Genomic DNA, 50,648 nt, shown 5'->3' with positions numbered 1-50,648 from the left:
AGCATGTGAAGACATAAGACACACTGAGGGAATGAAAGAATTATATTCCCATAGAAAAGAAACCATAGAAAGAATATTTGGAACAGCTAAAGAGAATCATGGTTTCAGATATACACAGATGTATGGCAAGGCGCGCATGAGAATGAAGGTTGCGCTTACTTTTGCATGTATGAATTTAAAGAAGCTTGCAAAAATACAGCAAGAATGGGAATTGAAAATGGCCTAGAAATAGGTCTTTTGAACTAAAAACCAAAAATTAATCTTAGAAAAAAGAAAAGGATGCTGCAAAACGGTGTTTTGCAGCATCCTCTTTGTCTACAGTCTGAGAGATGGGAAAATATTCCCATCTCTAACACTAGTCATCCTAATCCATTACTTAGAAACTACATTAAACGGCTTAAGACTATAGACATCTATATTATCAATTTTTCCATCTATAGAAAGTGTATTCTCAACGTCCTTCGCCTTAAAGTACTTTGTAGTAAAGGTATACAGACCGTCATTGATGAAGATTTCAATGCTGCATGTATCAACAAAAATCTTCATGCTTTCTATTTTCTCCCCATTAGCTAGCTTTAGCTTTCTAGTTGTTCTGTTACTTCCAAGCTCCTTGTCTGTAAAAGAAAATACTAAATCATTGGCTAGCTTATTGTATTTGACATCAAAGCCCTTGTTGAACTGGATAGTAAAATCATCCTGTCCAAACTGAGACATATCTAATTCGTATGTCTCTACATCAGCAATGTCCTTAATGTCGATCTTTTTATCTCTCAAATCCTTGATTTCAGCCACTGGCTTCTGAAGAATCTTTCCTGACTTATTGTCGAAGACTAATTCACGAGGTAATGACAACATGTGCTGCCATCCATCTTCTACTGAAATGTCGTGACCATATTCTGCATCAGGCATACCCATCCATGCAATCAGGATTGTTCTTCCCTTTTCATCTACATATGTCTGTGGGGCATAGAAATCAAACCCGAAATCCCATTCTGTAAATTCGCCTAAAGCCTTGCCATCAGCCAATAAATCCGAAGTGGTATTAAAGTAACCAGATTGATACATATTCTGGTTGCTATACTCCTTCGCTTCCAATCCCTGAGGGGATACTGACAAGAACTGTTTGCCATCTACATAACATAAATCAGGGCATTCCCACATGTAACCGAAGTCTGCTTTTTCAATGAAGTGACTAAATTCCCAATTAATCTTATCCTGGGATTTGAAAAGGATAACGCAGCCTTCGTCATTCTTTTTTCTTGCCCCAAGTACCATGTAGTAAGTACCATCCTGGCACCATACCTTTGGATCTCTAACATGAAGAGTAAGATTATCTGGGTAATCCTGACTTCTAAGCAATATTTTCTTTTCGCTGGCCTTTATTCCATCCTGGCTAGTTACTAATATTGTATTGCTCTCTCTTCCCTCAAGGATGTAGTCGTAATCTCCAGGATGCTTTACGTTGCCTGTGTAGTAGATATACATTTGGCCATCTTCTACATAAGCACATCCTGAATAAACACCACTAACATCCTCTGGCATATCGGGCTTCATAAATACTCCTGAGAATTCATAGTTGATGAAATCCTTTGTGGAGTAATGACCCCAGTCCTTTTCACCGCCCTTAGGTGAGTCTGGTGAATACTGGAAAAATATGTGATGTATGCCATCAAGCTGGCAAAGACCATTAGGGTCATTAAGCCAGCCTGATTGTGGGAAAAGATGAAATCTAGGAGTTAAATATTTTTTATTGTTTAAACTCATCTAATTAACACCTTATTTATTTTGTTACTGTTAAAACCTTTTCACTGAAATCTGTGTTACCCATCTTTACATTGCTAACCTCAGCAAACTTTGGAGTGTTAGAAATGATAACTGGTGTAACAAGTGGATATCCAGCCTTTGTGATAGCGTCCATATCAAATGTTACAAGAGTCTGTCCGCAAGAAACCTTGTCACCCTGCGCAACGTGTGCTGTGAAGTGCTCTCCGTTTAACTTAACTGTATCAAGTCCGATGTGGATAAGAACCTCAACACCGTCTTCACTTACAAGACCGATAGCATGCTTTGTATCATAAAGCATTGCAACTGTTCCGTTGAAAGGAGCAACTACCTTACCCTCTGTAGGGTTGATAGCGATACCCTTACCAAGTGCTTCGCTAGCGAATACCTTGTCAGGAGCCTCTGTAAGAGGAATGATTTCACCCTTAAGTGGTGAGTAAACTGAATCTGGCTCTACGTTGATTTCACACTTTGTCTCAGTCTCAACTGTAGCTGTCTTCTCTTCGTCCTTGTAAAGAGCCCATGAAACTGCAAATGCTACAACTGAAGCAACTGCAAATGAAAGTAAATATCCTGGTAAGCAATCAGTTACAATAAGAAGTCCGAATAAACCTGTAATACCGTTTGCTGTAGCGTAAACGCCCATGATAGAAGCAACGCAAGCACCTGCGGCACCACCAACCATACCTGCGATAAATGGCTTACCGTAACGGATGTTAACACCGAAGATAGCTGGCTCTGTAATACCCATGAAAGCTGAAAGTGAAGCAGGAAGAGCCATTGACTTTGTCTTTGTATTCTTTGTCTTTAATGATACTGCAAGAGCAGCTGCACCCTGAGCAACGTTAGCTGCTGTAGCGATTGGCATCCAGATATTCATACCGTTATCTGAAAGCATCATCATTTCTATAGCGTTGTACATGTGGTGAGCACCAGCAAGTACTGTAGGGGCATATAAACCACCCATAAGTAAAGCACCAACACCGAATGGGATAGCGATAAGTGCCTTAGCACCTGAAAGTACCCATGTCTCAATCTGTGCAAAGATAGGTCCAATAACTGTCATAGCTAAGAAACCAGCTGCAAGAACTGAACAAAGTGGTGTTACGAATAAATCAAACATTTCAGGAACAATCTTGTGTAACTTCTTTTCGATAGTACACATTAACCATACTGAAAGAACGATTGGAATAACGTGTCCCTGGTAACCTACGTTATCAATGTTCCAAGCGCCAAACCAAGACCAAAGAGTGCTTGTTTCAGCACCGCTTGCTACTGTCCAAGCATTAACTAAGCTTGGGTGAATCATAATCATACCAATTACTGCGCCAAGATAGATATTTCCACCAAAAATCTTAGCTGCTGAGATAGCAATAAGAATAGGTAAGAATGTAAGTGCAGTATTTGAGAACATATTTACAAGATTATAGAAATATGAATCTGCCATTGATGGCCAAATCTGTACAAGACCACCAAGTAAACCATTTAAAAGACCTGTTGCTACAATAGCTGGAATAATTGGGATAAAGATATCACCAAGAGTCTTGATAGCGCGCTTCCACCATGGAGCCTTGCTTGCAGCCACCTGCTTAAGCTCTTCCTTAGTAGATGCCTCGATACCTGCGATATCAATAAACTCATCATAAACCTTATTAACTGTACCTGTTCCGATGATAAGCTGAAGCTGACCAGATGCATCAAATACACCCTTAACTCCTTCAATCTCCTCTAATGCTGGTACATTTACCTTGCTGTTGTCAGCGATTACTAATCTAAGTCTAGTTGCACAATGTGCAGCTGAGATTAAATTATCCTTTCCACCAATCTGTTCATAGATTTGGCTTGCACACGATCTGTAATCCATGTTGTTTCCTTTCTATTTCCCTTTAATAACTAAATAAAGAAATCGATTGAGTTTGTATGAAATCGATTTCATATCATGGTGACATTATATAACGGATGACGCAAAATTCCTATTAGTAATGTGTGATAACGATTTCATATATTATTTATATGTTTTTCACAAAAAATACTGCAAAAATTGATTTAGTTCCCTCTTACAAATATAATAATGGTGAAAACGATTTCATTTTATTTAGGAGAACACCAATGAACATAAATCAAATTGCTAAGCTTGCAGGCGTATCTCCTGCAGCGGTTTCCAGATATCTAAATAATGGATACCTTAGTGAACAAAAGCGACAGGCCATTGCCAAAGTAATAGATGAGACTGGATACATTCCATCTACCCAGGCCCAAACCCTTCGAACTAAAAAGACTAAAATTATCGGAGTCATTATTCCTAAAATAGATTCCGATTCCATTTCACAGGTCGTAGCTGGTATTGGTGAAGTCCTAAACGAAAAAGGCTATCAAATGCTTTTAGCCAACACCGATAACCAAGATGAAAAAGAAATAGAATTTATTAATACATTCAAGCAGAACATCGTTGATGGCATCATCTTGCTTGGAACAGTCCTTACCCCTAAACACAAGAAGGCTCTTAAGGACCTTACCATTCCCTATGTAGTCCTTGGACAGCAGACTGATATTTCCACATGCATCTTCCATGATGACTACACAGCAGCGTACGAATTAGCTGATTACATTGTAAGTAAAGGCCACAAAAACATAGCCTACATCGGTGTCACTGAAAAGGATATGGCTGTTGGCGTAAATAGAAAGAATGGATTCCTCGATGCGCTTAACAAGCACGGGATCAAGCCTTCAATCGATCTAATCAAAACCGGTAACTTTTATATGAATAACGGCTATAAAAATACTAAAGCTCTTCTTGGCAAGAATAAAAATATAGATGCAATATTATGCGCCACAGATACCATAGCTCTAGGTGCCATCAAATATCTAAACGAAAACAAAATAAAGATTCCTGATGATATTGCTGTTGCTGGATTCGGAGAAAGCAAGCCATCTTCTATTCTTTCTCCTAGTCTTACTACAGTGCATTTCTACTATAGAGAATGCGGAATTGAAGGCGCCACCTTCCTATTAGATAAAATCCTAAACCCAGACATCCCTGACAAGGCCATGAAATTAGGCTTTGAAATCATCAAAAATCAATCTGTATAACTTCTTATAAAAAAAGGAACGTTCCAATAAACGTTCCTTTTTTAGACTATATCATAACAGCTTACTTACATATAATAGCTGCTATCTCTTTTCTTGCGTGTAATCAACAATACAATTACACATCCCATTATGCTTATACCGATAATAGTGAATATCAATGTACCCATTCCACCAGTGCTAGGAAGTACAAGTCCCTTGTAGTTAAGCACTGTAAGAAGAACTGTGCTGCTCTCGTTAAGCTTCTTAGTGTCTGGAGTATCACCAATCTCATAGAAGTTCTTTAAGCTACCCTGATAGTACTGGGCTGCCTCAGAATCATCCATTCTAAAGATTGAGAACATTATATCTTCTGCTAAATCGTTGTATCCGCTAGGAGCCTTTGTCTCAGCGATGATGTAATTACCTTCTGCTAATCCGCTAAGCAATACACCATTTGCATTGGCTACTGATACAAACTCACCTGTTGATATTACTGTATTATCAGCTGTGTTATTAATAGCCTGTGTGTATATATTGAATATCTTAACAACTGTATCACCAGCTGCGTATTCAACACCTTCTGATGTGGTGCCAGCCTCATTATATTCTTCTGTGAGAACATAGTAGTTACTTGTAAGGCCGTCATTTTCAAATGTAGTTAACACCTCTTCTACATTTGCAACATCTGCAGGAGCTTCTGTATCCTCACTGCCTACTCTCATCTTCCATACATAAGTATCAGAATCTGCAGCCTTAAGGAATACATCACCTTCCTTATAAATCTTAAACTGAGCACCTGCTAAGAAAGAATCGTCCTTTCCATCCTTCTTAATCACACGAAGTGCGTATGTGTAACCTCTTACAACATCCTCTGTGCTATCAATCTCTCCAGTACTCTTTTCAAATACAATTTTAGCTGTATTGGTGTTGTTATCTGTTCCTACCTCTACAACCTCTGTAACTGTAGCCTTGTAATTAAGTGATACTGTTACTTCGCTAGGTGATACCCCCGCTGTAGCCATAAGTGTTTTAAGATATGACTTCAGCGCGCTAACATTAAAGTTTACAACTATTTCTGTAATACCTGTATCGTCTACACTATGACTAATGCTATAAAGTGTTCCTGTCTGAGGAACTGCATATTTACCAATCAGATTAGAAGCTGCATCGTACTTGTAATCAGCTTCATTATCCTTTGTAATTGGAATTGCATTCGCAACTGCTGAATCAGAAAATACGTAATATGAATATTCCCTTCCAAGCTCAAATGGTACATCAGCATATTGAACATTTGCAGAATCGATGCTGTATGTCAAATATGGCTCTTCATTTGTCAGTGCAAAGGATTGGCTCATAGTATCAATCATCTGCAATGTGTATTCACGGCCACCTGTACCAACTGTTGAACGGTCTCCATACATAGATGGAAGAGTTGCATCTACCTTGAAGGTTACAACTTCACCATAATTTACTGCATCAGAAACATCATGACCATTGATGCTCTTATCTATAGTTGCAACAACTTCCTTTAGGTAAGCTGTGAACTCGCTGATTACATACCAATCTGTATGTGGACCATTCTGATAAGGAATGATATCGATAACTACTGGTGTATATGCAGTACCGCCACTGTTTGTTGCGGCAATAATATATCTACCAAAGTTCATATCATTAAAGTATGCATAGTAGCTACCATCTTTCTCGTTAAGAGCGCTAACAACATCGCCTTCATTCATAAGCTCTGCCACTGTTGTATCCCTTACAAGTGTAGCTTCCATAACCTCTTCAGTAAGCATGTCCTTGTAGAACTCATTCTTCAGAGCCGATGTCATACTGTCTATATTCTTAGGAGCCTTATATGTGTCATCACTACTGTAGCTTGATGCTGCAAGCCATGCTGAAACTGCATCTGTATCCCAGGTAAGGTCATCATAATCCTTGTTATTATTGTTGTAGTACATATCAGCAATCTTATAAATCTTAATCTGATCTGCTGAATTATTAAGTACAACTCTTAGATTAGAAACTGCAGAATCACCCTTTACCTTTGTGATTGTAGACTGCTCCTCTTCGTTGTATACGTTATTTAATTTTTCCTGAGCAAAGTTTGCATCTTCAAGATAAATCTTATATGGCTTTACGATTGAATAGCTTGTGCTATCCTTTGAAAATGTCACCTTTGCAAAATAATAACCAACATCTCTTGGTGCATTTTTTCCTAGTGGAGTCGCACCAGATTCACTTGTGCTTCCGTATGTATTTGTCTTGTAATAATTAATTTCACCAACAGTGTAGCCTGTAGCTGCTGTAAAAAAGCTTGCGTTTGAATTATCTAATATAGCAGGAACTTGCTGTCTGTTATATACAGTATCCTCTGCCTTCAGTTCATACTGCATCTTATGGTCTTTATCGTATTCACAACCATCAATTGTACAGTTTGCTTCAAATTTATTATCAGCAGCTTTATAAGTAAATGAATAATCTGACTTGCAATTTACTACTGCTGAAGATGGGCCCTGTCCTCCATCCTTATCAACAGCTCTTACTCTGGCGTAATACTGAACTCCAGTTGAAAGTCCCTTTACCTGACAAGAGTTTGTTGAAACAGTCTTGTTATTATAATCACCTACGATTTGTGTAAAGTTCGCATCCCTTGCAATATCAATTCTGTATGAAGATGCACCTGTAACTGCATCCCATGTAGCATTAAGTGCAGCACATCCTTCAAGCTTAAGGTTTGTAGGTGCAGATACCGCAGCTGTAACACCTGTTACCGCATATACGTTAATGATACCTGAAGAGGCAGTGTTCTTAATAGTGATACTATTTACAAGTCTGGTTGTATCCAAATTCATAACACAACGTGTAAAATATGGACCTGCAGAAGTACTTCCGTTAATCCCCTCTCCTGATGATACACGTTTAAATGTTGCATTAGCATAATTTGTACTTGAATACCAATCTACAACGGTAAATTTAGATGTACTTGCACTACCAGATGAATAATTAATTGTTGTATTCATAGTAGCTGAGCTACCTGGAATACCACCTGCTGTTACAAGAAAATAAACCTTCTGATAAACTCCAACTGTGTTAAATGTAAAGGTTCCCGATGAACCAGGTGAAAGTCTCATATCATTATTAGATTTGTAATCACCAAGTGTCCAGCTCAAACCTGAAACAGTACCTGATTTATCTGTGACAATCTTGTTAGCTGGAAGACCACCTGTTGAGCTATACCCAGCAGAATAGAAACAGTTACCACCAATGGAAAGATTGTTCATCTGATCTGCTGCCGCCTGGTTATTAAGTGTCTCACCACTATCCATAATTACATCGGAATTAAAACCGCTTGCAATAGTCATTGGAATATATGAAACACTAGCAGCTTCTACTTTTCCAATTCCGCCAAATATATTTTCAGATATAGACACAGGAACCATAGCAGTCAACATAATGGCTGCTATGGTTCCTGCAAAAAATCTTTTCACTAATCTTTTTCCCATGGCTTTATCTCCAATTTCAAAAAAGCTTATAATACTCATCTTTGAAATCATTATAAAGCCACTCTTGTTACAAACTAGTTACACTATTTATCCATCTTTCTAACCAGATTGACGTCTACAAATCCTGTTATTCCGGCGATACTTTCCTTTGATGAATACTGCCATAAATCAGTCTTGCCTACATAGTTACACTCGGTATTGTATTGCGCAACCCATATATTATATTTTTCAAGACTTTGGGCATAAACCTTGTCGTAATACCAGGTTTTACTGGCATACACACCGCCTGTATAACCACTGTTGTTAATGGTTTCGCAAAAGGCTTCCAAACATCTGGTTCTTGTTGCCCTATCCAGATTATTAGCTCTACCATTTACGGCATTTTCCGAATCAATATAGATAGGTAATGTAATCTGATAACCCTGGCACATCTGAATAGCCATGGATGCTTCTTCAATGGCCTCCTGTTCCGTAATAGCCTGTGTAAAGAAATACACACCTACGTTGATTCCATTAGCAATTGCGCCCTCAATATTCTGTCTAAAATATGGATCTTCCACAAGCTGACCAGATAAAGACCCTCTAAATCCACATCTAATAATGGCAAAATCCACACCAGATGCGGAAACAAGGCTCCAGTCAATATCCTTCTGCCACTTGGAAACGTCGATTCCCATCTCACCTATATCGGCAACCGCTATAACACCATCTGGTCCAAACTCATATGGCAAACCTCCGATAATTTGATGACCAGTTACAGGTAGGGAATCCAGTCCAAAGTAATATTTCTTTCCATCTATAGTTTGCCAACCTGTTGTCTTAACCTCGCCATAGAAATATTCATTTCCAGCATAATCAGAAACATGAGCCTCCTTTTTTCCTTTTTTATCAAGAAACAGCTCGTTGCCAGATTTATCCTTCAGCTGGTCGTCGCCGTAAGAAATCTCCTCCACATAAACATTAAATGTTAATTCCTTAGTGGCTGTATTTCCTGGTGCTGTCTGATAAGTTACGATTATAGAAACTGGCACCTTGCCAGAAAATTTTTCTCCTACATATTCTAAATCCACCTTTGTTCCAGTGGGGCTAGAAAGCTGTAGTACACTTGGGTTGTTGCTATTCCAGCCGATTGATTTTACAATGCCTGCCTTATCATCAACTACCGCCTCTACGCTGATTTTGGAAGATTTTTCGATACCCGTATTGTAAAGGAAAACCTCCTTAGGAACAGACACCTTGGAATCCTCTATTTCTATGCTCTTTTGTTCGTTCAAAGCATAGCTGTCAGGAAATCCACTGATATCCACCTGCTCCTTCAATACCTTTTCTCGTTCATTGTAGATACTAGGAAGAAGTGGTGTTGTATTGATGTAAGTGTTCTCAACTTGGGTTTCATTGATGGCAGAGTCTTCCTTATCAACATCCACATCATCAACGGTAACCACCTGAACATCTACCTGATGAAAATCCTCTTCGTCCATTTCAGGCACAACGGCAGCTTCATCGGCCACCACCTCTTCAGTGACTACTTTTTCTGCCGTCTCCTCAGGCTCCTGCTTACGAACCCTTGCATATATAATTACCCCAATAAACATCAAAACCATTGCTGCAGACAAAGCTATAGCAATGGTTATTGTTTTTCTGTCCTCCATACCTCTCCTTTAGAATAACTTTATTCCTATGGCTGGTAAAATTGTTACAAGCATAACAAGTATTGATACTACAAAGGAAACAATTGCAAATATCAGCACGTTGTTCATTCGTTTCTTAAGAGAATTTGATTTGTTGTCGATACCGAACAAAGCCTGATTTTGCTTGGCGTTCTCTTCGATAATAACTGCCTGGACATTTCTATATGTTTTTATTGCTTCGATGTTGGTCTTTTCCATGATGTTTTCATACATGGCTCTAAAATCGACATTAAGTCGCTCGTCGATGACCTCTTTCATGGCCTTAACTTCTGCTTCCATGGCATCAATTTTCTTGAACTGACGCATAATCTGGTTAAGCTGCTCATCATCAAGCTTTGCAGAATCCACCTTTATATTGCTAGGTGCAGGCTCAGGATATTTCACCGGTGGAAGAATAATTGGCCTTGGCTCCGGAAATTCAATGTCGTCAAAATGAGTTTGCATGCCAAGAGATTCTTCGATTTCTTCCAGCTCTTTAAGCAGTGAATCTATATCCTTCTTTATCTCTGACTCCAGTACCTCAGGCTCAGACTGTGCCTCTATCTCGGCTTCAACCTCAGCCTCACTTCTTTCCTGCAAAACCTGGTCCACACTTATAGTATCATTTACATCCAAATCTTCCATGTTTTCATCGTCATTGCTGAACAGAATCATCCTTAACCTCCCCCTTCATAATCATGTAGGTTACTGTAGTTCCAACCCCCTCGGTACTAGCAATAGATATCTTTGATCTATTCATTTCAAATAAGCGTTTTCTGATGTCCAAAATACCAGCATTGGCAATATCCACTTCAAGTTCCTTTGAGTTAAAGCCCAAACCATCGTCCTTTACTGTAATTTTATAACAATCTGGCATTTCACGCACGTATATTTTTATTGTTCCACCGCCAACCTTCTTAGTAACGCCATGGCGAACAGCATTTTCAACAACTGGCTGCAATGACAATGGTGGAATCAGAAATTCATCATTATCGATACTGTATTCAACCTTTAAATCACCAAATCTTAGCATCTCTAGCCACAGATAGGTTCTTGTATGCTCTAACTCCTCAGAAAAAGGAATCAGCTCCTGGTCAGTTATCGTATCAAGATTTCGTCTTAGATACTTTGTAAATTTATCGATAGCATTTTCTGCAACCTCTGGATTTTTCTTGATCAGATATTTGATATTTGTTAGTGAATTAAAAATAAAATGTGGCTGCAGCTCTGAAATAATCAAATCAGTCTGCATAATAGTATCATCCATCTTTTGCTCAACAATATGCTGCTCTCTTGTAACATGGATGGCTATAAACATAATCAAAAAGCTGATTGTAAGCGCCGCATAAAACATAGAAAAGCACTGACATTTTAATGCTGCAAATAGTATAACAAATGGAAGCGCTATAAATAGATAAAGTGCTATACAAACTGTGCTTTCCAGAGTACCCGTCATCTGATTGTATATAATTCTGAACAGTATATAGATAACAAACAGGCAGCCAATCAAAACTACAAAGAAAAACAGCTGTCCTTGTGTGTACTCACCTTCTCTTGAGATTTTAAATGCGTAGCCATGAATAAGAGATGATATCCAAAAAAGAATCATGATTACGCAAATAGCAAAAGGAATGCTACGAAACAGCGGTCTTCTTCCTCTTTTTCTTGTAATCAACTTATCCACATAAAGATTAAATCCTGACAAACTTACGAACGTAAAAGAACCCTGAAGAATGACAGAAATACGAAGTAATGTAAGATGGGATGAATCCCCGGAAAATACTATGGTGCCCATATCTGCAAGCAAAACCAGGGCGTTCATTAGTAAAAGAATCGGGAAGTATTCGTTCATAGCATTTCTTTTACCTAATAAAACGCCCACCAGAATAACAAACGTAATTAAAACGGATAGCATGTCCAATCCTACGCCCATTAATTCCATAAGTCTTACCTCTTCAGATCAAAGCGTATTGTTATTCGTTTCTCTCCTGAATAACTACATGTAAATAAAGTCATATCCCACTGGCCAGCCAGCATTTCATCTATCTGGTCTGGGTTAAGATTCTCCATAAGCTTGCTTTCATAAACATATTCTGTTCCATCTAACATGGTCAGCTTAGCAGTAATAACTTCGTCCTTTCCAAGAAGATTGAAGTCACCAAACTGACTGTCATAGTTGTGGCCAACTATAACAAGATTTCCATTTTCTCTTGTCCCATGATAAACACAAGGTGTAGTTTTCATATCCGCATCGGTGTATGTAGAAAGCACTGGTAGCTTAATACCAAAGCGATCCACCTCAATAACACCTATATATTCTCTGCCATCTGCAGGGACTATAGATTTTTCAACCACAGGCTCTTCCACTACCTTAAATGTAGATGTGTCTCCAACAGAGGTAACCTCCGTTACATTACCCTCTGCAACATTTTCGTTATCGCCCATGTTTGAATCATCCGTCACTTCACCCATGCTTGCTATAATTTCATTGTTGGCTCTGACTCTTTGAATATCCTGATATACATGAACTGCGCCAAAACAAATACCGCCAACCAAACATGTAAGGGACATTATAGTGATATATCTGACTATTTCCTTCCTATCATCTTGGGCTGTCCACAGAGCTCTAAAAATAAATCCTATTAATCCAATGAATAAAAGAATATATTCCAATCTAAATACTCCTGCCTCTGGAAGTAATGCTCCACCTCTACTCCACTTAATCGTATTTGTTCCAAAATCATATACCATGAAATATGCTGCAGATGTATCCATAAAGAATGATGTAAGGTCCATTACATTAATTCCTGCAGCTGACAGATTGTTGTAATAATCTGTGCCAAGTGCACCAACTACAGCATCAGTGTTTATCTCTTCAGCTGCCATGGTTACACCAATAAGGAAGCTTTCCGTTCTAAGAAGAGCGCCCTCAACAATAATTCTAGCTTCGTCCTCCATATAAAGGTTTCTGTTGATGCGAGCTGTATCTATTCCACCTTCAGCATTTACAGTTTCGCTATAGCTTATATTGTTGTGGATAACAATGTATCCATTTACCTTAAGCACTGCCCCATTTCTAAGGAATACACCTGCTCCTGGGTCATCTGCTGTAGCACCAAGCAATGCCACATTACCAGTCAGACTTGTTCCCACATCCACTGAACCAACCAAAGAAAGCATTGCCCCTGATTCCACTCTAATCATAGAGCTAACTGAAACCTGGTCCTCTGCAATGAAACCATTTATAGAGCAGTCATTAAGAATCAACTCACCGGCACCTACTGCAAACATAGTGCCATCAAATATAGTATCTGCTCCACCTCTGGTGAAGTTAATATTATTTATCTGTACAACAGGACTATAGCCGTTTGAATTTTCTGTCATGCTATAGGTCTGTGATATTGCAACGTTTGTAATTGCTGGGTCATTGATGGAAATAATAGTCTTTGCTCCATCATTATTTCTACTCATATTTGTTGCCGCCTCAAAGGCTTCTGCAAATGTAGAATAGTAGAATTCGCTTTCGCCCAGTAACTGCAGGGTTACCTTGAAAAGTGCATTGGATAATCCGTATCCGCGCACCTCATATCCACCAATTAATACTGACATTTCAGCCAATATCATCTTTTCTGGACATACCAATGCTCCTGCATTTTCTGAATTAAACAAATCATCATAGACAAAGAAACCACCATTAACTGTAAGCTTCGAATCTGTGTCAGCTATCGTTCCAGCTGAATTTACCAGATATGCATTGTTTACATTTATATCTGTAAATCCATGACACACTGTTCCGCTTGAAATATTGTAATATCCTGATTCAAATGTAATCTTATCTGAACCTGCAAAAAGAATACTACCTGTTCCTGATATTCCTCCAGGTCTGGTGTTGTCAGCTCCATAATCAACGGATGGGGCCATACTATCCCTTAGTGTTACTGTGCTGGAAGCAAAATCTATAGATGCCCCGGACTCAAGTGTAACCTTATGGCCCTTCATATCAATTTCAAATGTACAGTTGTTCACTACTGCCATAGAAGATGATATGGTTAGCTCATCCTTTATTTCGATTACTGGGATATAGTTCGAATCACCATCACTATGAACCTGGTCGGCAATGTCTTTTGCACCATTTAGCGCTTCCTCCAATGTAAGGAATTCGCCCTTCTTTGCCTCTCCTGCAATACTATAATTAATGACAGCTGCATAGTCTTCCTCTGCACCTATACATTTTTCGTACTCTTTTGCACATACAAGGCAGTTTAAATCAACATGGCCCTCTCTACATTTTTTCTCACAGGTACATACCTCTTCGTATGCACACTCCTCATAATTTTCCTTACAAACTGGACAGGTTTCATCCACAGAATCCTCGGTACAAAGCTTAGAACATGTACATTCTAATTCTTCCTCTGTACCTGTTTCCTCTTCTACTCCTACCGAACACTCTTCATAGTTCTCTGAACATACGGGACATTCTGAATTGAATTCTTCCTCTGTACATTTGGTTTCACAGATACATTTTGTCTCTTCTGGATCGTCCCCAGTTGTAATGTCGCCTTCTCCAGGATTTTCTGGATTTTCAGGATTCCCTGGGTCCTCTTCTTCACCTGTAGCTTCCCCATTTTCAGTTTTAGTTACAGCGTCACCTGAATTTTCATTATCGCCTAAGACTATTAAGGGGTCATTTGAATTAGAATTACCTTCTGTTCCACCACTTCCTTCAGTTCCTTCAACGCTAGCATTCGCGCCCGCGCCTGAACCTGTATCAGCGCCTGCTGAATCCGCACTGTCGCCTCCTTCAGTTACAGTAACATCGGCTCCCTCGCCTTCAGGTGTTCCACCGGTTTCCTCGCTAAAAGTTATACTCTCTTCATATTCCTGCACTTCTGGCTCGGCCCCTGCTTCCGCATTAGGGTCTGCCATTACACTTACAGTAATCTTATTCGAAAAAATGAACAGAATAAGCATAGAGCCTGTAATGCATATCAATATGTAGTTCATATACTTTTTCCAGACTCTTTTAAGCATAACTACTTTCCTTTCTTGGACCTTTCAACAATATCCTCACCGATATTGATTTCCTTCTTGAAATAAGGATTTAAATCCTCTGGAGGAGGTTCTGGTGTACCTCTTTCCATTACATCAGGTATATCGGAGAAAAATAGATTAAATTTATTTTTCACGCGGTCGAAGACTGACCAATCCTGGTCTACCTTTTCAAGTACCTTGTCGTCCCAAATTCTGCGCTCCTCATCTTCTTCGCCATAATCAACCGACTCATCATAGAAATCAAATTCATCCCAAGGTCTTTCATCATCATCCTCAGTCAATTTGTTTTCATGGATTAATGTGTCGTCCCATCTTCTTTGCTTTGCTAAAACATCAGCTGCTACTGTTACATTTTCTGTCTCCCAGTTTGCTCTTGTAGACATTTCTGAAACCTTAATTGCAGCCTTATAAACTTCTTCAATATTGTCATCCCATGGTCGCAAATAATACTTTGGCTTTACAACCGGTGGGAATATAAGAATAGGCAATCCTACAAACAGGAAAATCGAACCCATTGTAACTGCGATAACATTTACAATCTGTTCTCTGGTCATGCCATAATTTTTAGTTTCTGTGTTCTCTATTGCTTCTTCGGCTTGTTCCTTTTCAATTCTTACACCTCTAATCATCAGACGATGAGTGTTTTCACCATAAGGTGTACAGGTAACAAGTGTCACGTAATCCATTTCCGGATCGATAGCAAGAGGTGACATATCGTTTGGTAAAACTGTCACTATCTGATCAACCTGATAAAAATGCTCTTCACCTAAAACGATAACTGAAAATACATCAGATACCTCCATTCTATCCAGGTTTGTAAATAGCACCGCACTAGGAAGTCCTCTATGTCCCGAAAGACCACAGTGTGTACCTTTACCACCAACAGGAAGGGAGGTACCTTCAATATGACCTACATATTTCTGTAAGACATCTTCAGTTGTTCCATGATAAACAGGAAGATTCAGTCCTAATTTATCAATCTTCAGATAACACATCATTCCGCTTCCATCGATGTTCAATGTGTTCATGTACTCCTGCTTCATCTCTTCAGTCATGTCTGCGAAACGACCTACGGGGTTGGATTGTAATGTTGTGTTGTAGCTTTCAGATTCCTCAAAGAATTCTTTTCTTGTTTCCTCGTTCATCTGCGCTACTGTCTCATCATATTCGCTGATTGATTTCGAACTGTTCCTTTGATTAAAAAAATCAGATATATTAGGGTACAAAAGAATACCTAGTCCTACTACGAAGACTAGGACTAAAAGCAAATTCATATAATTGAATTTCCTTCCTGCTCCCATCGTGCCCCTCAATACCTATATTTTAAAATAGGCAGAAGACAGATACCTGCCTCCTGCCTATATACGTCAGATACTACATGTATGTTACGTTAGATTTTCTTTGCTTTACAACTATTAGTAGTATTACAGCTGCCATCAGGATGATGCCAATGATTGTGAATAATAATGTACCCATACCACCAGTACTTGGAAGTGTAAGTCCTTGGTAGTTCTTTACATTAATTCCATAAATACCATCTGAGTAACCCTGATAGTAATTGATTACTGGATTTCCCTCACCATCTTCTTCTTCGAGTGCTACTGCATCTACGATTGTCTTTTCTGGATCGTTAGGGTCAACCTTGTTAGCTGAATAGAAGATTGCGTCTGTTTCGTATGCTGCATTTTCTGTCATAGCATGCTGCTCAGCACTAATTCTTCTAATTTCAAATCTCATTGCTTCTGTAAGAGCATTGTAGCCTGTTGGCTGCTTTGTCTCGATTAATACATATGAAGCATCCTCTAAACCATCAAGTAATACACCATCTTCTGTATCAACTGAGCTGATAGTATTATCCTTAATTGTCTGGTAATCTGCGCCTGTCGAATCCTTATCAACCTGATCTGGAAGTGCCATCTGCTTGTATACGATTACCTTATAGTGGTCGTAGTTAATACCATCTTCGCCAGCTTCTACTGGTACATATCTAAAGTATGTATTAAGTCCTCCTTCGAATTCAGCAGTTTCTGCTAAATTAAGTGTTGCAAGTGATGTACCTGCATCATCTACTGGAGGTGTTGTTGATTCTGAAGCATACTCACCATTTTGAGCATATGAATCAAACTTATAATACTGCCATGTAGCTGATGTTGGCTCAGCTGAAAATGTTGCTTCTGTTGCACCTTCTGCTGATGTATCAGGTGTGTAAACATATGCCTCTTTGTAAAGCTTAAATTCTGCACCAAGTAAGTACTTGTTTGCTACTTCACCATCAGTCTTTACTAATCTGATTGCATATGTGTAAGCTCTAACTGTATCTTCTACTGGTGTGTAGTGTCCAGCTATATCGCTTCTATACCATAACTTTGCAGTATTGGTATTATCTTCTGTTCCAGGTAAGCACTTATCTGTAACAGTTGCATCGTATGTAAGAGCAACATATTTCTGATTTCTTGTCCACTTGCCTGTTTCGTTATCTAAATCTACAAACTTAGAATAGTTAAATGTAATTGCAAAGATTGGTCTATTATCTACTCTTGATAATGTTCCAACTGATTCAACACCTGTTACTTCCTGGTAAGCATTAATAACTGAAGAATCTGGAGCGGCCATAACAGCCTGCTCTGATGCTGCTGAACCGTCTGCAATCTTTCTTAAAATACCTTCATTGTCGTTATATACATACCATGTGATTGTCCAAGAGTTTCCATTAGGCTGTGCATATTTAACTAAATAATAGCCTGCTGTATCTTTGCTGTCTCTGAACCAAATAGTACCTGTCTTTTCAACAGTCTTATATTCTGGAGCGATTAAAGCTGTATAATAATCAGCTGGTACTTCTGTCCATGACTCTGCATTAGTAGCGTCATTACCCTGGTAAATCTTAAGTGTTGTAGGATCTAGTCTAAAGGCTTCTGACATATCATCAGTAATACTGAATGTGTAATTTGCATCCCAGTCATAGAGTGTATATGCATCGCCATCATCCTTAGTGTAAACTACACCACCGTCGATTGGATAATACTCTGGTACTTCACCTACGACTTCAAAGTTTACAACCTCACCTGTTCTAACTACATCTGACTTACCCATGTTGATGTACTTTTCGATTGTAACATCAGCATATTTAAGTGTAGCCTCAAGGTCACCTGTTAAGTAGTAAACACCCATAGGTCCCTGAATTTCTGGTGCAGCTGAAAGTGTAAGTACTGAATATGAACGATTAAGTGTTGGGTTTTCGCCCTTTACTAAGTAGATACCATATTCAACATCTTTAATTGTTGCATAGAACTCTTTTGTTGTAGGGTTCTGTAATGTTGTAATCTGGTTGCTTGCTATCTTGTTGATAGAACCAACACCAGACTTATCCTTTGAATCATAAACCCATGTAAGGAAATCTGTCTGTTCCTTAGCGCTAAGCTTTGTAAACTGGCTAGGGTCTGTAGGAATATTATCGTTTCCTGTATCAAGACTGTAGTTTCCTAAATAGTTGTAAAGGTTAGGAACCCACTCAACGTCTGTAAATGTCTTTGTCTCATCATCGTATGAACTTGTACCAATCTGGTATACATTAAGTACATCACCTTCATCTCTAAGATGAACTGTAAATATTGCTTTGCCGTTAGGTACTGCCTTCTGAGCACCAACGTTTATTCCCTCACTGTTTCCAAGGCTAATAGTTGTGGCTGCGTTAGAAGTAAATGATAAGCTAAGTGTTAAGGCAACCATCATTACTAATGCCATAAATGATGCTGCACTATTCTTTAGCTTTCTATTTCTTGCAATTACAAAGATTATTGCACAACCCATAACTAATATACCTATTAATGTGAATAACAATGTACCAATACCACCTGTACTTGGAAGTGTAAGTCCACTGTAGTTCTTAACTGTAAAGTGATAGATACCATCTTCGTTATCATCTACTGTTAAGTTACCTTCTGCATCTTCATATTCATCTGACATGAATCCTGCGTAAGAGTTTCCTCTTTCTGTATACTGTTCGTTTGAAAGCTTATTTACTTCAAAGTAAATAGCTGTGCTCATCTTGTTGTATCCACCTGCAGGAGCTACCTTCTCAACCATGAGATACTTGTTAGGGTCAAAACCTGTAAGTGTAATACCTTCTTCTGTAGCTACTGATGTTGTATCAGCCCAGAATAATGAGTATGCCTCTAAGTGCCAGTGACCACCAGAATGTACTCTACATTCGCCTGCCTCTACCCACTTAGGTACGTAAATTACGAATCCATCCTTGAAATCTTCATGTGAATCCCATTTTGTGCCATTTTCCCTGTCGGTTGTTGCCATAGGAATCATGTAGTCAAGTAATGCATTTCCGTTATAATTATCATGTAGATCCTGTAATGTGCCTGATGTATATACATCAGAGAAATCATATTTGTTAGTAAACTTATCTGCTGTTAAGTACTGTCCAAGAGCTGGAATAGCTTCACCTAAAGTACCACGAATTATAGCTGGATCAGTTAGAGCCATCTTCTGAGTTAATTCATACTTGAATACCTTCGTTAAGGTATCAGCATATAATGTCTTTGAACCAGAATATCTAGCTGTAGGATTTGACTCAGCAGGGTCAATTACTGGGTAGTCTACATCATCATAGAAACTGAATGTATTATAAATACTTTCAACTGGTACTGTTGTCTGTGAAGCATTTGAAGCACCACCACAATACTCAACATCAAATCTATAGATATCAAATACTGCACCTTCCAGGTATGGTGTCTTATTATCCGCGATTGCCTGTGCCTTTTCCTCTTCTGTCATGTCAAGGTATTCATCGTAAGCATTACCATCAACCTTGACGATGTTAGCACCGTATGTCCATGCAACTACTTCATCATCAACTGAACCGATTGTTCCAGTTGTATCTTCAACGTAGTAAACTGTAACCTTATTAGTATTGTTATCATTTCCTAAATATGCATCATCATTTACTAATGCGTCGTATGTTACAGAAACCTTTGCAGGTACTGTAAAGTCTTCGCTCATTTTGTATGCTGCTTTTATTGCCTCTGATGCATTTGCTCTAAAAGCTGTATAAGTGTCTGGATTCATCAACTTCTCGTAATCCATTTCGATACCGATAAGTGATTTTGATGTCTCAGAAACTGTAAACTTTGTAGCATTTGTTGATGTAATATAAGCTGTAGGAATTTTGTCGTCTGTTCCAAGCTTATTATTAACTGTATTTAAGTCACTTGTGTTAAATACATATTTTCCATTAGTCTTTGACTTTGTCATTGGGTAGCTATTAAGCTTACCACCATTGTTTGTCCATACAGTAATCTGGTTATCAGATATAGGAGTGATATAGAAATATTCCTTTGTATCCTGGCCTTCTGAATAAGTTACAGGATAGCTAAATCCGATAAGCTGTGCAGAATATGTTCCAGCTGCATCATTTGCTACTTTGTTTCCATAAGCGTCGCCTGTAAGTGATGCTGGCACATGGAACTCATTACCGTTTGCGTCAAAGAATGTAAGCTTTGCTGATGTAGCAATAAGAGTAAATCCCTTGCTCATATCATCAAATGCGTTTAACTGTGTATATGTATATTTATTATTAACCTTAGTATAAAGAGGAATGTCATAATCAACTGTAAAGTTTACGATTTCGCCTTCACGAATGATATCATTGTCGCCACCATTAATTTTCTTTACAACGCTAATTGATTCATTCTTTAATGTAGCTGTCTTTGTGTTGTCGATATACCAATGTCCTGAAGGACCTGTCTGCTCAGGTACAAGATCAACTACAACTGGCTGATATCCCTGGCCTGCTGCTCTTGCAGGGTTAGAAGCATCTACAAAATATAAACCAAATGGCAATCCTGAAATATCATATGCTAAATCCCAAGAGCTTTCTGTTACGCCAGTTGCGATAATTTTTGCTGGATCAGCTGTGCTTAAATTAGTAGAAGCACCAAGAACTTCGTAGTTTGGTGTTGTACCATTTGCTACGGCTGTTCCGTTTACGCCACCTGCTGGAGTAAGCTTGCCAATAGCAGTTGCACTCTTTTCTACTGAAGTTGCATATTCGTTCTTCATTGCATTAACAAGAACGATAAGCTTCTTCTCGCGTTCTGCCTTTGCTGCTGCCTCAGCTGCTACTCTGCCTGCCTCTGAAAGGTTCTGGTCAACGGTATATGCTCCAAGAGTTGCTGGTGTTGCATATTCTGCGTCATCTGCGAATAATGCATTGTTAGCAATAAACTCTGCAACCGGAGCTGCCCACTGAATATCAAGAGAAGTAATTCCATTCTCTGTATTCTCAGAAGGATTTAATGTCACCAGATTATACAGATTAAAACTATCATTTGCTCTTTTTACTGTAAGAGTAAATCCAGTAGTATTTGTTGTATCAGGTGCTACAGAAACTTCTGTGTGATTAAATTCCTGATTGCTTACACTTGTACTTCTTTTGATTAATGTTGTGTTGCTATCAGCACTAACTACGAGTACTGAGCTAAAGCTAAGTACTAAAAGAGTAAGTAATGCAGCTAATCGCTTTCCTTTTCCTTTCATGATTTTTTCCTCCTTATCTGACGTATATCGATTTTATCTCTTGCAGAAATAGACAAAATTCTTTTCTATATGCCATATATTAAACCGTTACTAGTTACAAACTAGTTACAAAGAAAAAATAATTTATAAGTTTTTTTGTAACACCCTGTTACGACTTGAAAATACTGAATTTTTTCTGTTTTCTATATGCCTGTGCTATGAATAATGCTGCAAACAATCCAATTAGTATTCCATAGGTTCTAGCCGTGTCTGCTCCTATGCTTCCAGTAGCTGGCAGATATACTGTTTTAAAATCAAGCCAAACCAAATCGAATACGCAATTGCCTTCCATATATGTATCATCCTGCCAATCATTTGATTCAATTAAGAAGGACAGTTCTGATAGGGCATAACCTGGTACATGGTCTGTTTGTACTATCAAATATTCACCTGTAATTATTCCACCAATAGCTATTTGGCCTTCATCATTTACATTCAGGTCTGCATATTCTGTATATTCGTAGGTTACATTTAAATCCTTGTCATATATCAGCTGCACCTTATCCTTGTTTTCCGCATCTACCTGCGTAACAGCTTCGTTTATGTCTCCTGAATATGTATTTGATTTCTTATATAAAGTAAATTTGTCATCCAGCATTCTTGGTGCTGTAGCAAGTATCTCCTCACTGGTCTTTTGGTAAGAATCTGCATATCCCATACAGGCTGTAATTCTTATTCCGTAGGCTGCAGCGCGAGAAGATGTTTTTGTATTAGCCCTTAGGTTTCTATCCAAAGGACTTACCGAATAACTAAGATTCGTATAGATATCGTACCAGCCATCTGCTGTACTATACTGATTCTTTTTTGCACTTACTGATGCTTTTAAAGTAGAGATGTCCACAGATGTATCAAGTGATACTACAACAACCGACATTCCTCTAACCTTATAAACAAGATTTGATTTGTCCTCTGTCGTTTCTGTTATTGCATCTGTTGCAATGGTTTCTGTTGATTCATCCGAAGCTTCTTCCTGCGATGTCTCATTACCTTCTTCCTGGACTTCTTCTACATTTTCTTCTTCTGCTTCTTCTTCAGTCGCAACATTCTTTCCGACTTTTTTAAGATGATCTTCTTCTATTGTATAAATTGTCTTATATGCTGCGTTGTATGCATTTATCGCAAGCTCTGGATCCCCATCTGGACCTGCCAAATGATTTCCATCCAGCTCGTAATAATAATCCTGTGAACCAAAGAAAATATAATTATCACTGTAGTCCTTATACATTACTATGTTGTTATAGGTCATTACAGAGTATGCACTATCAGGCAACGCCTCCTCAGTATCATCATTAACAGACGTAAGCTTTAGACTATTCTCAACATACTCCATACCATTTGGAATAACGAATGATATGGTAAGTACTCGTTTTCCATCAGAATACATTTCATTATAGGTAGGCATCTGCAAAATAGATTCCACAGTAACCTGGTCATCATATTCTGTCATTGGAACTGTTTCAGCTACTACTCCTCTGTCCTTAGTGTCATTTTTAATGGTTGATTCAACTGTTGGTACGCTGTAGTCATCCTCCGTATAAGTAATATTTTTTTCACCACCCGGAGCTAGTACAAACCATTCCAAATCGTATACTCTTGTTTTACCCTTTGGCAAAACAATATAAAAACCTGGCTCAATCTCTACCGTATTTCCGATACCAACCTGATATTCAAAGGACTGCCCCTGCAGATTTGCTACACCTGTAGATGTATTCTTAAGTCCATCTAACAGCAGCTCACAAAATTCTTTCGAATCCTTTTCTTTCATTTTCTGCAATCCGCTTGGACTTAAATCTGCGTAAAATTTTCCTGTTCGATTGTCTGTCATCCATGTGGTTACAGCTGAGGCCCAAGTATAGGATGATGAAGATTCATCATAATTACAGATTCTATAAATCTCCACCACATCGCCTACATCCAAGCCCTCAAATACAATGCTTGATATAGCTGAAGCATATGAAACTGTACCTGAAAACATTGTTAGAATAAGTGTAAACACTATCAACAATGTCTCTGTCATCCTTTTCATATTATTGTCACCTCAGTTAACAAATACATTCCAATTAACCGCGCCCTCTGGCTTTGTAAATTTAACTACATTATTGTTTATTTCTACTGCTTTCTCCCGATTTACTCCTGGCAAATCTGTTTCTGCCATTGTTTCATCCATGCTTGTTGAATAGCTTATTTCTCCTAATACCTTATTATCCACATCAAAAAATATTGCCTGTATATCGGTAACGTTTGATTCTTTGACGTTTGTCTCAAATTCTGTAAACTTCAATATACCTATGTCGTCTTTATTAACTGCAAATATCCTTGGGCTATCCTCTCCTAAATCAGAAGCCACTACCTCTATTACGTACTTTGGATTATCAGCCCCTATAAATTTCGGTCTTGCAAATACCCAACTATCTCCAGGTCTAAGAACCATGGATTTATCTGTATCAAGACATGTGCATTCCCATTTTTCTGGTTCACCTTCGGCTACATCAATGAAATAATAATAGTAAAGCTTTACAAGATATGCCTTCGGAGCATTTTCACTATTATGAATTTCTATATATTCCGCATTTAACTCATTGGCCGATGGTATCCCCTTCTTGATAGAAAGATATGGATTATCAATTCTTTGCACTAATTTTCCATCTTCTGATGCCAGCTCCTTATATGCCAAATTCGGTAATTCGAAATCTATTATTGAAGTTTTTTGAGCCTCCAAAATCCTTTCATTTGCTTCGTCCAATTCGGATTTTGTTTGTTCTAATTCTTCTTCATACTTAGCGTTTTTATCCGTCAGGCCCTGAATCGCCTTCTTCAACTCCTCTATGCTTGAATTTAACGCACTAATAGTTGAATTCTGCTCTGAAACCTTATTTTCAAGATCCTTTGCCTTCTTTTCATATGAAGAAGTTGAATTCGAGGAAGATGATGTCGTATTGTTTTTGTTGTTTGTATTTTGTGTAGGTTGCGTTGTTTGTTGTGTAGTCTGTTGAGTAGTTGTTTGCTGTGTGTTTTCCTGTGTAGCTGTTGACTGTGAAGTGGTTGTACTTGATGATGTGCTACTGCTTGAGCTACTACGGTTGCTACTAGTAGATGATGATGAACCTCCACCAGAAGAACCTGATGACCTGGTTGCAGAACCACTACTTACAGCAGATTGTTCAGTATTTGTGTTTGTCTGTGCTGCTTTTTCTTCACCAAATGATTTGTCTGCTCCCTGGTCAATAGTAACCGCTGAACCATCCGGATCAGTTACCTCCAAAGCCATAGCTGTGTTGTTATAAACATTTGTTACCAAATCACCATTTAAAACAGCTAGTGTTGATTCTTCAGCTCCTGCTTCCATATATAATTCCGCAGAGCCATATATCTGCATGTTCAAAGGAACCGAACTCTTAACAACTGAACCTGTAGCTCCAGCCTGTAGGTTAACATTAAGCTTCTGGGCACCTACTCCTGAAAGACTAAGATTCGTCTTGCTATACATATCCAGCCCTTCCAAAGTTCCATCTATACTTACAGACGAAATGGAATCATCCGCCTCTAAAGACATAGCCTTTACCGTTCCATATATTTCAACCGCAAGAGTTGAACCATAAGCTATGTTGGATATTGATTCAACTGTTGCATCAGACTCAACAACGACATGGCTGGCAGTTGCTGATAGTACCATGTTGTTACCACTAGCATGCTCCACCCATGTATTAGCTGAAATCTGTTTAATATTAATCGTGTTAAAATTGGCATAGTTCGACACTTCCGTGTAAGGTGCATCGATATTTAGCGCCACGTTAGTGTAATCGCCTTCTGGAATTTCTATAGACTGTTCTTCTTCTGTCTGGATAGTAATGGCGCCAATACTTTCGTCCGTTGTGGAGGCCGCCAGCTTCGTATCCAATTCTTCTTGATTAGTAACAATAACGCTACCATCATCTGTGTAATTGTCTGTAACCGTATATGAATCAACAACCTCCTCAGTTGTGGTTGTTCCGATAGGAATTCCTAAGCCTTTATGCCTAATCGCAATAATAGCCAAAACTGTAGCCAAAACTACAACTGCACTTACCACCAGGGCAATAATTATGGACTTTTTTTCATCTTTCTCGAAGGTAATCACGTGATTACTCTTCACCATTTTGTTTTTTGCCATAAAAAATCCCCATAGACTACTTCCATGTTACTAGGATTGTAATCTACAGGGTGTTACAAACTCGTTACATCATGACATATCTAATAAAACCCCCAATGTAACCTCTGCCCAAGGATATTGGGACATATATTCTTCGGCAAATGAGTTTTTGGCCTGTTCATCTCCATTTAGATAATTCAAATAATCACAGGACATAACGTTAACATCTACACTGTAGCAATCCATATCATTCCTGAGAAAATTTGATATACCAATGTCTTCCATACTTTTTCTGATATCGTTGGCAAGCACCCTTATGTAGCCTTTTTTCTCTTCGTTGTCCTCCTCCTCTTCCCAAAGAGCACTTCTAAGCTCTCCAGTAGAAATCATGGCGCCCTTTCTATCTATAAGATAAGCCACCATTTCTTTTGATTTTTTTCTTGCAAAATGAACGGGAGAACCGTTATGGAATATTTCAAAATTACCAAAGCATTTCACTTCTAATGGCTTGCTTTGGTCTACTTGCCCGCCGCCTTCTCCAGTTCTTCCACGGCTTTTTCGAATTCTTTCGATGGCAGCCATCATATCTTCCTTAGATACAGGCTTTAGAATAAAAGCCTTAGCCTCCGTCTTCCAAGCGTCCAGGCTGTAATGGGCATAGCCTGTGGCAAATACAATATCTGCATCTGGATTAATCAAATGAAGCTGTTCTGCCAGCTTTAATCCATTCATTCCAGGCATATCAACATCAGAAAAAACCACGTCTGGCTTGTACTTAGCCATCTGGTCCATTGCTTCAAAAGGATCACTGGCTTTATAAATAGCTGCACTATCCCCTACAATTTCCTTCAGGGTATCAACCATACCTTCCACGATAATCTTTTCATCATCCACCACTAGATACTTCATTCTTTTTCCTCTTTGGAACATGCACTATTGCACGACAGCCCTCGCCAGGCTTCGAGATAACTTCCAGGCTACCATTTATCATGAATTTTAGTCTACTATCGGTGTTTTTTAGTCCAACATGATTCTTACCATCTATATTTAATTCATCAGAATCAAATCCTATTCCATTATCAGAAACCTCTACAAGGTGTTCATCCTCTGAATCCCAAACATGAATATTAACCTTTCCCCCTTCAACTTTTCTAGCCACGCCATGTCTAACAGAATTTTCTACAAGTGATTCCACTGAAAGTGGTGGCACTGAGAAATTTGTAGACTCAACATTTATGTCAACAGAAAGTCTGTCCTCATACCTTAGCTTTTGCATGTAAATATAATGCTCAATAATCTCCATTTCCTCAGAAATCGGAATACATACATCCAAATCGTATGCATCAATATATGACCTTAGAAATGTAGATAAATGATTAACAGCCTTGGCTGCCTCTTCTGGATTTTGCTTACACAAAAACTGAATTACATTCAGATTGTTGTAAATAAAATGAGGTTGAATCTGAGTCCAAAGCATTGTATTTTTGAACTCGTTATTGATTCTTTCCTTCTCCATTAATTCCTCAGCCTGCTTAAGCATTCGCTGATTTTTTTCAATCTCATAAAACATATACATCATAACAAGGGCCACACTAATAGCAATATTTATAACTGATGATACCTGCCCCGTTATAACCATTATGATTGCACTACCAACTGGAAATGATAAATATACTAATAATGAAACTCTTTGAAGTCTGGAAAAATATTTCCTATGATATGCTACAACTACTAAGATAAGAACAAAGCACACAAAAACTGGCACTAATGCCAGGTAGTACATGTCTCCTCTATGATAAAAATTATCCTTGTCAAAATAATAAATTACATGACGGAACTGATCGAAAACTAATGCACCTATCGAAAAGCACATTATTCCGTAGCCACAATAAGTAAATCCTGGCCAAAACTTACCGCCATTGTTTGTAACTACCGCTCTCAAAAATGATATAAAGTAGATTTCTAATAAATACAGGGTAAAATAAAGGGCAAAATTAGACAATCTAAGTATAACCAGACTGATATATCCTGGCTCACCATTATATGTGATAGCAAAAATATCACATACAAGAATAATGGTATTAAGCAGGAGCATATTTCCCAGCTGTACATTTTCTCTTTGTTCAACTCTTTTTCCTCTGTCAGTGGAAAAAGCTGCAACCATGCAAAAGATGGCGCCCCATATTTCCAATGCAGCGACTCCCATTGCTCCTTGTGGCACTAGTCGCCTCCTCTATTTCTACGTTAACGATTTTACAGTAGTGAAACGATAAAGAAACACATAAGTGCCAGTAACACTACTATTCCAATAGAATGTGCAATCAAGAATGTGTTGATTGTTGCTAACTTCTGTAGCACATCCCCTATAGTCTTAGAACCAAATCTCTCAGCAAGTGTTTCACGCATGCTTTCTGCAGCCGCCTCCATTTGCTCCTTCATTGGCTCTGCATAGTCCAAATTGTTTTGAAGAGTTTTCAGTCTTTCTTCAATGGCATCACACTTAGCCTCCACTGGCATGTTAAGCTCGTCAAAATCATCTCTAAGTGTAGACTCAATCTTTTTGATGGAACCAGAAACCTGTTCATCCATTCCATCAATTCGACTAGACATATCAGTAAGTGTTGCAGTAATTGCTGCTAACAGCTCCTGATTAGACTTGTCAGCCTGACGTATCATAGCCTTCAGGTCTGAATTTTCCTGACGTCTACTATCTAACGCATCTCTTAAGGCATATACTTCCCTTTTTAGGCGCTCAACCTCATCTCTGATTTCGTCATCACTCTTGTAGTCGTCATACTTGTCATCATACCTGTCATCCCTACGATAATCATCTCGCCTGTCGTCTCTGCGATAGTCGTCTCTACGATCATCTCTGCGATCGTCACGTCTGTCGTCACGTCTATCATCATATCTGTCTTCGCGTCTATCCCTTCGGTCGTCTCTTCGGTCGTCTCTTCGGTCATCTCTTCTATCGTCGTACATCACCATTACCCCCTGAATTAAAATCACTATAAATCACATATTGACAGCTTTGTTTATTAAATTCTAACACTAATTGTATGTAAAAATGTTTATCAAATGTGAAATCTTCAGTATTTAACAAAATATTTGTAAATTTTTCACATATAAAAAGGTCTCCTCTTGTAGAGAAGACCTAATAATAATTCTATTTACATGTATGACTTAGGGTCCACCTGGCGCTGTCTTAATATCATAAATACTAATGATGATGACATTATTACGATACCAATAATTGTAAATAACAGGATACCCTTACCACCTGTACTAGGTAATGTCAGTCCTTTGTAGTTAAGAACCTTCAGCACTGATATACCATTTTCAATAAGCTGCTTGTTTGAGCCGTAGCCATCAAAGAATCCACATAAGCTTCCATTGAATTCCAGCTGTGCTGTTTCATCATCTATTCTACTGATTGTAAACAAAATATCCTCTGCCAGTGAGTTATATCCACTAGGAGCCTTTGTCTCCATCAGTACATAGTTACCATCGTCCAAGCCCTTAACCAATATACCATTTTCTGTTGCTACTGATGTAAGAGAACCATTAAATGGTGTGTTTTCATCAATGTATCCTGCATTGTATTTTACAAATACTCTTGCAATTACATCATCCTTCTTATATTCAACACCACTTGGTGTAGTACCTTCTTCCTCCATGGTTTGCTCGTAGATATAGTAATCACTTTCTACACCTTTTGCGTTAATATCTTCTTGTATTTCTGCTAAAGTAAGACCAAGAGTATCTGACTGGCTGCCATTCATATCTGCCTGCCAAACAAATTCATTTTCAACCTTAAGATAGGTGTTCACTTCTTTATAGAGGTTAAACTGTGCGCCTGCCAAAGCTTCGTTGCTATCACCATCTAATTTGATTAGCTGCATTCCATATGTATAAGCTCGAACTGTATCTGCGATACCAGATGTGCCTTCATACACAATTGCTGCTGTATTATAATTTGCTTCTGAATTTACTTCAATCTTATCTGTAACAATTGCCTTATATGAAAGAGTTACTATTGCAGTATCATAGGTTCTGCCCTCTTCATCGTCCTTCATCATCTGCTTTAACACACCAACATTAAGATTAAGCTTGATGTATGTACATTCTACACCATCAGCATTTTCCTTTACCTTTATCTCGTCTAGTGTGTAGACTGGAGCTGATTGTTTAATCGCATAATACCTATGCCCTGCCTCATAACCATCCAGTGAAGCAAGTGTAGTGCAATTATAAGTATAATCGCTAATATTTGAATCACTAAGTTCATAATAATCTTCTCCTTCTGTTAGGCCTGATTTATCGTAAGTTTCATCTGCTATTTCATAATAATCAAATGGATTTGTTGGCCAGTCCTCACGTACAGAGTCTTCCTTAGAGCCTGTTGTTGTAAAGCTCACATCCAATTCATTAGATTCGCCATCATTATTAGCATCGTAAATTGTAAATGCAGGACTCATGTAATCTTCAATATACATTGAATATGTCTGATCCATTGCCTTTGTATAGGTTACTCTATCTTTGTAAAGAGTAGGTAATGTAATATCTACATCAAAATCTACTACCTCGCCGATTCTTACATCGTCAGCCTGTTTATTATTTATAGTTTTATCAATTGTTGCGTCTGCAGATTTTAATTCTGCAAAATAAACTGAATCAACATAATAGTTTCCTTCAGGCCCATTTACCTTTGGTGTCAAATCCTTAACTACTGGAGTATATCTTTTAGCATCCTCTGTAACCATTACAGCATAGATTCCAAGCTCAAGATCTGAAAATGTTACCTCCAAGCCGTCTTCTTCAGTAACTGTTACACTCTCCTTGTATGGTGTAAGCTTACCTTCATAAACTGTATTTTCATTTTCGATACTAGAAGAAGAACCATACTCAATTACATTGAGTGGCCCACTTGAATCTCTGTTATAAAGAAGATACTTATAAAACTCTGCCCATGTAGACTGGCTTGCAGATGCTAAGTTCTTTGGAGAGGCATAGGCAGTCTTTATTGTTCCATCTGTTGAATAATTGTCATAAGCCTTTAGCCAATCTGATACCTGGGTCACCCAATATGCATCAGAATATTTCTTTGTGACTGTGTCGTAATTAACTGAAGCAATCTTATAAATAGTAACCTTTTCACCTACAGATGTAGCCTTAACTACAAGTGATGTTGTAGCATTTTCACTATCAACCTTTATATTAGTAGCTGCAGCTGTGCCCGAAGTGCTCTGTCTGTTATTAAGACTATCCACTTCAAAATCTGCTGCTAACGAATCAATTGCAAGCATTGGCATAAGTGACATACCAAAAACAATTGCAAATATGAGACTAAAAAGTCTTTTTGGGGTTAGATTTGCCTTTGAACCTTTCATAATGCCACCTTCCATTTCTTCTTGCACTTTGACATTTTCCTTTATGATGATTACATTTTAGACCAGGTCATGTTACAAAGTCGTTACATATAATTTTGTAATTTTTTGTAAATAAAAAAACACCCGAAGGCTTAATGCCTTCGGGTGTAGATTGTAAGTTTAGAAGTTTTCTTCCATTCTTCTTCTGTTTATCGCAATTATAATAACTGTACCCATGAGTACTGTACCAATGATTACGAATAACAGGATACCGATACCACCAGTACTTGGAAGTGTAAGACCTCTGTAGTTGTATACATCAATTGAGATGCATGCATTCTGGTTGATAACAGCTGTTTCAGGATCGTTTTCATCATAATTTTCTGAAATCTCTCTGAACCAGATTAATGACTTATCTGTTGTCTTAAGCTGTTCCTCATCCTCTGTAAGTCTATTGATTTCGAAGTAAATATCTTCTGCTAACTCGTTGTATCCATTAGGAGCCTTTGTCTCTACTAAGATATACTTACCATCTGCAAGACCATGGGCTGTGATACCCTTTTCATTACCTACAGAAATAAGTGTATCAAACTCACCAGTAGAACCCTGTGTAAATACTCCATTGTCGATTACAACCTTCTTGAAGTATCTTGATTCTCCACCTGACTCACCTGGAAGTACATAATAATCTTCATGGTTAGCTTCGTATTCTGTCTTCTGCTCTTCAGTAAGAGTATCTGTTAACTCTTTATAAAGCTTGAACTGTGCACCTGCAAGGTAGCTTCTCTCTGTTGCACTACCATCAATCTTGATGATATTCAAACCATATGTGTAAGCATAAACAGTATCATGCATTTCTGTCATAGAGCCGCCAGATGAATCCTTTTCATAGTATACGTAAGCTGTATTACTATTTTCATTAGAATTAATCTTAGCATCCTTATCAAGGTAAGCATAGTAAACAAGTCTGAAGCCTAATGCTTCTCTGTGCTCATTCTTTGCTAAATCATACTTCCAAGCTCTAACTGCTGGCTCATCAAAATCAATTCTAATCTTAAGTGAACCATCAGCCTGATTTTCAACTATGAAATCATTAAAGATACGTACATCGTTTCTCTGGAGATAGTAGTTTCCTACTAAATCACTATTCTTTGTAATGATATTTACATAGTCAAGCTGATCGCCTGCCTTATCACTTGTAAGTCCTACAGCGCCACCTGCGCTAGAAGTTGTAAATTTATATGGGCTACTTGTTGGAATACCATTCTGTGTAATAAGCTGCTGTTCCATTACGCCTTCGTTTTCATACAAGTAGTAAAGCTTAAGATCTAAGTCACCGCCTTCTAATAATGTGAAGCCTGGTGCCATAACATCCTCGAAGTATAACTGATATCCGCTACCTGTACCAGATGTAAGTCTATCCTTGTATTCAGGAAGCTGGAAGTCAATCTTAAACTCTATAGGATCAGCTGTGTTATTAATTTCTGCAATATCTTCCTTTTCATCATTGATGAACTTTTCAATAGTAGGTTCAACTTCCTTGATATATACAGTGAATAAATCCTGTACATAGTAGTTACCCTGTGGGCCTGACTGCTGTGGATATACAGCTGCTACTGTAACCGCATAGCTACTTGAACCTGCTCTTGCTGGTATTGCATAAATACCATAATTAATATTATCAAATTTAACTGCATATTTTGTTGCGCCAGGAGTACTTGCATTTACCTCAGTGCCTTCTGCATCAACATATACATCACTCATTGATGTAAACTGTCCGTCAGGATTTGCAATCAAATCTGTTAATTCATTTCTTGCATTTCCTTCAGAATCAATGATTATACCACCCTTGTTCTGAATCAAATCTTTATAGAATGCAGAAATAGTACTTGAAGATGCTTTTCCATTTGCAAGGTCATATGGTGAAGCTGCTGACTTAGAGTAGTTTGAATTATTAATCCAATCCTGAACTGCTGGCACCCATGCAACCTTGTTTAATGTCTTCTGCTCATCATTCCAAGTCATATCAGCAATCTTGTACATTGAAAGCTGATCTGATGATGTTGCAAGAACAACCTGTAAATCTGTATATGCTGTTGTTTCTGTTACCTTACGCTGATAAGGAACCTCCTCCTTGGTATACTGCTTGTTATTTAGACTATCTACTGCATAATCTGCATCAGGGTCATAAATCTTAAATGGTGAAACAGCCTTTGCTGTTATGGTATTTGATGCAAGATTTGTATTCTTTACAGTTGCAACTACTTCTGCATAATAGTAACCAATTTCCTTTGGTGGGGCTGTTAATACCTGTCCTCCAGATGTAATTCCAGCTCCATCAACCTTGTAATACTTAATATCAGATATTGTCGTATTAGCAGAACCTGCCGCTGATTTAATAGCGTTATCTCCTACTAATGTTGTGCTATTATATGTTTTTCCATCATATGCAACATCAGAGGTCTTAATCTGCATATCAATTGTTAAACCAAGTGTTGAATCATTAACTGCAAAATAAGAACACTTTGGTTCAGCAGCTGAACAATACATCTTAACAGTATCTGAACCTGCTGGTGCATAGAAATTCCAAATGTGACTTAGAGGCTGAGTTGTTGTCTTAAATTCAAAGTTAGTCTTTTCCTTCTGGCCTTCTTCTGTTAATCCTTGTACAGCATCACCATACTCTACAAAGAAGCCTGTAGATGTATAATCTGTAACCTTTGAAGAACCATATTGAGCCATGTTAGTAGAGTTAATATCATTCCATGAATAACCGGATGCCTTATAATATGGTGATGAAGAAGTAATCTTTCCACTTCTGGCACCGGTAGACCAACCTGTACCAATCTTAAGTGTTGTCATAGCAAACTCTATATTAGCGTTGTTTGGCTCACCACTATTCCAGTTGTTATACATTCCATTGCTGTCGGCTGTTCTCATAAGGGCGTCTGTACCCTTAACAGCATTTAGGAACTTACCACCATTAACATTGACATCAGGACCACATGACCAATACCAATAACCAATAGCATTATCTGTTTGACTGCTTGGCTCTGTAAATGTCTTGTAATAAGGAATACCATTCTTTGTATCAGATGCACCATGATTCATTCTGGTACCACCCATCCAACCGATTTCGTTAGATGTCTGATAAATGAAGAAATCTTCCTGTATACTAGATACAGTTACAAGATAACCCTGCAAGCCTTCATACTGCATATCAAGTGCTGTGTAGTATGCATATTCCCAAGTACCATATCTCCATGACTTTCCAGTAGGATCTGAGATTCCTGCTGCGCCACCAAGCTGATGATCAAACTTGATAAACTGATAATAATGGCCTGTATCTTCTGAATAGAAGGTCATGTATCTAACTATATCTCTACCAATAGAGAAGTTAATTTTCTGAGAAGAGTTTTGGCAATTTAAGAATTTAATTTTTCTAATATAGGCTGCAATATCAACCAGGTTCTTACCTTCTGGGATATTGATAACATAAGTACCATCTGTACTAAGCTTAGTCTCATAGGTGAAACCATTCATATTACTAGGTAGTACTGCCTTCTCACCATTAGTTCTTACAGAAGTAAAGTTAATAACAATACTTTTGTAAAGATTAGCACCTGTACCTAGACAGTTACTATAGGTCATCGTTCCAGAAACCGCGTCATAAGAAGGTTGACCTACATCAATCTTGTCTTTTACAGCAGCATAAGTTGGTACTGATGGTGCAACAATAGCAACCACCATCAAGATTATTACCAATAATGATAAAAATCTCTGTTTAAATGATTTTCCTCTTGCCATAAAAAAACCTCCAATCACTTCTCTCTAGTATTAAACACGTAAATGTATTAACCCACTTTGGATTCTGTAATGCCATTCTATAATTCGACCTGTTACAAACTAGTTACACTTTGGAAATTTTTTTATTTTTATGCTGATTTTTTATAAAGGCTTATTTTCTTCTATATATTTTTCCAGTATTTCTGCGGCATCCCCTATTATTTCTGGACAAGGACGCTTCTTATAATATTGCTCTGTTCTAGCTTCTGGAACTGGAATGTCATGCTTAACCTCTAAGCCTAACATTTCTCTACAGATGATAGTGCCATGCTTTTCTTCAAATCTATGTGCTAGCTCCTGGATTCTTGCATAATGCTCTGCCTTTATCTCACCAGTTTCTGGTCCATCATATCCATATAAAAGACCTGCCACCATAAACATACCTGTAACAGAGCCACATACCTCACGCAGTCTTCCCATTCCACCACCAAAGGATGATGCCATCTTGGATAGTGTAGCGCCATCCATAGGTAATATATCTTCAAAGGCTAGTACAATTGATTGAGAACAATTGTAACCCTTCTTGAAATTTTCCATTGCAATTTCTCTTCTTGTCATTGTTAATTCTCCTAATAAATATTTAGTGTGATACTTCTGTGACAAATCATCCTTTATTATATATCTATACTTAATGAAAGGGGAATACCATGAATAATAATTATAGAAACATTGAAATTAATACTATAGAAGGAATTAGATTTCGCTTCAATTACGATACCGAAGCAAAGAAAACAGAAAGAAGTCACTGCATATCAGAGGCTATGTTTTTTCTACTTGGTATCATTGTAATATCTGTGAGCTTTTCTTTAATAGAATTTTTTATGAGAAATCCTTTTTAAGGATTTTATTCTGCAACGGATTGTTAATTTCTTAACAGTTAGTTCCTTTAAGAACCAATCATTTCTAAAAAATCTTTCAGGCAATTCAACTGATTATCCTTTAAATTATATATTTTCTTTTGCTGCCCTTTACGCGTAGGGTGTATTTATGGACATTCTTAAGTCTTACTATTATCTCAGTTAATAAATGAACCAGGCGAACGGAGGTATTAATATGAAGGGATACATTATTGATTGTGGTTATATGGGGTATGTAGATGGCGAATATGAACTATTCGCAACAGAGGATGAATATTTAGATTACATCGCTGCTTAGAATTAATTTTATTGGAGATAATGCCTATGGAACTTTCATCTAAAATCATTGCTGTAGATTTCGACAACACATTATGTTACAGTGATTGGCCCGGCCTTGGAGAACCTAATCTTCCTTTGATTCATTATTTAAAGCGTCAACAGTCACTGGGCAACAGAATTATCCTATGGACCTGCCGTGCTGGTAAAGCTTTAGCTGATGCTACAGCCTGGTGCGAACAGCAAGGGCTTACCTTTGACGCAATTAATGACAACCTACCTGAAGTAGTTGCGTTGTATGGTAATAATAGTAGAAAGATTACCTGCGACGTCTACATTGACGACCGAAACATGAAAATAGAAGAATGCCTGTAAAAAGGCATTCTTCTTGGCTTTTAGGAAACATATATATAATCATTCAGTACTGGCTGCAAGCCTTCTTGCTTGATATCATCGTACATGCAGGCAAGACTTCTACTGTCTGAAATTTCAAACTGCTCATCACCAGCCTCAGTTTCTTGATTTTTCCCTGTATATTTCTCCTCATGGTCTCCTATTCCTGTTGATACTCCTGCAGACACTTTAGTTGCTGCAATCTTTACAATACCGTTTCTAAACTGGGCGCTTTCCCTTGAAGAAACAGTAATTCCTACAAATGGAAGGAATATTCTGTAGGCACATAGGATTTGGCATAACTGCTTTTCGCCAACATCTAATGGATTAATTGTTTCATTATTAATAATAGGTCTTAATCTAGGACATGAAAGTGACATCTCTGCATATGGATACTTTCTCTGGAGATAATATACATGTAATGCACTAGCCAATGCATCCTTTCTAAAATCAGATAATCCTAACAATGCAGAAAATGCTACCCCTCGCATGCCTCCCATTAATGCTCTTTCCTGTGCATCAAATCTATAAGGCCATATTCTCTTGTTTCCCATCAGGTGTAGTGTTTCATATTTATCTGTATCGTAGGTTTCCTGGAACACTGTGACATAATCCACACCACATTCATGCAGATATTTATAGTCCTTTACATTTACAGGATAAATCTCGATTCCAACCATCCTAAAATATTTTCTTGCGATTTTGCAGGCTTCACCGATGTACTCAACATCTGACTTTGTAGGACTTTCACCGGTAAGAATCAGGATTTCTTCCATTCCGCTGTCAGAAATAACCTTCATCTCATGCTCTATCTGTTCTAAAGAAAGCTTTAATCGATTTATCTTGTTATAGCAATTGAAACCACAGTAGACACAATAGTTTTCGCAATAGTTTGCAATATATAATGGAGTAAATAGATATACTGTATTTCCAAAGTGCTTGCTGGTTTCAAGCTTTGCCTTTCTTGCCATTTGCTCCAAAAATGGTTCAGCTGCAGGTGAAAGTAGGGCTTTAAAATCCTCTATATCACATTTATCCTTTGCTAAAGCTCTTCTAACATCTGTCGCAGTGTACTTACTGTAATCATATGACTTCATTTCCTTCATAACATGCTCGCACACGTCTGATTCAATTACGTCCATTCCAGGCAGATATTTCATATGGTCGATTCTACTGCTTGGATCTGTCTCAAGCCTATGCTTTTTCTCCAACGCTGTCTGTGTCAGCTTATCTGAATCTATCAAAAAATGATTTTCCATGTCTGCCTCCTAGTGTAAAAATCCTGTAAGTGGATCTGATGCTGAAGCCCCTCTTGTAAGCACTCTTCCAAGTCCAGCTAAATAAGCCTTACGTCCTGCTTCAATTCCTGCCTTGAATGCTGATGCCATCATTGGCAAATCTCCAGCTGTTGCAAGTGCAGTGTTTGCCATAATAGCAGCGGCACCCATCTCCATTGCCTCGCACGCCTGGGATGGAGCACCAATTCCTGCATCTACTATAATAGGAAGTTCTATTTCATCTATTAATATCTGTATAAACTCTTTTGTAGCAAGTCCCTTGTTAGAACCAATAGGAGAAGCCAGTGGCATAACTGCCGCAGCGCCTACATTTACAAGCTCTCTTGCTACATTTAAATCTGGATACATATATGGCAATACCACAAATCCTTCTTTTGCAAGAATCTCTGTGGCTTTGATTGTCTCGTAATTGTCTGGAAGCAGATATTTGCTATCTCTCATAATCTCAATCTTTACGAAATCACCACAACCTAACTCTCTTGCAAGACGTGCGATTCTTACTGCCTCTTTTGCATTTCTAGCTCCACTTGTATTTGGCAATAGTGTTACATTCTTTGGGATGTAATCTAATATATTCTCTTCTTCCTTTGTATTTGTTCTTCTAACCGCAAGTGTAATAATTTCTGCACCTGCATCCTTTATTGCTGCATCAATCAGCTTCATAGAATATTTTCCAGAACCAAGGATAAATCTTGAATTAAACTCTTTGTTGCCAATAACTAACTTATCATTTTCCATTATTAGAATCCCTTTCTCCTTATATTTAAGGTGTTACCTCACCCATTAATATTCTTAAAAGTATATGTGCCTCATGGGCTGCACATACCATCACTCTACTTGCGATTAGACCAATACCATCATTTATATCACTTACTCCATCTCCACATAGATAAAACTTCTCACCCAGCTTCTTTGTCCTTATTTCATTTGCGCTGCCAAATCCAGCCATTCCAGAGCTAGATAATATGTATTTATCCCTACAGTTTTCAAGCACATAATTTACAAGCATTGCCTTACATTCCGCTTTATCAAAGGCCTCGCAAACTATGTCAGCTTCTTTAATCAATTTTGCAAGATTTGCTTCATCAACCTTCACTGTATGACAGTCAATCCCTATAAATGGATTAATCTCCAACAAGTTTTCCTTCAAAGCATCAGTCTTATTCATCCCAACCTGGTTAAACCTGTACTGTTGACGATGTAGATTAGTAACATCCACCTTATCAAAATCGATTAGAATCAACCTTCCTACACCTGCTCGCGCCAAACATATTGCAATATTCGAGCCTAACCCGCCTAAACCACAGATGGCTACTGTTGCATTCAAAAATTTTTCCTGATTCTCTTTTCCGTGGCGTGCTATCAGTGCTTCAAAAAACTCTTCCTTACTAACCATTTCAATCAGCCTCCACCAACAAAGCTAACAACCTCTACCACATCATCTTCTTTTAGAATGGTTTTGCTGTAATCACACTTGGATACAATTTCTTCATTTAACTCAACTGCAATCGTCTTAATGTCGTAATTGTATTCCTCAACAATCCCAGCAATAGTTTTACCAGCGGCTTGTTCCTTTTTTCCATTGATTAATACCATCACTATTCTCCTTTCAGTTGCTTTTAAACTTAAGTACCCTCCAGATAACAAAAAAGGAAGCTACCTGATTACTCAAATAGCTTCCGCAAATATCTAACGTGTTCCCTACGTTGGCATTATCCAAATCAGGTATCGGTCGAAGGTCACACCTTCCTCTCAGCCTGTATACAAGCTCCCGTCTATTAAGTTTTACCACACACTATATTGCTACAATGGACAAAATAATGCAAGTGGTTTTTATTATTTAACACTTTACACTGCTAAAGTATTATGATATTCTTCCATTAATAATATTTTAATTTAACAAACATTTAGGGAGGAGCCATGGATAACTTCTTATCAAAAGTCGAACTTATTAATAACGCAATCAACGGTTTTGTTTGGGGACTTCCCATGCTTGTTCTTTTGGTGGGCACTGGAATCTTAATGACTTGTCTTACCAAGTTTTTCCAGATTTCTCATTTCAAGCATTGGATTTCAAATACCATTGGCGGTATTTTTAAAGACTCTAAAGTCACAGCCCATACTCAAAAGGAAGATACTCAAATTTCGCAATTCCAAAGTCTTTGCACTGCTCTTGCTGCCACAATCGGTACTGGAAATATTGCAGGTGTTGCTGCAGCCATTGCCTCAGGTGGACCAGGAGCCATCTTTTGGATGTGGATTGTAGCATTCTTTGGTATGATGACAAACTTTTCTGAAAATGTACTTGGTATCTACTACAGAAGAAGAAATGAAAAGAACGAATGGTGTGGCGGTGCCATGTATTATCTTCGAGATGGACTTGGCTCTAAAAAGGGTTGCCGTCATCTAGGTTCTTTCCTTGCCATACTTTTTAGCATATTTTGCATTTGCGCTTCCTTCGGTATTGGAAACATGGGACAGGTCAATTCCATAGCAGTAAATATGAACTCTGCTTTCGGTGTTCCTTCTATTATAACTGGTATCTGTCTGATGATTTTTGGAGCGCTTGTTATTGTTGGTGGACTAAAAAGAATTGCAGCTGTCACAGAAAAGCTGGTTCCTTTCATGGCTATCATTTATCTTATTTGCGCAATCATCGTTTGCCTTTTCCATATCAACCAGTTCGGCGCAGTTTTTGTATCCATTTTCAAGGGTGCCTTTGGCATGAAAGCTGTAGGTGGTGGAATTGTAGGTAGCGGTATTTCAATGGCTGTTCAATGGGGAATGAAGCGAGGTGTATTCTCAAACGAAGCCGGTCTTGGTTCTTCTGTTATGGTTCATTCTAGTTCAAATGTTAGAGAGCCAGTAGTTCAAGGTATGTGGGGAATCTTCGAAGTGTTTGCAGATACTATCGTAGTGTGCACGATCACCGCCTTCGCTGTTCTTTCCAGTGGATTAGTTGATTTAGATACAGGAGTCGTTCTTTCCTCTCAGGTTTCTACCGCACTTGTTGCAGAAGCCTTTTCAACTGTTTTTGGTAAATTCGGTTCTGGCTTTATCGCAATCTCCATTCTTCTATTTGCTTTCTCCACCACACTTGGTTGGAGCCAATATGGAAGTAAGGCCTTTGAATACCTATTTGGTAGAAAGAATATCAAATTCTATCAAATCATCTTTGTGCTGTTCATAGTTATAGGCGCCACCATGGATTTATCTCTGGCATGGGACATTTCTGATACTCTTAACGGTATGATGGCAATCCCTAACCTTATTGGTGTTTTAACTCTCAGCGGTACAGTTGTTAAAATAACTAAGAATTATATTGATAGAATCCTCCTTAATAAAGATGTTAGACCAATGCTTTCAGCACTAGAAGATATCCAACGAAAGCACGAAGAAGAAATCAAAGCATAAAAATACGCGGCAACCTTTAATGTTGCCGCGTTTATTTTTTATTTAGTATTTACACTTCCATCATTTCCAATCAAATAGCAAGCATCTTGCCCGCTATTATATTTTGTTTCCCAATTTCCAAAGGATATTGTAATCTCCTTTACATCTGTTTTGACTACATAGGAAATCATACCATCCTGATAGCTTTCTCCTTTATACCAACCACCGTAGGTTGTTGAAGAATTATCACCTTCGGATATAACTACAGTATATTTATCATCTTCCTGAAAATTGATGGAATCATTTGGTATCCCACTTAATGTAATTACAGTACCCTTTTGTATTTTTTCTGTAGAAAGTGTTGCCACAACATCTACTGTGTTTAACACATTCTCACCTAAGCCAGCAGGTACATCTGAAATCTTATTAGCATAACTGACAGGTAAGCTAATGGTTTTAGCTTCAGCAGCCCGGACAGATGAAACACCACCGGATACTAACAGAATCAGTGCAAGAATAAAACTAAAAACAACAGAACCACTTCTTTTAATAGCACTACTCATAATAATCCCTCCTTTGCCAGCTAAATACAAACAGGGAGACACAAGCAGCACCTAACTGCTATGTATCTCCCTTGGTGTAAATCTAATTATATGTTTCTACATCGACTAAATCAATCAAAAGAATTTGAAAAAAATGTGTTTTTTATATAAGCCGTGTACTAAAGTATTGTCCCATTGCTTTACTCCTATATTTTATTTTTTTCTACATATTTTTCTGGGTCTTCCAAGGTCAACGGGTGACCCTATTTATCAATAATCTGACGGTTTTCATGCATCATTTCTTTCATGGTTTTTCTTCTTTCTATACGGTTACTGCAATTATCTGTCATCTACATTCATACGCCATTGTTGACTATGTTATTTTCTATACAATAAGCATATAATCTGAATTAGAGCCATTACTATAAATCTCAATTTTTGACTACTAATAGCTTAATTATTTATACGACAAAATCCTCTTTTCAATATATTATTTTCATATAAAATGACAATCTTGTATTAGGAGGATATTTATGAAAATCTTAAATGTTAATGATCCAGAGTTTACAAACTATGGCCGTATAATCGAGGGCTATGAAACAGAGAAGGCTCAAATCGTAGAGGCCCTTGCAAATGGCACACCAATTCCTGATGGAACAGACTATGTTGCTGAAGAAAAAGTTCTTCAAGAACTTCCTGCTGCTAGCGTCATCTCAAATACTCTTTTTGGTGGTTCACCTATGCAGTTTGGATGGTGCAACGGTCATAATACAAAGCTTAATTGCTTAGAATATCATCGTTCTAGCGAAATCAATGTTGGTGCAACAGACTTTATTCTTCTTCTTGCAAAAAGAGAAGAAATTGAAGATTATAAAATCGATTCTAACAAAGTTAAGGCATTTCTCGTTCCTAAGGGAGTTATGGTTGAAGTATATGCAACAGCTCTTCACTATGCACCATGTCAGGCTCACAAGGATTCTGGTTTCCAGGTTTTAGTAGGTCTACCTCAGGGAACAAACGTAGGAAAACCTGAATATACAGCTTGTAACCAAGAAGATAAGCTTTTAACAGCTACAAACAAATGGCTCCTTGCACATGCTGACGCACAGGAGGCTAAGGATGGTGCTTGGATTGGTATTACTGGAGAAAATATCGACATAGCATCTTTAATCTAATAAAATTTTGTTTCTAAATGCCCTCATCTGCCTAATTCTAGGTAAATGAGGGTATATTTATTTCACACTTTATTAAAAATATCTACATTTCTTCATTATATAATCATATTAGTATCGCATTCTTTCAACCTATACGTTTAGGAGTTTTTTATGGACATGTACGAGATTTCTGCCATTGATGCATACATTAATAGAGCTTATAAAATCATTATTATTTTACCTTTAACTGGTGCCACTACATCTGCCTTCGTATTTACGTTTTTTAAGCTGGCAGGATGGTGGCCTTTGGTCCCTGTCATTCCTTTAGTAATATACGATTTTATAAACCTCTTCTATCTTTGCTTTGCTATCTATCTTCTTAAAACAAGCCATGATGAAAATGGCTTAATTAAACCACACAGAATCCTAATGTCCAAACTATATGTTGGAATTCTGGTATTCGCCCAGTGGAATTACATTACATATCTTATTGCAGACAGAGAATGGTGGGCTTATATCTTCTTTTTTATTGCTCTTACAATTGTTTTTTTCGATATTAAGTTTACCTCAATCATCAGCTTTGCACTTATTATTTCAACTGTCATATCCTGGTTCATTAATGGTGAATATCTTTTTCTCTCATTAAATGATCCACTGTTTTGGCCAACATTCATATTACGACTGTTTTGTATTGGTTTATCCACTGCTACTCTTCTTTTCATTACCTATTTCGGTGGAAAATATCTCGTAGAGGAATTGGAAAAGCATATTAATTATGACACTCTTACTCATCTATTAAACCGTCGCGCAATGAATCTCTATATAAACGAAGCCATGGATGATGCAATAAAGAATCATTCTACATTCTGTCTTCTGATGATTGATATAGATGATTTTAAACATGTAAATGACACCTATGGACATGAGTGCGGTGATGAAGTTTTAAAATACGTTGCTCATACTATCTCTACTGGTGTTAAAAAAGATGATTATGTATTTAGATGGGGTGGAGAAGAAATATTAGTTCTATTAAAAACAGATATTGAAAAATCAAAAGCTGCAGCTGAACGTATTAGAAATGATATAGCAAAAGATCCAATTATATATAAAAACAATGTTTCTGTTTTTGTAACTGTAACAATTGGCATATCATTATATTCACCATCTAATTCTCTAGAACAAATGATGGAAGAAGCAGATACTAAATTATATTATGGTAAACAAAATGGAAAGAACCAAGTTGTCATATAAGATATATCTTCAAATTATTATGTTTTTTTGTGCTCTATCTGTTTAGATAGATTAGTATAGTAAGTATAATTATGTATAGAATGTATAGCATCTACTAAAAAAGCCCAGTAAAATCAAGGCTTTCAGGATTTTTCTTATGACAGTTTACACCCCAGTTTATGACACTTTATCTACTATAAGTGTCATTTAACTATTCAATCAATGACAAATAAAATCCGATATATGACATAAAATACACCACATATGACATTTCCTTCTCTTGACATATCTTATTATTTAGCTTTCTGGCATATCTTTAAAATATCCCTATTTTTCAAGGCTTAAGGGAAAATGTGTCAAATTCCACACCACATATGACAAATAATACACCTGACATATCTGTTTAGCTTATATAATGTCATATCTAAATTGTAATTGCTAATAAGTGCTGATTTTATCGGATTTATGTCAAATTCCACACCATATATGACAAATTCCACACAATGACATATATATGACAGATTTCACACCTAAGTTTTATGCCTAGAAAATGGGGAATTTTAATGTGACAGATTCTACACCTATGGAAGTTATATAAATCATCTTTAAAAAACGTTGATTTTACGCTGTTTTACTATATATATGACAAAAATCACACCAGAAATGACAAAATAGGAACTTGACATATAGTGCTAGATATGACAGATTTCACACTAGTAGATTAACCTGCGAAAAACGTTGATTTTACGGGCTTTACAGGCATATTTAGTATGCAGTATATATGACAAAAAACACACCTATATATTGTTTTTATACTGTAAAGGTGACAAATTTCACACCACTATCCAGAAGACTTGTTTACACTACATATATATGACAGATTTCACACCTAAAATTATATCTATGGGAAGCCTGTATTTATAGGCATTTGAGGGCAATGTTTACTCATTTACATATGACAAAAAACACACTAAATGTTTATCAGGACCTAGATATGACAAAAAACACACTTGTAAAACTATGTCTTTATACTATTTTGTCATATTTAATTTGAATTTCTTATGACAAATCACTATAATATAAAACATGACATAAAAAATTCATGTCACATAGGGGAATAAATAATGGCGATTAAACGACAAGATAAAAATGGAAACTACAGAGTGGTTGATCCTGTGACAGGTGATTTTATTGATGAACCTTTAACTCATAACATAGGACAGATTCCACACCAAACTTCCTATACCTCACAAGGAAAGATTATTGATCAGGATGAACAAATTACTGACATAGTTGATCCAAGTGGAGCATCTGTTTTATCAGATGATGATGAACAGATTAGACAATATATTAAAGAAGCTATTTCTATAGATAATCTAGTTGAAACTTTCAATGATAATTCTCATCTTACATTATTAAAGCTTCTTGCATTACAGGATAACAAACATCCACTTAAAAAAGGTGGTGTTGGTATTGCATATAGAACTGATGCTCTTATCATGAATTGTAAGATGGAGTTTTCCACTGATGAGAATATTGTTTTTGATGCTATTCTTGGAACCATGTCTTCTTTTCCGGATGACCGTACATATAGAATAGAACCTTCAGATTTTTTTAAATTTTCAAAATATTCAGACGAAAAGTATTTATATGCTATTTTTAGATCTGGTACAGAAAAATTAAAAAATCGTCATCTTCTATTTGAAGACTTAGGTCCTGATGGCGAAGATGAAATTATTGTACCATGGTTCAATATTCTTAGATATCATAAAGGTAAGAAGGGTGAAACTGCATATATTGAATTTGCCCCATCAGATTTCTTTAAAGATTTAGCTTTATGTTCTCAATTAGTTCATGGAGCTTATGGAGCTCTTGAAGTTACTACTCAACTTCAGGGTAAATATACAATTGCTCTTTATTGGTATTTGGAAAACAAAAAGAATTACAGAGAATATCCTAATGCAACACCAGGTATATTTAACATTTCTTTGGAAGAGCTGAAGCATCAGTTTTCTATTCCTCAGTCTTACAAAAAGGCTGACATTGAAAGACGTGTACTTAAACCAGCTTACGAAAGTATTAATGCTGTTCCAGAATGTGATTTCACTTTCGAATATAAACCTATCCTTGCACATGGAGTAACTCAGGGTTATTCATTCATAGTTTCCAGCAAGAAATATATCGAAGCAACTTCTTATAAAGTAGAAGATGTTGCTGAAGATGATCTATTTAATGAAATTAAAACTATCATCGCTCTTTCAAAACTTGATTTTAATGAAGACGAGATTAAACGAATTGCTGATGCAGCTCGAAGAAATGGAAAAGATAGTGTTTATATGATGGAAATCATTACAGCATTCAAAAAACGTTCCGAGGTTGATGCGTTAGATAATATCAGAGATCGTGTTGGTTACATTTGCAAAATGATTGCGCAGGGCACATCACTTGATGAAACCATTTCAAAGAAAGCTAAAAACAATAGTTTTAATAATTTTGAGCAGCGAGATGATGATATTGATATTCTTGAAAAGAGGCTTTTAGGTAATTAATTTTCCGTGAAACATTTGTCTGTTCTTGTTTATAAATACTTCAAAATCTCTATTAGCGTTAGCCCTTGATTTTATCGGATTTTAATTGTATTATTATAATATATTACACCACCAATATGGTGGTGTTTTTCTTTTAAACAAATAAATAAAAATGTTTCACGGAAGGCTAATATGAAGGTAAATAATATCATTATCCCAGATAGAATTTTCCATAAAATCTGGAATGTATCTTGTGACTACGAAGAGTTTTCTTCGTTTTATAATTCTATTACTAGTATCAAATCAAAGGAGTATATAGATCTATACAAATACGCTTTAGATTTAGATTTAATATATGATACTCTTCGATATATACATAAATATTCTCATTATTGTTTTTCTGATTTTTTAGATGATAATAAAATAAAGAAAGCTTCCATCTCCCATCGTTTTTGTATTCCGATTCGAACTATAGAAAATTGGTGTAACGGTTCTGGTAAATGTGCACCTTATATTATGTTGATGATTTTAGAATGCTACAATGTTAAGTACTTGCCAGACAATGTTTATACTGATAGTCTTTGGAAAAAATTTAATACTTCAAAAGAAAACAGTAAAAAGAAAATCAATAAAAAAACAAATGGAAATATAAATGAAAATCCAAATGAGAATAATATAGAAAAATATAATAAAGAAGATTTAGGTAAACTTCCTCTTGATGATATCGACGATTTGTTAGATAATATAAATCTAGAGACTTTCTCATTAAGAGATTTTGAGCAAACTCACTCGATTGATAATAGTTCTTTCTTATCAGATACGGACTATTTAAGAAAACACATGAAATAGTTTTCACATTATGAACATTCTGTTAAAAAATTAACAATGATTTCACAATGTGAACTACGAAAATAGGAGGAATCATGGCAAAAACTATCATTTTTGGAAATCAAAAAGGTGGAGTTGCAAAAACAACAAGCACATTTAACATTGCAACTCAATTATCAATGAAGGGACACAGGGTTTTAATGATAGATTCAGACCCACAGGCATCTCTTACAATAATCGCAGGGCTTGTGCCAGAAGATTATGAAGAAAAAAACTTATCTGCTCTTCTATACGATGTAGATGGCAAATTGGATATACACGATTGTATCATCCCTCTAAATGAAGAAGGAACATTAGCTATCATCCCAACTGATATTTCAATGGCAAACGGAGATTTAGACTTCGTTTCTCGTCCTGGAAACGATAAATTAATTAAAAATGAGATAAATAAGGTTGCAGACGAGTACGATTTTGTATGTATCGACTGCCTCCCATCACTTGGAATCATTTCTGTAAACGATATTGCAGCTTCTGATTATATTATTGGTTGCGTAGAACCAGGTTATCAGGCTATGAGAGGTATTGAATATTACGCAAAGGTTATTAACCGTTATAGAAACAAATACATGTACCCAACAAAATTTCTTGGAATCATCATTTCAAAGATTGCCAGAAATAACGATTGTAAGGATATAACAGAAGTTTTACGAGACGAGTACGATGTTCTTGGAGAAATTCCTTTATCAGTAGAGGTTTCAAAGGGCGAAGTTGATGGCGTACCTGTTTCAAAAAGAAAGCCAGGTCACATTTCTTCTCTTGAATACTCTAAGATTGCAGATTTTATTATAAAGGAAATAATAGGTTAAGGAGGAAAAAATGGCTGAAAGAGTAAACAGATTTGCTAAAAAGCAAGAGACAATGTCTCTTAGAGATTTAACATCTAGAGAAACTGACACACCTAATACATCAGAGATAGTTGCTGATATAGCGTTAGAGTTACTTGATTTTGATGAAAACAATGAATTTTTATTTGGATACCACGATTTAGAGCGAATTAAAAACACAATTGATGAATCAAAATTAACAGCACCTCCTATTGTATATAAAAAGGAAGATGGTAGATATCTGATTGCATCTGGCCATACCAGAGTTAAAGCATTAAAGGATTTAGGAAAGAAAAAAGTAACTTGCCAAATAATGGCACTTCCTAATAATGAAGACCAGATCAAAAAGAATCTTATTTATTTAAACACACAAAGAAGAGAAGCTCCTTTATATATCGCTCGTAATATTAGCGAGTACGAAAGCATCCTTAGAAGAGAAGGCTTTAAGGGAAGTATGGACCAGGAACTTGCAAAACAGTTTGGATATAAAAAAACCATGCTATACAGATATAAGAAGATATTAACTTTACCAAAAGAGCTCCAGGAACTGTGTGCCTATGATGAGATAGCTTGGTATTCATTGATTGATAACTACTCTTTAATAGCGCTTGATAAAATAGATGATTTTTGCAAGGATGTTTTAGAGATACTTGAAGAAGAAGGTCACGTTAGTAACAAGCAAATAGATGAGCTTATAGCTAACTTACAACCAAAGGTTGAAAAAGAAGATAAAGACGAAACAATAACTGATAGTGATAAACCTGAAAAGCTTTCCAAGAAATTCAAGAAAATTGTATCTATAGCATACAGCGATGAAATCAAAATCAAAAGAAAAGATAAAAAAGAAATAAAGGAACAGGCTGAAGAATTAAAGATTTTCTTAGATAAGATAATAGAAGCTTGTGGAGAATAAAATAAGAGAGGGCTTTTTAAACCCTCTCTTTTATTATACTTTTAATTTGTCTAATAGGGCACCAAGTTGCTCAAGAATTTCAGATTTTTCATGAAATGAAACATCATCTGGAATATTATCAAAGGCATTATTAAGAATCTCAAAACCTTGTGCCGTTTTATTGCGAAAAGAAGAAAGTTTTTTATTTTCGGCAGAACATGCGTTCGATTCAAGCTTATCCGCCTCATTCATTTCATCTATTGTTTTATTGGAATTTTGTATTTCATTATCTAACTGATTTTCCAATTCTTTAGCTTGCTTTATATGTTTAATGCAAGCTTGTGTTTCAGCTTTTGTAAGAGGTTCATTGCCATTATTTTTTAATGACTCCTCTATAATAGAAACAGCCTCTTGTTGTAAAATCTCATCTAAACTAGATAATTCTGAAATACCAACATATGAAAGTTTACCTTCACCAATCCAATGTTGAATTTTATCTGGATACTTTAATATACGTCTTAAGTATTTTACCTGAGTTACACTAATACCGAACACTTCAGCAATTTTATCCTGAGTATTTCCCTTAAATTGCTCAGGTTTCAGAACATGATCTATATAATAATCAATAGCTCTGGCTTTATCTAATGGATTTAATTCACGGTTGTTAACATTTAAGCGTATTAATTTTTTAGCTTTATCAATATCACTTGTTACAGTTTCAATATGAACGGGAATTTCATCCAAGCCTGCCATTACAGCAGCAGCGAAACGTCTGTGTCCAGATATTATTTCATATGTATTAGTTTCATGATTTTCAATAACATCAATAGAACCGATGAAGCCAACCTCTTTAATATTATTCGCAAGAGCTTCAATTCCATTCATATTGAATATAGATTCGTTATCAGGATTTTTGGTTATATATTTAACTGGTATATTTATTATCTTTGTATTATCCATAATTTTATTCCCCTTTTAGTTTGTAATTCATACTATATCATATTTTAAATCCAAGGTCACCCATTGACCTTTTATAAACATCAAAAATATGAATAAAGATAGTTTTGCACATCAAGAATGCGTTTCTTCTTATTTATATATTTAGGAAAAGTAACTAAAAATGAGTTGTTTAAATAATTAGCACAATTCACACAAATAGGCGTATTCACGCGAATAGATTTACTTTGAGAAAATAGTAAAAAAGGGGTTTACAACTGGAAATATAGGTGATATTATAATCGAGCACTGAGGGACAGCAAGTCACACAGAGCAAAACAAACAAACGAAGATTGATAACTGAACAGTGAAACAAACCTTGAATTAATACAAGTTTTTAAAACATGTATCCTTGAAATTCATTTA

General features: G+C 37.0%; 33 protein-coding genes and 1 riboswitch. Of the genes, 10 read left to right on the top strand and 23 right to left on the bottom strand.

The genetic code is table 11. The annotated features are described in order from the left end of the window. Positions 1-226, top strand: a 226-nt coding sequence (locus tag G611_RS14550; protein WP_242824275.1) for a transposase, incomplete at its 5' end; no start/stop codon positions are given. 146 nt (positions 227-372) lie between these two features. Here G611_RS14550 and G611_RS14545 read toward each other — a convergent pair. Beyond that, positions 373-1,764, bottom strand: a complete 1,392-nt coding sequence (locus G611_RS14545) for a glycoside hydrolase family 32 protein (RefSeq protein WP_051195195.1) — start codon at positions 1,762-1,764, stop codon at positions 373-375. Positions 1,765-1,780: 16 nt separating this feature from the next. Next, positions 1,781-3,646 (bottom strand): PTS beta-glucoside transporter subunit IIBCA, encoded by a 1,866-nt coding sequence (locus G611_RS0109365; RefSeq protein WP_028243399.1) that lies wholly within the window; start codon positions 3,644-3,646, stop codon positions 1,781-1,783. A 245-nt stretch (positions 3,647-3,891) separates the two neighbouring features. Here G611_RS0109365 and G611_RS0109360 point away from each other — a divergent pair, with 245 nt between their 5' ends. Next, the gene (locus tag G611_RS0109360; RefSeq protein ID WP_028243398.1) at positions 3,892-4,872 is read left to right on the top strand and encodes a LacI family DNA-binding transcriptional regulator; all 981 of its coding nucleotides are present in this window, start codon (positions 3,892-3,894) and stop codon (positions 4,870-4,872) included. 65 nt (positions 4,873-4,937) lie between these two features. Here the strand turns inward: G611_RS0109360 and G611_RS0109355 are convergent, their stop codons facing one another. The 15 genes from G611_RS0109355 to G611_RS0109285 all read right to left on the bottom strand — a co-directional run bounded on the left by G611_RS0109355 (position 4,938) and on the right by G611_RS0109285 (position 35,569). Beyond that, positions 4,938-8,357 carry a SpaA isopeptide-forming pilin-related protein gene (locus G611_RS0109355; protein ID WP_196801565.1) on the bottom strand — a complete coding sequence of 1,140 codons (3,420 nt, stop codon included), beginning with the start codon at positions 8,355-8,357 and terminating at the stop codon, positions 4,938-4,940. Positions 8,358-8,440: 83 nt separating this feature from the next. Then, positions 8,441-10,009: a GH25 family lysozyme gene (locus G611_RS15410; protein WP_051195194.1), complete on the bottom strand. Its 1,569-nt coding sequence runs from the start codon at positions 10,007-10,009 to the stop codon at positions 8,441-8,443. Between the two features lie 9 nt (positions 10,010-10,018). Continuing rightward, positions 10,019-10,702, bottom strand: coding sequence for a hypothetical protein (locus G611_RS0109345; protein ID WP_028243396.1), 684 nt, complete (start codon positions 10,700-10,702; stop codon positions 10,019-10,021). Beyond that, a complete protein-coding gene (locus G611_RS15405) occupies positions 10,683-11,969 on the bottom strand; it encodes a sensor histidine kinase (protein WP_051195193.1) in 1,287 nt (428 codons plus the stop codon). Before G611_RS15405 ends, G611_RS0109345 begins: the two co-directional genes overlap by 20 nt. A gap of 5 nt (positions 11,970-11,974) precedes the next feature. Continuing rightward, positions 11,975-15,031 (bottom strand): sortase domain-bontaining protein, encoded by a 3,057-nt coding sequence (locus tag G611_RS0109335; protein WP_207636294.1) that lies wholly within the window; start codon positions 15,029-15,031, stop codon positions 11,975-11,977. Between the two features lie 29 nt (positions 15,032-15,060). Beyond that, positions 15,061-16,353, bottom strand: a complete 1,293-nt coding sequence (locus G611_RS15400; protein ID WP_196801564.1) for a class C sortase — start codon at positions 16,351-16,353, stop codon at positions 15,061-15,063. Positions 16,354-16,453: 100 nt separating this feature from the next. After that, a complete protein-coding gene (locus G611_RS0109325) occupies positions 16,454-21,628 on the bottom strand; it encodes an LPXTG cell wall anchor domain-containing protein (protein ID WP_028243394.1) in 5,175 nt (1,724 codons plus the stop codon). A gap of 148 nt (positions 21,629-21,776) precedes the next feature. Further along, the gene (locus G611_RS0109320) at positions 21,777-23,693 is read right to left on the bottom strand and encodes a hypothetical protein (protein ID WP_028243393.1); all 1,917 of its coding nucleotides are present in this window, start codon (positions 23,691-23,693) and stop codon (positions 21,777-21,779) included. A 12-nt stretch (positions 23,694-23,705) separates the two neighbouring features. Beyond that, on the bottom strand, positions 23,706-25,817 hold the full coding sequence (locus G611_RS0109315; RefSeq protein ID WP_028243392.1) for a coiled-coil domain-containing protein: 2,112 nt from the start codon (positions 25,815-25,817) through the stop codon (positions 23,706-23,708). A gap of 69 nt (positions 25,818-25,886) precedes the next feature. Further along, on the bottom strand, positions 25,887-26,705 hold the full coding sequence (locus G611_RS0109310) for a response regulator (protein ID WP_028243391.1): 819 nt from the start codon (positions 26,703-26,705) through the stop codon (positions 25,887-25,889). Then, positions 26,683-28,017, bottom strand: a complete 1,335-nt coding sequence (locus G611_RS0109305; RefSeq protein ID WP_028243390.1) for a sensor histidine kinase — start codon at positions 28,015-28,017, stop codon at positions 26,683-26,685. The genes G611_RS0109310 and G611_RS0109305 overlap by 23 nt, the downstream gene beginning before the upstream one ends. 32 nt (positions 28,018-28,049) lie before the next feature. After that, positions 28,050-28,778: a hypothetical protein gene (locus tag G611_RS15875; protein WP_051195191.1), complete on the bottom strand. Its 729-nt coding sequence runs from the start codon at positions 28,776-28,778 to the stop codon at positions 28,050-28,052. A gap of 188 nt (positions 28,779-28,966) precedes the next feature. Further along, the gene (locus tag G611_RS0109295) at positions 28,967-31,186 is read right to left on the bottom strand and encodes a SpaA isopeptide-forming pilin-related protein (protein ID WP_196801563.1); all 2,220 of its coding nucleotides are present in this window, start codon (positions 31,184-31,186) and stop codon (positions 28,967-28,969) included. A 159-nt stretch (positions 31,187-31,345) separates the two neighbouring features. Further along, the gene (locus tag G611_RS0109290; RefSeq protein WP_028243388.1) at positions 31,346-34,972 is read right to left on the bottom strand and encodes a SpaA isopeptide-forming pilin-related protein; all 3,627 of its coding nucleotides are present in this window, start codon (positions 34,970-34,972) and stop codon (positions 31,346-31,348) included. A 141-nt stretch (positions 34,973-35,113) separates the two neighbouring features. Then, positions 35,114-35,569, bottom strand: coding sequence for a C-GCAxxG-C-C family protein (locus G611_RS0109285; protein ID WP_028243387.1), 456 nt, complete (start codon positions 35,567-35,569; stop codon positions 35,114-35,116). A gap of 623 nt (positions 35,570-36,192) precedes the next feature. Between G611_RS0109285 and G611_RS0109270 the strand changes: the two genes are divergently transcribed. Next, entirely contained in the window at positions 36,193-36,519 is a 327-nt protein-coding gene (locus tag G611_RS0109270) for a hypothetical protein (RefSeq protein WP_028243385.1), read from the top strand. Between the two features lie 20 nt (positions 36,520-36,539). On the opposite strand, the gene thiH is transcribed toward G611_RS0109270, so the two are convergent. Genes thiH through thiS form a run of 4 tightly spaced genes read right to left on the bottom strand, consistent with a single transcriptional unit; the run spans position 36,540 to position 39,431 of the window. Next, entirely contained in the window at positions 36,540-37,796 is a 1,257-nt protein-coding gene (thiH, locus tag G611_RS0109265) for a 2-iminoacetate synthase ThiH (protein WP_028243384.1), read from the bottom strand. A gap of 9 nt (positions 37,797-37,805) precedes the next feature. After that, complete coding sequence (locus tag G611_RS0109260) at positions 37,806-38,573, bottom strand: thiazole synthase (protein WP_028243383.1); 768 nt, start codon at positions 38,571-38,573, stop codon at positions 37,806-37,808. A 25-nt stretch (positions 38,574-38,598) separates the two neighbouring features. Beyond that, positions 38,599-39,231 carry a thiamine biosynthesis protein ThiF gene (thiF, locus tag G611_RS0109255; protein WP_036948923.1) on the bottom strand — a complete coding sequence of 211 codons (633 nt, stop codon included), beginning with the start codon at positions 39,229-39,231 and terminating at the stop codon, positions 38,599-38,601. Positions 39,232-39,236: 5 nt separating this feature from the next. After that, positions 39,237-39,431, bottom strand: a complete 195-nt coding sequence (thiS, locus tag G611_RS0109250; RefSeq protein ID WP_028243381.1) for a sulfur carrier protein ThiS — start codon at positions 39,429-39,431, stop codon at positions 39,237-39,239. An 83-nt stretch (positions 39,432-39,514) separates the two neighbouring features. Further along, positions 39,515-39,620: riboswitch (TPP riboswitch) on the bottom strand. 135 nt (positions 39,621-39,755) lie between these two features. Between thiS and G611_RS0109245 the strand changes: the two genes are divergently transcribed. After that, complete coding sequence (locus G611_RS0109245) at positions 39,756-41,249, top strand: alanine/glycine:cation symporter family protein (protein WP_028243380.1); 1,494 nt, start codon at positions 39,756-39,758, stop codon at positions 41,247-41,249. Between the two features lie 38 nt (positions 41,250-41,287). Here the strand turns inward: G611_RS0109245 and G611_RS0109240 are convergent, their stop codons facing one another. After that, positions 41,288-41,791: a hypothetical protein gene (locus G611_RS0109240; RefSeq protein ID WP_028243379.1), complete on the bottom strand. Its 504-nt coding sequence runs from the start codon at positions 41,789-41,791 to the stop codon at positions 41,288-41,290. Between the two features lie 512 nt (positions 41,792-42,303). Here G611_RS0109240 and G611_RS0109235 point away from each other — a divergent pair. The 6 genes from G611_RS0109235 (at position 42,304) to G611_RS0109210 (ending at position 49,307) form a co-directional block, all read left to right on the top strand. Further along, positions 42,304-42,945: a DUF4867 family protein gene (locus G611_RS0109235; protein WP_028243378.1), complete on the top strand. Its 642-nt coding sequence runs from the start codon at positions 42,304-42,306 to the stop codon at positions 42,943-42,945. Positions 42,946-43,101: 156 nt separating this feature from the next. Continuing rightward, a complete protein-coding gene (locus G611_RS15390) occupies positions 43,102-44,175 on the top strand; it encodes a GGDEF domain-containing protein (protein WP_196801562.1) in 1,074 nt (357 codons plus the stop codon). A 1,103-nt stretch (positions 44,176-45,278) separates the two neighbouring features. Then, positions 45,279-46,703 carry a replication initiation protein gene (locus tag G611_RS0109225; protein WP_028243377.1) on the top strand — a complete coding sequence of 475 codons (1,425 nt, stop codon included), beginning with the start codon at positions 45,279-45,281 and terminating at the stop codon, positions 46,701-46,703. Between the two features lie 171 nt (positions 46,704-46,874). Then, positions 46,875-47,531, top strand: coding sequence for a hypothetical protein (locus G611_RS0109220; protein WP_028243376.1), 657 nt, complete (start codon positions 46,875-46,877; stop codon positions 47,529-47,531). A 74-nt stretch (positions 47,532-47,605) separates the two neighbouring features. Next, positions 47,606-48,376 (top strand): ParA family protein, encoded by a 771-nt coding sequence (locus G611_RS0109215; protein WP_028243375.1) that lies wholly within the window; start codon positions 47,606-47,608, stop codon positions 48,374-48,376. A 10-nt stretch (positions 48,377-48,386) separates the two neighbouring features. Further along, positions 48,387-49,307, top strand: a complete 921-nt coding sequence (locus tag G611_RS0109210; RefSeq protein WP_028243374.1) for a ParB/RepB/Spo0J family partition protein — start codon at positions 48,387-48,389, stop codon at positions 49,305-49,307. A gap of 33 nt (positions 49,308-49,340) precedes the next feature. Here G611_RS0109210 and G611_RS0109205 read toward each other — a convergent pair whose 3' ends face one another. Further along, on the bottom strand, positions 49,341-50,246 hold the full coding sequence (locus G611_RS0109205) for a ParB/RepB/Spo0J family partition protein (RefSeq protein WP_028243373.1): 906 nt from the start codon (positions 50,244-50,246) through the stop codon (positions 49,341-49,343). Positions 50,247-50,648 lie beyond the last annotated feature (402 nt).

Origin of the sequence: Pseudobutyrivibrio ruminis AD2017, assembly GCF_000424305.1 — a bacterium.
GTDB lineage: Bacteria > Bacillota > Clostridia > Lachnospirales > Lachnospiraceae > Pseudobutyrivibrio > Pseudobutyrivibrio ruminis_B.
This window is presented reverse-complemented; position numbering and strand designations above follow the sequence as displayed.

Coding starts and splice junctions, on each gene's coding strand:
- G611_RS14545 (WP_051195195.1), bottom strand. CDS start 1,764: ATGAGTTTAAACAATAAAAAATATTTAACTCCTAGATTTCATCTTTTC.
- G611_RS0109365 (WP_028243399.1), bottom strand. CDS start 3,646: ATGGATTACAGATCGTGTGCAAGCCAAATCTATGAACAGATTGGTGGA.
- G611_RS0109360 (WP_028243398.1), top strand. CDS start 3,892: ATGAACATAAATCAAATTGCTAAGCTTGCAGGCGTATCTCCTGCAGCG.
- G611_RS0109355 (WP_196801565.1), bottom strand. CDS start 8,357: ATGGGAAAAAGATTAGTGAAAAGATTTTTTGCAGGAACCATAGCAGCC.
- G611_RS15410 (WP_051195194.1), bottom strand. CDS start 10,009: ATGGAGGACAGAAAAACAATAACCATTGCTATAGCTTTGTCTGCAGCA.
- G611_RS0109345 (WP_028243396.1), bottom strand. CDS start 10,702: ATGATTCTGTTCAGCAATGACGATGAAAACATGGAAGATTTGGATGTA.
- G611_RS15405 (WP_051195193.1), bottom strand. CDS start 11,969: ATGGAATTAATGGGCGTAGGATTGGACATGCTATCCGTTTTAATTACG.
- G611_RS0109335 (WP_207636294.1), bottom strand. CDS start 15,031: ATGAACTACATATTGATATGCATTACAGGCTCTATGCTTATTCTGTTC.
- G611_RS15400 (WP_196801564.1), bottom strand. CDS start 16,353: ATGAATTTGCTTTTAGTCCTAGTCTTCGTAGTAGGACTAGGTATTCTT.
- G611_RS0109325 (WP_028243394.1), bottom strand. CDS start 21,628: ATGAAAGGAAAAGGAAAGCGATTAGCTGCATTACTTACTCTTTTAGTA.
- G611_RS0109320 (WP_028243393.1), bottom strand. CDS start 23,693: ATGAAAAGGATGACAGAGACATTGTTGATAGTGTTTACACTTATTCTA.
- G611_RS0109315 (WP_028243392.1), bottom strand. CDS start 25,817: ATGGCAAAAAACAAAATGGTGAAGAGTAATCACGTGATTACCTTCGAG.
- G611_RS0109310 (WP_028243391.1), bottom strand. CDS start 26,705: ATGAAGTATCTAGTGGTGGATGATGAAAAGATTATCGTGGAAGGTATG.
- G611_RS15875 (WP_051195191.1), bottom strand. CDS start 28,778: ATGTACGACGATAGAAGAGATGACCGAAGAGACGACCGAAGAGACGAC.
- G611_RS0109295 (WP_196801563.1), bottom strand. CDS start 31,186: ATGAAAGGTTCAAAGGCAAATCTAACCCCAAAAAGACTTTTTAGTCTC.
- G611_RS0109290 (WP_028243388.1), bottom strand. CDS start 34,972: ATGGCAAGAGGAAAATCATTTAAACAGAGATTTTTATCATTATTGGTA.
- G611_RS0109285 (WP_028243387.1), bottom strand. CDS start 35,569: ATGACAAGAAGAGAAATTGCAATGGAAAATTTCAAGAAGGGTTACAAT.
- G611_RS0109270 (WP_028243385.1), top strand. CDS start 36,193: ATGGAACTTTCATCTAAAATCATTGCTGTAGATTTCGACAACACATTA.
- thiH (WP_028243384.1), bottom strand. CDS start 37,796: ATGGAAAATCATTTTTTGATAGATTCAGATAAGCTGACACAGACAGCG.
- G611_RS0109260 (WP_028243383.1), bottom strand. CDS start 38,573: ATGGAAAATGATAAGTTAGTTATTGGCAACAAAGAGTTTAATTCAAGA.
- thiF (WP_036948923.1), bottom strand. CDS start 39,231: ATGGTTAGTAAGGAAGAGTTTTTTGAAGCACTGATAGCACGCCACGGA.
- thiS (WP_028243381.1), bottom strand. CDS start 39,431: ATGGTATTAATCAATGGAAAAAAGGAACAAGCCGCTGGTAAAACTATT.
- G611_RS0109245 (WP_028243380.1), top strand. CDS start 39,756: ATGGATAACTTCTTATCAAAAGTCGAACTTATTAATAACGCAATCAAC.
- G611_RS0109240 (WP_028243379.1), bottom strand. CDS start 41,791: ATGAGTAGTGCTATTAAAAGAAGTGGTTCTGTTGTTTTTAGTTTTATT.
- G611_RS0109235 (WP_028243378.1), top strand. CDS start 42,304: ATGAAAATCTTAAATGTTAATGATCCAGAGTTTACAAACTATGGCCGT.
- G611_RS15390 (WP_196801562.1), top strand. CDS start 43,102: ATGTACGAGATTTCTGCCATTGATGCATACATTAATAGAGCTTATAAA.
- G611_RS0109225 (WP_028243377.1), top strand. CDS start 45,279: ATGGCGATTAAACGACAAGATAAAAATGGAAACTACAGAGTGGTTGAT.
- G611_RS0109220 (WP_028243376.1), top strand. CDS start 46,875: ATGAAGGTAAATAATATCATTATCCCAGATAGAATTTTCCATAAAATC.
- G611_RS0109215 (WP_028243375.1), top strand. CDS start 47,606: ATGGCAAAAACTATCATTTTTGGAAATCAAAAAGGTGGAGTTGCAAAA.
- G611_RS0109210 (WP_028243374.1), top strand. CDS start 48,387: ATGGCTGAAAGAGTAAACAGATTTGCTAAAAAGCAAGAGACAATGTCT.
- G611_RS0109205 (WP_028243373.1), bottom strand. CDS start 50,246: ATGGATAATACAAAGATAATAAATATACCAGTTAAATATATAACCAAA.